The sequence below is a fragment of the Acutalibacter sp. 1XD8-33 genome (assembly GCF_003612555.1).
GTDB lineage: Bacteria > Bacillota > Clostridia > Oscillospirales > Acutalibacteraceae > Acutalibacter.
In genome coordinates, this window is record NZ_RAZF01000026.1 from 1 (window position 1) to 42,527 (window position 42,527).

A 42,527-nucleotide genomic window follows, 5' to 3' on the forward strand; every position below is an offset into this window, starting at 1 on the left:
AAAGAAAAACAGCGAAAAGCCCGTTCGCATTCACCATCATATCATCATGAACGGCGGACTTGATCGGGACGCGGTGGAAGAGTTGTGGCGCAAGCGAAAGCGCAAGGGGCAGAAAAAGGGCGACCGAATCGGCTATTGCAACGCCGACCGTCTGCAAGCAAGCGACGACGGCATTGCCGCCCTTTGCAATTACCTTGTCAAACAGGCTGGCGGGAAAAAGCGGTGGACATCTTCACACAATTTGGAGCGGCCCACAAGCCGAACGAACGACGGCAAGTACAATCGGCGGCAGATTGAGAAATGGGCGCGGGAGCGTCCGGGCCGGGAGTTTTGGGAAAAGAAATACCCCGGCTGGACCCTGACAGACAGCGATTACGGGGTTCAGTACGAATATAACGATTACACAGGCTGGTCAATCTATCTGAAATTGCGAAAGAAAGAATAGAAAGGGGTGGTTATCATGGGAAAGCCTTACAGGGAATGCCCCCATTGCGGGGCGCATTTGGACGCGGGCGAACGGTGCGATTGCGGGGAACCTGAACAACAGGAACAGACCGCGGCGGAAGATCAACCGCGAATGCGGCTGATTGCCGTTTGTCGGGAAGTGGACAAGGACACGGGCAGAATCGCCGTTTACCCGCTCGACAAGGAAATTGACGGAATGACGGTAACGGCCTTGAAGATTCGGGCGACGATGAACCCGGAATTGCGGTATTTCACCCTTGTTTCTACCCGATGGGAACGGTTCGGGGCCGCGATCACGTCCATTTTGAAACGCCGGACGGTCACAGCCGCAGACGTGGACAGAATCGGCGGAATTGTAGAGTTGTGAGGGGGTGAAAACGTGCGCGTCGGATTGCATGACGCAGAACAGGAATATTTGAAGCACAAGACTTTCCCGAACTATGCCTTGATGAAGATTTCAGCATATCACAAGGCCCGCGGCGATTCAGTCGAATGGTGGTCCCCTGTTCTGACAAATACCTTTGACTTGATCTATTCAAGCAAAGTCTTTGACTTCACGCCGGAAAACCTGTACTTGCCGCCGTCTGCAATCCGCGGCGGGACAGGCTACCCGGATATTCCGATCAATCAGACCTTGCCGCCGGAAATAGACACGGCCTTTCCTGATTATAGCATATACCCCGAATGCGATTACGCTATTGGGTACATAACCCGCGGTTGCCCGAACCGTTGCCCGTGGTGCGTCGTTCCGGCGAAAGAGGGCGGCATAAAGCCTTACAGGACATGGGAACAGCTTGTGCGCCCTGACACGAACAAGCTTGTTCTAATGGACAACAATATTCTTGCTTGTGAATATGGGATTGCACAGCTTGAAAGCCTGATCGGGTCCGGCTATGCGATAGACCTAAATCAAGGCATGGACGCGCGGCTGGTAGATGAACGCATAGCGGGCATTCTTGCCCGGTTGAAGTGGATTCGCTTTATTCGGTTTTCGTGCGATCAGATACCGCAGATTGAAGCAATAGAGCGGGCCGCGGAACTGCTGGCACAGCATGGGAAGAAGCCGTATAACCTGTTTGTTTATCTGCTTGTGACAAAGGACATCGAAAACGCCGCATACCGCGTCGAGCGGCTAAAGCGGTTAAAGGGTATCAACCTTTACGCACAGGCGGAGCGGAACGACCGAAAAGGCATTGTTCCGAACGCATTACAAAAAGAGTTCTCCCAGCGGTTTGTATATGGGCGGTGCTACCTGAAAGAAAGCTGGGCCGAATACCTGACCCGGCATAAAGAAAAGAGGTTGCAACAATGCCTATAATTTGTGTTCCGCGCAGAGAGTACAAAGGGCCTGAATACTGGAAACGCCGAAAGGAGATTGCGGCAATGACGAATAAGAAACGCTTCAAGGAAATTTTCACGTCGCAGATTGACCGCCCCAGCGCGGCTGATCTGATAGCATGGCTTGAAAGCACAGACTTTTTCACAGCCCCGGCAAGCACAAAATATCACGGCGCATTCCCCGGCGGGCTTGTCGGTCACAGCCTGAACGTATATTACGAACTGATTACACGGCAGAACGTCGGAACCCCGGAAAGCCGGGCCGTTTGCGCCCTACTGCATGACATTTGCAAGGCGAACTATTACGAACCGCAGGACGGCGGCGGGTATCGGGTGAAAGACCGCTTCCCGTTCGGACACGGTGAAAAGTCGGTTTTCCTGATTTCGCGGTTTATGCGGCTGACCGATGAAGAAGCCCTTGCAATCCGCTGGCACATGGGAGCGTATGACGACGCGGTCCGCGGCGGAAGCCGGACACTTTCGGCGGCAATGGCGGTTTCCCCTCTTGTCTATGAACTTCACGCGGCGGACATGGGGGCGACACAGCAGGAACAGCGACAGGAAGCGGGGGCAGAAAGCGGCGGGGGCTTGATATGCGCCGTATGCGGAAAGCCCGTCGAGCGGGTCGAGCCGTGCGGGTACGAACGCTGGCACGGACAAGTTACTTGCGACGAATGTTGCGAAGAATGCTTTCGATCAGAGCCGTTCCCGTGCCGCGATCACGACGAACGAATGAAAGAGAAATCGGAGGGATAGCAAATGCAGATCGACAAGCGGCGTGCGGCCTTGCAGTATCAAAACAAGGTCAACAACGCGCAGGGGCATTTTTTCGAGGGGGCCATAAAAGCCGCGTGCGCCCTGTATTCGGAGCGGGAGCGGGCCGACGTGGACAAGACCCCCGAACCGTTCCGCGTCATGGAGAAAGGCCGCGACGGGATTTTCAAGGGGCGGTTCACAGCCCGCGCCCAGCCGGACTTTCAAGGAACCCTTGCGGGCGGGCAGTCAATCGTCTTTGAAGCGAAGTACACAACGACCGACCGCATGAAACGGGACGTTCTGACAAAGGAACAGCAGGACGCGCTGGAACGTCACGCCGCCCGCGGTGCGCTTGCCGCGGTATGCGCCGGAATCGGCGACAAGTTCTTTTTCGTGCCGTGGCAAATATGGCGGGACATGAAACAGCTTTACGGGCGAAAGTACGTGACAGCGGCAGACCTTGAGCCGTGGCGGGTGCGGTTCAATGGCGCGGTTCTCTTTCTTGACTATATCCACGAAAGGAGCGGGAACAATGCAAAAGCAGAAACAGCACAAGCGGAAATTAACGGTTTGTGTCACGCCGCAAACGGCGTTCAACCTTGAACGGCTTATGCAGATCAGCGGGCAGAAAACGCCGGGCCGGGTGGTTGACAAGCTGGTTCGGGAGAAAATGCTGGCGTTAAGGGGCCGCGGGGAGGAATAAGCCGTGTTTGACCTGAACCGCCTTTATAACTCTGATTGCATGGAAGCAATGAAAGAAATACCCGACAAATTCTTTCAGCTTGCTATATGTGACCCGCCTTATGGTATCGGGCATGACGGACAGCGCAAGCGGGTACATAACAACGTGAAGCACAACCGCAAGTTTCACGCCCGCAAGGGCTGGGACAGAGAAACGCCGCCGCCTGAATACTTCCGCGAACTGGAACGGGTTTCGGAAAATCAAATAATTTTCGGCGGGAATTACTTTGTCCCCATGCTGAACCGCGGGACAAAGGGCTGGGTGGTTTGGGACAAGGGCCAGCACGGGTTATCAATGAGCGATTGCGAACTTGCCTATTCGTCCTTTGACTGTCCGACACGGGTTGTTGTTATCAATCGGGCTGAACTGCAACGGGACGGGGACACCATACACCCGACACAAAAGCCCGTCCGCCTGTATGAATGGATATTGCGAAACTATGCCCGCCCCGGCGACAGAATCCTTGACACACACGCAGGGAGCGCGTCAAGCCTGATTGCGTGCTGGCGGCAGGGGTTCGAGTTCGTCGGCTTTGAGATTGACCGCGACTATTACAAGAAAGCGTCGGAGCGGTTAGCGGCTGAAATGGCGCAAATTCGCCTTTGGGACTATGACGCACAAACAAAGATCGAAACGGAGGAATCAACATGAGAGCGGGAGCAATTCTAATTGTCGTCTATTGGGCGATATTCACGGTGAAAAGGCACTTCACGCCGCGCCTGACAGCGGCTATAAAGGCGAACACGTATGACCTGAACAGGAATGACCCGGAAGCAAAGCGGGCCGCACAGCGCAAGCGTGGGCCGCTTACGGCGGCAAAATGGGCCTTGCGTGCAACGGGGTGGTTTGAAAATATCGTGATTGCCCTTGTTATGGCATGGCTTGTGTTCATCGTCGGCGCGGTGCTGACTGGAACCGTCGTCGTATTTGGGAAACCGCTGTAAAGGAGGTGGCGGCGGTGAAATATCAGGAATGCGCGAAATGCGGAAAGAAGATTGCAGAGGGTGAAACCGTCTGCCCGTGTTGTCTGAAAGAAACCGCGTCGGACGCGGCCCGTGAATTGTGGGATATTGCAAAGATTTTAGAAATCACAGCAGGAACCGACGCAAACATTCGGGAAGCGGCACAGGGTATCACAAGCATTGCTGAAAAGCTGGAAAGGGGGAAATAATCATGGAGTTTATCAGATTCATTCTTTCGGGATTCTGGACGTGGGCCGGTTTCCTGATTCTGCTTGTAGCGGTGGGAAACGCCGCCGCGGAGATCGTCAAGGGCATTTGCCCGCGCCGGAAAATCGACGCATACCGAATCGGGGAACGCTGGCACGTCCAGATCGAGGGCGCACGCCGCGGCGACGTTGCCGAAATGCTGAAAGCGGCGGGAGCGGCAGACGACACGGGGGTGGGCGTATGAATGCCGCGCTTTTCAGCAGTAAGAAGATGGACTATTGCACGCCGCAAGCCTTTTTCGACGCGCTGAACCGGGAATTTCATTTCACCCTTGACGCGGCGGCAACGGCAAAAAGCGCGAAATGCCCCACATACTACACGCCCGAAACCGACGGGCTGAAAAGCCCGTGGAAAGTTGCGGGGGGGTGCTGTATTCTGCAACCCTCCATACGGGCGCGAAGTTGGCAAGTGGGTTCGCAAAGCCTATGAGGAAGCGCAGGGCGGCGCGACCGTCGTTTTGCTGATTCCGGCCCGGACGGACACAACATACTTTCACGACTACATATACGGGAAAGCTGAAATCAGGTTCATTCGCGGGCGGTTGCGCTTCACCGATGAAGAGGGCAACGCATACGCCCCCGCCCCGTTCCCGTCAATGGTGGTTGTCTACAATGGAGAAAAGGAGGTTCAGACGTGAAAGCCTACACGGTATATCAGCCCTACGCATACGCGACCGTTGCGGGGCTGAAACATTACGAAACCCGCCCGCGGCGGACAAGCATTCGGGGCCGCGTCGCGGTTCATGCCGGGAAAGCAGAATTGAAGCGTGCAACAATGGGGATTTCAGATAATGACTTTTGGGGCCTTATGCAAGCTGTCGGCAAGAAAACGGTATTGCCGCTGGGTGCAGTTGTCGGTACGGTTGAAATTGTCGATTGCGTCCCCGTGGAAGAGATCATGCACAAGCTGACCGAGCGGGAGCGGGTGCTGGGCGACTATTCGCCGGGGCGGTTCGCATGGGTGCTTCAAAACCCCGTTATGTTCGACAAGCCTATTCCGGCCCGCGGCAAGCAAGGCTGGTGGAATTGGGAGGGGGACGCGGAATGAAACTGAAAAAGGTTGTCGCCCTATGCAATAAAGCAAAGGGGTTCCGCCTGTTTGACAAGCTGGACAGCACGGGGGAAATCACGCAATGGCTGGGCGACGGATACGCGATATACCCTTTGATCGGGCTTCCCATACTGGACGAAGAAACCCTTTGCGCCGTGTTCGACATATCGGAGAAACAGCGGGAAAACATCGTTGTTCGGCGATCTGAAATGCCGGAAGCGGTCAACGTGGACGACACAGACCCGGCGGAGCGGGTTTTGCGCGACGACGACTTTTCGATCATCTACGGCGGCGCGGAACTGCAACCGCTAAAGACCCGAAACGGAATCACGTTCATTCAGAGGAAATACCTTGCCCCGTTGGAGGACGTGCTGGACATGGTACAACTATACGAGCGGGTCACGCCGGACGGTCAAAGCTATATTGCGGCAAAAGCGGGCCTTTTGCTTGCGGCGGTTATCTTCCCTTACAAAGTCGTGAATGAAAAGTTCGTAACGCGCCTTGAAGAAATGGCGCGGGAATGCCGCAAGGTGCTTGACGCGCCGCCGCCCGTCCGCCCATTGGAGCGGGACGACACGCAAGGGAACCTATTTGAAGCATAACAAGGACGGTGAAAATAAATGACTTATCAACCGAAAGTTGTTCGTTGCCGCTTGAAAATGGGCGGCAAGAGCATTGAAGAAATCCGGGCGCGATATACCGGGCAGGGCATGACATACCGGGATTTTGAGGACATACAACGGGCGAATGAACAGTTCGACGGGCTGGTGGTTCTGCTTTCCCTTTGGGATTGGGACAACTACGAAAGCTATCATTTGCATAATTGGGAGCCGACGGACGACGAACGCATGATGAAAGCAATCTACTATTCCGAACAGGTTCACCCGTACACCATTTACAAGAACGATTTTGAAAGGTTCCGGCTGGACTGGAAAGCGGGCAACTATGAGCCGCCCGGCGTGCTGAACTTTGACCCGGCGGACGTGGAGGAAATCGAAGTCATTTGCGAAGAGGTAAAGCGGCAGGAAGCCCCGCCGCCCTCTTCCCCGCCGCGGCACAGCAGGGGAAAGAAAAAGAGGAAAGGCAGGAAAAAGAAATGATTCAAGCGCAGTTTAACGCGTTTTGCCCCTTTGAGATCGGCGACAAACTCAAAGACACAACGGGGACGGTTCACACGATCACGGACATTGCTTGCGTTCACTACGTCCGCACGGGAAAGGTTGAATTTCGCTTTGAACTGGACCGTTCCGGGCAGTATGCCCCGATTGAGATTCAGGACGCGCCGCCGGAAGTGCGGGTGCATTTGATTCAGCGATAGACCCGCCGCCCGGCGGGGCAAAATCAGAACAGGAGGTTTGCACGGTGAAAATCATTTCAATTATCAACCTGAAAGGCGGCGTTGCAAAGACGCTGACCGCTGACAACATGGCGCACGTTCTGGCAGTCTACCACAAAAAGCGGGTTCTGCTTATCGACAATGACAAGCAGGGCAACACGTCAAAAATGTTCGGGGTTCATTCCTACGACGACAAGAGCATTTCGGACGTACTGACCGCGCGGCGGCTGGACATTCACGAAGCCATAAAGAAAACGCGGTTCGAGGGAATCGACGTATTGCCCGCTAATATGACGCTGATTCGCGCGAACCTTGAAGTCATGATGGACAGTACCCGCCCGCAACAAACGCGCTTGCGGGCCGCGCTGGACCCCATAGCGGGCGAATATGACTATTGCTTGATAGACAACGCCCCCGACATCAACATTTCGACCATCAACGCCCTTGTCGCGTCAGACGACGTGATTATTCCGATCAAAATTGACAAATACGCCTTTGACGGTTTGGCGGAACTAAAAGAGCAGATCGAGGACACGCGGGACGACCTGAACCCGCGCTTGCGGCTGGCGGGTTGCCTGATTACCTGTTTCCAGCGGACAGACGCGGACAAGCAGGGGGAAGAGTGGTTGCAAAGCCAGCCCGAATACCCGGTTTTCGACACGCACATTCGATATTCGGAGAAAGTGACGGAAAGCACCTTTGCAGAATCCCCCATTGCAGAATATAGCCGTCGGAGCGGGGCCGCAATGGACTATATAGCGTTTGTGCGGGAGTATTTAGAGCGCGGGAAGAAATAGCTTGTCCGATTCGGACAGAAAGGGGCGTACATCATGGCAAAATTTAACCTGAATCAGATTTTGAGTGAAGCGTCAAAGGCGGCGGCAAGCGGCGGGGAGCCTATCCCCCGCCCCGCTGAAAGCCGGATTGAAAGAATCAGCGTCTTTGACCTTGTGCCGTCGGAAGAAAACTTCTATTCAATGCGGGAGATCGACGAACTGAAAGCGGCAATCGAAATCGCCGGAAAAGTTCTGCAAAACCTTGTCGTCGTGCCGATGGACGGCGGGAAATATAAGGTCATAGCGGGACACAGGCGGCGGCTTGCGTCGATTGCCCTTGTAGAAGAGGGAAAGCCGCAATTCGAGTTTGTACCGTGCGACATTGAGCCGAACGAGGAAGCGGCGGAAGATCAGGAAGTGCGCGACGGCCTTATGCTGATTGTCACAAATTCACAGCGGGAGAAAACCGCATGGGACAAGATCGAAGAAGTGCGGTTCTTGCGGGAAGTGCTGGAGAAAGCACGCACAAAGCCCCGTTTCGTCGCCGTCCTGCAAAACATCGTTGCAACGGCGTTCGGCGGTGCAGAGGTTCAAGCAGACGGGACGCGGGACTTTATCGCAAAAGTGCTTCATACCAGCACAACACAGATCGGGAGGTATGACGCGATTATTCGGAACCTTTGCCCCGCATTCAAAGCGGAGTTGCAAGAGGACCGCATAAACATTTCGACGGCCTATGAACTTTCCGGCCTGAATCCGGCAGATCAGCAAGCGGCGTTTGAAGATTACAGGGCAAGCGGAGAAATCTCGATCAGAACCGCACGAGAGCGGAAGCAGGACACGCCGCCCGCGGTGGAAGTCAAGGAATCGCCCGCGCCCCCGATTGAATATCAGAAAGAGCCGCCAGCGTCCCCCGTAAGTGCGCCACAGCCCGCCGCACAGACCACGGAAACAAAGCGGCGGGAAGAAATGCCGCCAACAGTGGAAACGCCCGCAGAGGGCCGCACAGAGCCGCAGGAACAGCCGGAAACCGTCGAGCGGGATAAATCGCACGCCCCCTCTTCCCCGCCGCCTATAAGCGCGGAGCGGGCAGACAATCAAGGAATGAGCGTTGACCGCGCCGCCCTGCAATTAAAGAATCTGCTGGAATACTGCATGGGGAAAGGGGAATCTTTCGACCATTCGCGGGACTGGACGGCAGACGTTCACGCCCTTTATATAGCCCTTGAAGCTATGGAGGGCCGTGCCGATGAATAGCGAAAGGGAAATTCAAGGATATTTTGCCCGAATGACGCTGACGGACGATGAAGCACAGGCATTATATAACCTTGCGCGGGCATGGGCGGAAAGGGTTGCTTGCACCATAGAGGAAATCGCGGAAGAAATCGCATATATAATGCAGAAATCGGCGGAAACGCTGGTTGACCTTGCGGGGAAAATCCTTGAAGAGTTGGAAAAGGCGATTTCAGACATAGAAACGGAACCCCGCGCACGCCGCCGCAAAGCGGAGCGGGACAGGGCGCGACGCATTGAACAGAGATACCGGGCGGAAATCAGGCGGTGCGAACGGGAAAGGCCCTATCGCCGGATATACAAGCCGCCCTAAAAGCAGACACAGGAGGAAAAACAGACGATGAAGCGGGAAAAGGTTATTTCGGTTTTGCGGTTTTACCGTGACATTGAAAAATCAATCAAACTGAACGAGCGGGTTATAAAGAACCTTGAAGATCAGTATTACACGACGCTGGGCGCGGTAAATATGGACGGAATGCCCCACGGAAGCGGCGGGGGTGAAAGCCCCGTCGAGCGGGCCGCGCTGAACATTCCCCGTTCGGTCACAAACACGATTGAAAGCTTGAATCGTGAAAACAGCAGACTTGAAAAGATCGGGGCGGAAATCCTTTCGGAATTAAACCGACTGACATACCATGAAAGGGCGGTTGTTTTGGGGTTCTACATAGACGGCCTACAATGGGAACAGATTTCGGCACGGGTCAATTATAGCCCCCGTCAATGCCGGAATATTCGGAACAACGCTTTGAATCAGCTTGCAAGGCTTTTTTCACAGAACAAGGCGGTTTCGCGATTCAATTTCCCGCAAAAATAAGATTGCCACCCATTGCCTGATTTATCTGCTATAATTGGTATCGTGAAAAGTGAACACAACGAAACGGGCGGCGGAATCCTCCACGCCGCCCGCATGATGAAAAACGGACCATGTTTTGAACACGGCCCGTTTTTTATGCGCTTCCGCCGGGGTACGCAGGGCGGAAAATGAAAAACAAACGAAAGGGGGCGCGGGCGCATGGCACGCGAAAGAAGCCCGGCGCGGGACGAAGCCCGCCGGGTGTGGCTGGAATCCGGCGGGACCATGACCGCCCGACAGGTTGCGGAGAGCGTCGGCACGACCCCCGCACAGGTTCGCAAGTGGAAGAGCGCAGACGGGTGGCAAGCCGCGCTTGAAGCGCAGAAACCGCCCCGGAAACGCGGCGGACAACCGGGCAACAAGAACGCCGCGGGAGCGGGTGCGCCCGCAGGGAACAGGAATGCAGAAACACACGGCGCATATACCACGGTTCGCCTTGACGATCTCCAGCCGGAACAGCGGGCATATATTGAGAGCCTAACGCTGGACACAGAAACAAATATGCTGGAAGAGTTGCGACAGCTTTTAGCAAAGGAAATCGACCTGCAAAACAAGATTGCCACGCTTGAAGCGGCGGAGCCTGACAGCCTGTATATAGACCGCGTGGTGGAAATGAGAACGCCGAAAGGTCAAGAGCGGTTGAAGCAACAGCGGGAAAAGCTGGAAGCCCTGCAACGGGAAGAAGATTCCTTGCTTTGGGATATGGACGGCGGAGAGGGAGGAAAGCCGCCGACGCGCCAGCAGGAAAAGAAGCTGGAACGTCTGCAACGGGAGATTGCGGCCTTGCAGGACACCACAGGCGACAGGGCGCGGGAACTGGAAGAGAGCGCATATAACGTCACTATGCAGACGGTTATAAAAGCCAGCACGTTTGAACGAACGATGAAGCTTGAAGCAGAGTTGAACAAGATACACGGGCGCGTTATCAAACTGCTTGATTCAATCAAGGGATATGAACTGGAATGCCGCCGGGTGCGGCTTGAAGAACGCAAGTACAATCTTGCAAAGCAAAAATTATCCGGCGCATTCGAGATAAACCCGGAAACAGGCGAGATCGACGACGAAAGCGACGATCTTTCGGGCGATTTAGACGTGTGACTGCGGCCCGGCGATAGGTTCTTTCGGCGGCTGACAAAGCTTGCGGGTTCGGCGACCCCAGCGCAGGGGCAGGGACAAAAAATTTTTGAACGCTTCCGCGGTTCGGCGGGCGTTTTTAGGGGGAGGGGGGTCAAAAAAGAGGTTCGCGCAGATCGGGAGGGGTGAAAAAACTTGAAACTTTACGACGTGAAAGCGGTTGCCCGATTTATGGACGTGTCCGAACGGCGGGTGCGGCAGTTGCGCGACGAAAAAGTGATTGCAGAGGTTCGCCCCGGCCTGTACGACCTGATCGACACAAACCGCCGCTATATAAACTACCTACGAAAGCGGAACCCGGAAAGCGAAGAAGCGATAGACTACAACACCGAGCGGGCAAAACTGGTTCGGGCGAAGCGGAAAAACGAAGAATACGAATTGCAGTTGAAAGAAAACCGACTTCATGCGTCGGAGGACATAGAAGCCGTCATGAAAGATATGTTGGTGAACTTCAAAGCGCGGCTTATGGCTATCCCCGCGAAGCTGGCCCCGGTTCTTTGCAGGAAAACGGACAGGGCGGAAATATTCAAACTGCTAAAAGAGCATATCGACGAAGCATTGCAGGAACTTTCAGACTTCAACGCCGCATTTGGAGAGGGGGCAAAGGACGATGAAGCAAGCGACGGTTGATTTGTTTTGCCGGATTTTCGCGGTTCTTGCCCCGCCGCCGGACATGACAATTTCGGAATGGGCGGACGAATACCGCCGTCTTTCGTCTGAATCGTCGGCAGAGCCGGGCCGCTGGCGCACGTCAAAGGCCCCGTATCAGAAAGAAATCATGGACGCGATATGCGACGTAAGCATTCAAAAAGTTGTCGTCATGAGCGCGGCGCAGATCGGAAAGACGGACGGGTTCATTCTAAACCCGATAGGCTATTTCATGCACTACGACCCGTCGCCGATCATGGTATTGCAACCCACTATACAGATGGGCGAATCATTCAGCAAAGACCGTCTTTCCCCCATGTTGCGCGACACCCCCGTTTTGCGGGACAAGGTAAACGACAAGGCAAGAAACAGCGGAAACACGATCTTGCAAAAGATTTTCCCCGGCGGTCATGTAACGATCGTCGGGGCAAATTCCCCGTCGTCCCTTGCTTCCCGTCCAATTCGGATATTGCTTGCCGACGAAATCGACAGATACCCGGCGACGGCGGGCAATGAGGGCGACCCCCTTTTGCTTGCGGGGAAGCGGCTTACAACATTCTGGAACAAAAAAGAAGTTGACGTGTCAACGCCGACGATCAAGGGGCTTTCCAGAATTGAAGTTGAGTACGAACACAGCACGCAAGAGGAATGGAACGTGCCTTGCCCGGCGTGCGGTGCGCTGACCCCTCTTGAATGGGCGAACATCGTATTCGACGCGAACAACCTTGAAGAAATTTCGTGCGCGTGTCCAGAATGCGGCGTTGTGTCAAGTGAAACAGAGTGGAAAGAGCATTTCGGCGGCGGAAAGTTCGTCGCACGGTTCCCCGAACGGAAAGTGCGGGGCTTTCACCTGAACGCCCTTGCTTCAATGTTTGTCGAGTGGCGGGAGATCGTACAGAAATTCATTACCGCAAACGACGAAAAGAAGAAAGGGAATATTGAACTTCTCAAAGTCTGGACTAATACCGAAATGGGGCAGACATGGGAAGAAGAGGGCGAACAGATCGAAACCGACGATCTTTACAAGCGGCGGGAAAAATATAATTGCGAAGTGCCGGAAGAAGTGCTGGTGCTGACCGCGGGCGTTGACGTGCAGGACGACCGTTTCGAGGTTGAAGTTGTCGGCTGGGGCGTTGACAAGGAAAGCTGGGGCATTCGGTATCAAGCGATATACGGCGACTTGAAATTAAAGCCTGTTTGGAATGAACTTGACGCTTTTCTTTCACAGACGTTCACGACGGCGGACGGGCGGCGGCTGAAAATAATTTGTACTTGCGTGGATTCCGGCGGTCACTTTACGAATCAGGTTTACCGTTTCTGCAAAGAGCGGACGGCCCGCCGTGTCTTTGCTATCAAAGGCAAAGGCGGCGCAGACGTGCCGTATTTCAATAGGCCGTCAACCGCAAACAGTGTAAAAACGCCCCTGTTCACAATTGGAGTTGACACGGGCAAGGCGATTTTATATCAGCGGCTGGCGGTGCAGGAAGAGGGGCCGAACTACTGCCATTTTCCAAAAGACAAAGACCGGGGATATACGCAAGAATATTTTCGGGGGCTGACCGCTGAAAAAATGGTTATGACCTACAAAAAAGGTAAAGCACAATACGTCTGGACCCTGAAAGACGGCGGGTACAAGCGAAATGAACCGCTGGACATTCGGAATTATGCGACCGTCGCGCTTGAAATTGCGAACCCGGTTTTGAAAAAGCCTGACCCGTCCGCGCCAGCGGCAACGCCGAAAAAGCGCGGCAGACGGTCAAGAACGAACGGAGGTATTCTATAAATGGCACAGGGAAAAACACGGCTTGAAATCGCGCGAAAACACCTTGACGCATGGTTAAACGCCGAATTGGAGGTTACGACCCACCAAAGTTACACGATAGGTTCGCGGAGCCTGACAAAAGCGAATCTTTCGGAGATCAGGAAAGAAATTGAATACTGGACGAACGAAGTTGCCCGGCTGGAGAACATCGAAAAGCGCGGCGGCAGGAACCGCATATACAGGGCAGTTCCGCGGGACCTATAAGAAAGGACGGTGAAACGCCTTGAACATCTTTGACAGAGCGGTTGCCGCCGTATTTCCGCAAACGGCGGTGAAACGTGCCGCGGCCCGCCGGAAGCTGGAAATTCTGGACAGCGGGTATAGCAATTACGGCGCGTCGCATACCAAAAAAGGCATGATCGGCTGGACATACGGCGGCGGTTCAGCAAAAGAGGACATTCAAGAAAACCTTTCGACCCTCCGCCAGCGTTGCCGCGATCTTTACATGGGGGTTCCCCTTGCAACGGGCGCGTTGAAAACGTGTAGAACAAACGTCGTCGGTTCCGGCCTGAAACTGAAAAGTCAAGTTGATTATGAGGTTTTGGGAATGACAGAGGAAGCCGCGCGGGAACTTGAAAGCAAGATCGAACGGGAATTTGCTTTGTGGGCTGATTCCCCGGCGTGCGATTTGGAGCGGCTGGACAATTTCTATGAATTACAACAGCTTGCTTTCCTGAATTGGCTTATGAGCGGCGACGTTATAGCGACGCTTCCCATTACAACGCGGGTAAATATGCCCTATGACCTTAGAATCTGCCTGATTGAAGCGGACAGGTTAAGCAATCCAAACGGGACACTTGACCCGCACATTGTCGGCGGCGTTGAAACAAACGACGCGGGGGAAGTCGTCGCATACCATATCAGCAAACACCATCCCTTGTCATACGATATGACCGAAAGGGGCTGGACGCGGGTTGAAGCATGGGGCGAAAAGACGGGGCGGCGGAACGTGATTCACATAATGAACCGGGAACGGATAGGACAGCGACGCGGCGTGCCGTTCCTTGCCCCGGTCATTGAAGCGTTAAAACAGTTAGGCCGCTATACAGAGGCGGAACTTGTCGCCGCCGTGGTTTCTGGCCTGTTTGCTATCTTCATCGAAAAGGAATCAGCGTCCAGCGACGGCGGTTTCGGCGAAGTCGTTTCGTCGGAAGATCAGGTGGACGCGGGGGACGAAAATTCGATTGAACTTGCCCCCGGCCTGATTATGGACTTGAACGAGGGCGAAAAGGCCCACGACGTAAACCCCGGCAGACCGAACACAGCCTTTGACGGGTTCGTGGTTGCCATTTGCCGACAGATCGGCGCGGCCCTTGAAATCCCTTACGAACTGCTGGTAAAGAATTTCAACGCGTCGTATAGCGCGTCGCGGGGTGCGCTTTTGGAAGCATGGAAAATGTTCAAAATGTATCGGACATGGCTTGCGAATGACTTTTGCCAGCCGATTTATGAAGAATGGTTCGCGGAAGCCGTCGCAAAGGGAAGAATCCCCGCGCCCGGCTTTTTTAGTGACCCGATCAGGCGAAAGGCTTTCACAGGTGCGGAATGGAACGGCCCCGCGCAGGGGCTTTTGAATCCTGTTCAGGAAGTCACAGCGGCAGAAAAGCGGGTGCAAAACGGCTTTTCTACCCGTGGACGTGAAGCAATGGAAATGAACGGGTCCGATTATGACCGCAACATTGCACAGTTAAAGCGCGAAGAAAGAGCATTAAGGGAGGTAAAACAAGATGGCGCAGGAACAGAAAAACCCGAAATCCCCGGCACAGGGCAAGGGGGGCAATAAGCGATTTTGGGATTTCCGGGCCGCGGCGGATGAAAACGCCGCCCCGGAATTGATTTTATACGGCGACATTGCTTCCGAAACATGGTGGGGCGACGAAGTAACGCCCCTGCAATTCACGGAGGAATTGAACGCGCTGGGGAACGTCCCTGAAATCGTCGTGCGAATCAACAGCGGCGGCGGGGACGTGTTCGCCGCAAATGCCATTTATACCCGGCTGAAAGACAATGCGGCGAAAATCACGGTCAAGATCGACGGCTGGGCCGCGTCCGCGGCGACAATCGTTGCAATGGCGGGCGACGTGATCGAGATTCCGGGAAACGGCGTGTTCATGGTGCATGACCCGGCAATCGGCCTTTTAGGTTACTTCAACGAAGCTGACCTTGCGAAAGCGTCGGAAGAATTGAAAGTGATAAAACAAAGCATTATAAACGGTTATGCCCTGAAAACGGGCAAGGCCGCGGAAGAAATCGCCGCGATTATGGCGGCGGAAACATGGTTTGACGGGAAACAGGCGGTTGACGCGGGCTTTTGTGATCGGCTTATGTTTGAGGAAGCCGACACGACCGTTGAAAACGCCGCAAAGGTCATTGTAAACAGCGTATCAATGAACCTTGAACAATTCCCGAATATGCCCGTTTCGTTGTTAAACCGCCTTGCGACCCACACGCCGGGCGGTTTTTCAAATACAAAATCTAAAACAGAACCGAAAAGGAGCGATCAGAACATGGACGGAATCAAGGACATAAAGACGGTTGCCGACCTGAAAGCGGCATTCCCTGAACTGACAAAGCAGATCGAGGAAGCGGCAACCGCGGCGGAGCGCACACGGATTCAGGACATTGAAGAAGTGGCGCTTCCCGGCTTTGAAGCTATTGTGAACGAAGCAAAGTTCACGAAGCCGACCGCGGCGGGCGACGTTGCGAAAAAGATTATCGCTGAACAGCGCAAGCAGGGCGGCAAGTACATTCAGGACCGCGCCGACGACGCGAAGAACAGCAACGCGGGCGACGTGGGAGCGGGCGCAGGAATTGAGGGAGCGGCGGACAAGGACGACGACAAAGAGGTTGACGCGGTTCTTGACAAGCTTTTCCCCGCGGCGAAATAAGGAGGAAAACACCATGTATGAAATCCAAAAGGACCAAACAAGCCCCGTGAATTTCTTTGCGGGCGACTTTCCCGTTGTAACGGAAGCCGGGGACGTGAAGAGCGGCGCAACCGTCCGCAAATATGCCCCCGTTATTAAGACCGCAGACGGAATCAGCGAAGCCACGGCAGACGGGCTGGCTGATTTGTACGGTATTGCGGCAGACGACAGCACCGACGGCGGCGTTGTGTGTTGTCTGACAGGCGAATTTTTCGCCGACGCGTTGCCGTTGCAAGACGGCGTAACCGTCGAAGCCCTGAAACCCGCTTTCCGCAAGCTGGGAATCTTTTTGAAGTGATAGGAGGAAAAGAAAATGGCTATCGAAACAAGCATTTATACTCCCCGCACAATGGGGAAAATTGTGGAGCGTATGCCCCCCGTGCATACGTTTTTCCGCGACACCTTTTTCAAGAACCGCCAGACGTTCGTGACAAAGAGCGTTGACGTGGATTTCAGGAAAGGAAACCGCGCCCTTGCCCCGTTCGTTCACCCGAAAATCGGCGGCAGGACGGTTCCGAACAATGGGTATCAGACAAAGAGCTATACCCCGCCCATGCTTGCCCCGAACAAGGTTACGACCGTTGACGATCTGCTGGAGAGGGCCGCGGGCGAAAACCCGTATAGCGGCAGAACCCCCGCGGAACGGGCCGTTGAAAAGCTGGCGCGTGATTTCCGCGAACTGGACGAAATGAACGTACGCCGGGAAGAGTGGATGGCGGCGACCGCCCTTTTCACGGGGCAGATTCCCATTATCGGCGAGGGGCTGAACGAAGTGATCGACTTTGATTTCAGCAATACCGAAACCGTCGTGACCGACGCGCTGAAATGGTCCGCCGACACGTCCGACCCGCTGGCCGACATTGAGCGGTGGCACGAAACCGTGCAGAAAAACGGTTTCATTAACTGCAACGTCTGCATTATGGCGAAAGACGTTGCAAACGCGTTCGTCAAACACCCGAAAGTCAAGGACGTTTTGGACGTGCGGGCGTATGATCTGGCAGTTATCAAGCCCCGCCAGCTTCCGAACGGCGTAACCTACATCGGGACCATTCACAAGCTGGGGCTGGATATTTACCAGTATAACGAATGGTTCCTTGACGACTGGACAGACCCCGCCGCGCCGCAGGACAAACCGCTGGTTCCCGACGGTGCGCTGGCCTTGCTTTCCACTGAAGCGGACTATTCCATTTACTACGGCGCAATTACCATGATTCCCGAAGAGGGCAAGGGCTTTGCGACTGTGGAGGGCGACAGAGTGCCGCAGACATGGGTGGAGCGTCGGCCTGACCGCCGTTTCCTGCAACTGAACAGCCGCCCGCTGACCGTGCCGCATGAGGTCAATAGCTGGTTCGTTGCAAAGGGCCTTGTATGAACTTCAAAGCGCAAGTCGAGCGGGATTTGACGGCGGTATTCCACAACAGCACCGAACACGCCGACGTGATCGAATTTTGGATTTCAGGGACCCGCTATAAAGGCCCTGTCATTATTGACGATGGCGGCGCACAGGACAGGAAAAAGCCGTCTACGGACCATGTAGACGGCTTGGTTCTTGTCGATCTTGTCATGTACGTTCCCCTTTCCCTGCTGAAACGAACCCCGAAAAAAGGTGAACCCGTGGAGATCGGCGACGACCTTTACACGATTACAAAGGTTCACCCGGAAGCTGGGGAAATTGTGCTTTACTTGGAGGGGTTGACGGAAGAATGATTGAGATTACAAACGAACAGATCGAGCGGGTCAATTTGCTTTTGGGCGATTTGCACGGTGCGCCGAACCGGGTTCTTTTCAATGTGATAAACCGTGCGCTGGGTACGGTGCGATCGCAATCGGGAAAAGAAATCCGGCAGACGTACAACATCAAGCAAGGGGACATTACCGCGAATCAAAACATGAAGATGAAGCGGGCGACCGCGGGCGACTTGGTGGGTTCAATCGAGTTTGCCGGGACGGTCATTCCGCTAAAACGATTCAAGGTTTCCCCGTCGGCCCCGGCGCAAAAGACGGTTTCCGTTTCGGTGCTGAAAGCAGAGGGCGGAAAGCGGCTGGAACACGCTTTCGTCGCTAATTTGGGAAAGTACGGTGTGGGCGTATTTGAACGAATGACGCGGCGGCGCGATTCCTCCGAACAGCTTTTCGGGCCGTCAACCGCGCACATGATGGCAAACGAAAACGTGCTTGACAAGGTGGAGGAAGCGGCACAAGACACCATCGACAAGCGCGTTGAGCATGAAATAACCCGCATTCTGAACGGGTACGGGAGGTAGTATGACACCTTTGGATTTACTGGACGCAATGAAAGCGTTCATCGAAAAGGAAACAAAAGACCTGATTTTGCCCGTTCGGGTAGACAGGAAGAGCGGAGAACACAAGGAACGCCCGCCGGAAGTCTATACAATGCGGTTGCCTGACAAGGGCGCGGAAACAAAGCGGATTCCCTATGTTCTTTTGCAGTACATCAAGAGCAACGACACGCAGGAGCCGGGGGAACACCCCGAAAGCCTTTGCATGGTGCGAATCGTTGCCGCGACGTATTCAGAGGACGCGGAAGAGGGCGCACGGTGCGTTCTAAATCTGCTGACCCGAATTAAAATTGCTTTCATGCGCGACGGTATGATTGCAGATCGGTATATTTTGCGCCCGCCCCTTGAAACGATTGTTTACCCGGACAGCACGCGCCCGTATTACTTGGGCGAAATGATGACTAATTGGAGTATGCCAATTATAGAAAGCGAGGTTCAAAGGATATGGCAATAGAGTTTAAGCCCAGCATGAAGAAAGACGAATTGCTGGAAATCGCCGTTTTGAACGGAATTGCCGCCGACGACAGCATGACAAGAGCGCAGATCATGGACGCGCTGAAAGCGGCGGGAGCGGCACAAACCGCAGAACAGCCCGAAAGCGGCCCGCAGAGTGGCGCAGAGGACGGCGGAACGTCCGGGCAGGGTAACGACACCCCCGGCGGAGAAAACGCCGTACAGAGCGGCACAGAGGGCCAGCAGGACGCGCCCGGCGGCGGAGCGGGAGAGAACGAAAACGGCGGCGACGGGGCGGGCGACGGAGAGGCCCCCACAGACGGCCCGCAGAGCGGCACAGAGGACAGCGACGGAGCCGGGGAGGATAACAACACCACCCAGCCGGAAAAGCCCTTAGAGGGCAAGCAGGAAGCCCCGCAGGGGTATAACCTGTTTGTTTACGCTGGGCCGTCGCTTCCCCGCGGACGGCTGAAAGAAAATACCGTGTTCCGCGGGACGTTCGAGGACGTGAAAAATTACCTTTCCGACGCGCTGGAAGATTACCCGCAGATCGAAAAACTGATTGTTCCGGCGGACAAGCTGGCGGCATTTTCCGTCAAGGTGAAAACCCCCGGAAATATCGCCCACAAGCATTACGGCGACATTGTTTCGGCAATGCGCGGAAATAAGGAGGTTTAATCATGCCTAACTATTATCACGGTGTATCGACAAGACAGGTTGACACGTCGCTTTCGACCCCTGTTACGGCTGATTGCGGCGTTGCTTTTGTGGTGGGAGCGGCCCCGGTTCATACCGTCGGCGGCCCCGTCAATGAGCCTGTCATGGTTCAGAATTACGCGGAAGCGGTTTCCGCTTTGGGGTATAGCGACGATTGGGAGAAATACCCGCTTTGCGAAATGATCTATTCGCAATTCAAGCTTTATAGCGTTTCCCCCGTCGTGTTCGTCAATATCCTTGACCCCGCAAAGCACAAAAAGGCGGTAGAGGAAAAGAACTATCCGATCAGCGACAGCAAGGTTCTTTTGCCCCTTGAAGCCCTGAAAGAAACCGTGCGCGTAAAGAACAACGGCGCGGCAGAGGGGCAAAGCCGGTATTACGCCGCTGGGACAGATTACGACCTGTTCTATGAGGGCGAAAGCCTGATTCTTGAAGTGCTGGAGGACGGAGCGATTCCCGCAAGCACGGGCGAACTGACAATTTCGTTTGACGCGGTGGACCCCGCCGCGATTACGGAAAATGAAATCATCGGCGGCTTTGACACGAACACGAAAAAGAGTTCGGGCCTTGAACTGTACGATTCCATTTTCCCGAAATATGGGATTGTCGCCGATTTGGTGCTTTGCCCCGGCTGGTCCCATAAATCCACGGTTGCGGCGGTCATGGTTGCAAAGGCCGCGTCGATCAACGGCGTGTTCGAGGGAAAAGCCCTGATTGACGTTGACACGGCGGAAGCGACCCATTATGCAGACGTTCCCGCGTGGAAGAAAGCACAGAACATCAACAACAAAGGGCAGATTCTTTGCTGGCCTATGGTGAAGCTGGGCGACAGGTTTTTTCATCTTTCCGTACAGATGGCGGGCCGCATGGGGCAGACCGATTCGGACAACGGCGGTTGTCCGGCGGAAAGCCCGTCGAATAAGCTTTTGCAGATCGACAGCGCGGTTCTTGCAGACGGAACGGAAATTCTGCTTGACTTGCAGAACGCAAACTACCTGAACAGCAACGGCATTGTTACCGCGTTGAACTTCATCGGCGGCTATGTGCTTTGGGGCAACGAAACCGCCTGTTATCCGGCTGACACCGACGTGAAGAACTATTTCACGTGCGTTTCCCGTATGTTCGGCTGGGTTGCAAATTCCCTGATTCTGACCTATTGGAGCAAGGTTGACAAGAAAATGACCCGTCGGCTGATCGACAGCATTGTTGATTCGGTCAATATTTGGCTGAACGGCCTTGTCAATGAAGAGAAGCTGCTGGGTGGGCGCGTCGAGTTCAGAGAGGACGAAAACAGCACGGTTGCGCTTATGGCGGGCAAGGCCGTTTTCCATATCTTCATGACCCCGCCCAGCCCTATGAAAGAATGCGAATTTGTGCTTGAATACGACGTGGACTATGTTTCCGCGGCGTTGACGGCGTAAGGAGGAAGCAACAATGAGAGCAGATATAGGCATTAACAGTTTTGCCGTATATGAGGACGCAACCGAATTTTACGGCATGGCGGAAGTGACGCTTCCCGAAGTTTCGCAGATTGCGGAAGAGGTCAAGGGCGCGGGCATTTCCGGCGCATTCAACGGCGCGTTCACAGGTCAAATTGAATCCATGACGCTGACGCTGAATTTCCGCACAGTGACCCCGTATGCAATCAAGCTGAACGAACCGCGTAACCACCAGCTTGATCTCCGCGCGTCCCAGCAGTATTGGGACAATGTAGCGGGAAAACACGTGCAACAGGCAGTAAAACACGTCCTGATGGTAACGCCGACGAAGTTTGCCCCCGGCAAGCTTGCCCCCGCCGCGTCCGCGGAAGCGTCCGGGGAGTATGCGGCAACCTATTTCGCCACGTACATCAACGGGGAAAAGGTCATGGAAATCGACATTCTGAATTTCATTTACTTTATCAACGGCGTTGACTACTTGGCGGAAGTACGAAAGGCGTTGGGCAAGTAAGCCCGGCAGGGATTTTCCCGCCGGGCTTTCCTATGCCCTTTTTATGTATCTGAAAATATGAAATTTTGAATCGGAGGAAAAGACGATGAGCGACAAGGTAACAAATATAGCCGAAATCGGCGCAGAGCAGGCCACAGGAGCGGCGGAAGCCGCCACCCCTACATCTACCACGGAAGCGGCGGGAAAGGCCACAGGGGGTGACGTGGGCGTTTATACGCACAAGTTCAAGCGTCCCTTTGAGTACAGCGGCGCGACCTACACCGAATTGACGTTCAATTTCGAGCGGTTGACCGGGCGGGACATGGTGGCCATTGAAACCGAAATGCAGATGAACAACGAATACGCCCTTTCGCCCGAAATCTCCCGCAACTTCCAGAGCAAGCTGGCGGCGCGGGCCGCGGGTATCGGAAGCGACGTGCTGGACGCTATGCCGTTGCCCGAATTTAACCGCATTACCAATGCGGCGCGGGATTTTTTACTGTCTACGGGCTATTAAAAAGCCCGGCCCGCTGGTGGCGGCGGGAATGTTACCGCCTTGCACGGGCGACGAACACGCCGATTCCGTTTTGGTTAGATATGACCCCGGCGGAAATTATGACGTGGATTCGTGACATAAACGCCGCCGCCGCGGAGGACAGAGAACGCGCAAGGAAAGAACAGGCGCAAAGGGGGTAGGAACCTTGACAACCTACACGCATAAGCCTATAATAGAGTTAAGAATATGTTAAAGATAAGAATATATCGCACCTTTAGCATATCAAAACTTCAAGGAGGTTTGTTGCGTATGGGGCTTTTCTCAAAACTGTTTTCCCAAAAACAGCCAGATTCACGCCAAACGCAGGAACAAAGAGCGATTCCGCCTAAAATGACACATTGGGCAGGCTTAAACGAAGAGGACGCATTTGAAGATCAGTACGGGGCGAAAATCGACCGTCTGCAAGAAAAAATCGATGACGCAACGTGGGTGGAAAGTGACAACCCCGCCGATCAGATCAAGGCGTATGAAAAAGCCCTTGAACTATGCGATCAACTGGAAGATTTTTGCGCTGAATGCGGCCCGTATGGAAGTACCTATTTTCTGAATCATTGCGCAGGCATAAAGCCGCGCATTGAAGCGGCATACAGGACCTACATGGAACGTGACTATCCACAGCAAAAAGCGGAATGGGACAAGGAACAGGCAAAGAAAAAGGCGTTTGCGGCAAAGAAGCGTAAGATTCTTAAATTCGCAAGTGAACATGACGGCGTAATGCGAAAAGAAATCTACGCCTTATTTGCTGAGGAAGAGCAAGCAGAGGTTCTAAAGGCCCTAAACGCGCTTATTCAGGACGGCAAAATGACAAAGCAGATGGACGGAAAACGTCTGTTATTCTATGGCGCAAAAAAATAAAACGGCCTAATCGTATGGGGCAACCAGCCGGGATTCCGGGTGGTTGCCTTTTTCATGCCATAAAAAGGGGGTGAAAATTTGGCGGGAAGAAAAGAATTTGAATTGCTTTTCAAACTGCAAGCTACGCTGGGAAGCGGGTTTAATTCTAGTTTTAACAGCGCAATGAACGCTTCAAGGCAGTTACAAGGAAATCTTTCCAAAATCAACACACTTTCCGGGAAGATCGAGGGATTCCAAAAGCAGAGCGCGGCCCTGCAAGCGAACAAGGACAAGCTGGCGCAACTGACAGAGGAACACGACCGTTTGCAACGCGAAATGAGCCAAACGGAACAACCGTCGGAAGCCTTGCGGCAGAAGATGGAGCGGAACGCCCGCCAGATTGAACAGACAACCGCCCGAATCGAGGAACAGGAAGCCCGGCTGGGACAGCTTGGAAGCGAACTAAGCGAAGCAGGAATAAATACCGACCGTTTAAGTCAAGAAAATGACAAGCTTGCTAAAAGCTACGAACGCATAAAAAAGAATCAGGAACACCTTGCGAACATAGCACAGGCACAGCAAAAGAACAATGAAGCCATAGCACAAACAAAATCGCGGTTGAACGGGACGCTTGGAGCATTTGCCGCCGTCGGTGCGGCGATTTACGCTGGGCCTGTTAAAAGTTCAATGGCGTTTGAAAAGCAGATGTCAAACGTCGGGACTTTGCTTGACGGTGACGTTGCGGGCAGAATCGCAGAGTTAAAGAAAAGTGTTATCAGTATTTCCAATATAACCGGGGCGGGAACCGATAACTTGACAGACGGTTTATATCAAGTTATATCCGCCTTTGGAGATACAGCAGAAAGCGCAAAACTGCTTGAAATTGCTTCAAAGGCCGCAACAGCAGGCGGAGCAACAACGACAGATTCAATTAACCTACTTTCCGCAGTAACAAAAGGCTATGGCGATATATCCGCAGAAGCACAGCAAAAAGCTGCCGATTTAGCATTTCAGACGGTTAAGTTGGGGCAAACGTCATTCCCGGAACTTGCGTCGTCGGTTGGCAAGGTTATTCCTCTTGCGGCTACATTAAGCCTAAAACAGGAAGATTTATTCGGGGCAATGGCAACGCTTACGGGCGTAACTGGAAGCACGGCAGAGGTCACAACACAGCTAAAGGCGACCATGCAGGGCTTTTTGTCGCCCTCCAAAGATATGACAGCGTCGCTGGAGAAGCTGGGATATGCGAACGGCAAGGCCCTTTTGGAAAGTAAGGGATTGCAAGGCGCACTTGACGCTTTAAGGCAAAGCGTGGGCGGTGATGAACTTGCGTTTGCAAAGCTGTTCAGTTCTGTTGAAGCCCAAACAGCGGTGCTGGCCCTTGCCGGAGAACAAGCCGACAACTTCAAAAGCAAAACGGCGGAAATGTATAGCGCGTCGGGGGCGGCGGCAACAGCATTCGCAACCGCGACGGACAATGCAGAATCCAAAATGCAAAAAGCCAAAAATGCGATAGCTAATTTGGGAATTGTGCTGGGCGACACATTTTTACCCTATGTGACGACCGCGGCGGAAAAACTGTCCGGGCTGGTCACGAAGTTTTCGGAATGGGCGCAGGAAAACCCGGAATTGTTGTCAACTATCGTTAAAGTTGCCGCCGCCCTTGCGGGCCTGAAAGTCGGCGCGCTTGCCGGGAAGCTTGGATTCTTGGAGATCAAAGGCGGCGTTCTTGCGGTTCAAGGCGCATTCACGAAGTTAAAAGCATTTGCCGGAACGGGCGGAGGTATAAAAAGCCTGTTTTCGGGGTTAGGAGGTATCGGAGGAAAGCTTTTGCCCATTGTCGGCATAATCGGCGGCGTTGCCCTTGCAATCAAACTGATTTCCGGCAACCTTGAAGAAGTGCGCGGCTGGATTCAACAGACATTCGGCGACGGTGCGCTGGCCGTCTTTGATAAAGTGTGGGGCGTGATTCAGAACGTCGGCGCGGCAATCAAGGGCGTTTTCAGCGGTGAAAATATGGGGAATGCCCGCAATTTCTTTCAAGAGCATTTCGGCGACGCGGGCGTTGCCGTGTTCGATTCAATCATCGGCGTTGTGGAACAGCTAAAAGCAATTTTGCCGGGCTTGTTAGACCAGTTCGGACAGCTTGCAACTTCCCTGCTTCCCGTTATTGGGAGCCTGATTCAACAAATTGTACCTTTAATTGGGGAAATCATTGCAACGGTGCTTCCCGTACTGTTTGACCTTATCGCACAGTTATTGCCCGTCATAGGGCAGATTGTGGAAGCGATCTTGCCCGTGCTGATTCAGCTTGTCGAAACCCTTGTACCCATCATCATGCAGATTATAGAAGCGGTGCTTCCCATTCTGCAACAGCTACTTGAAGCACTAATGCCGATTATCCAGCAGATCATAGACGGGATTTTGCCCGTTGCGATCGACCTGATTATGATGGTGGTTTCGGCGGTTATGCCGCTGGTAGAAATGATTCTGCCATTACTGCAACAGTTACTTGAAGCCCTTATGCCTATTATTCAGATGGTGGCAGAGTTGTTCGGGAATCAGTTAGCGACAGCCGTTACAATGATTTCCGGCATTATAGACGGGCTGACACAGATTTTGAGCGGGCTAATTACCTTTATCACGGGAGTTTTTACAGGCAACTGGAAGCAAGCGTGGGAGGGTGTGAAAAGCATTTTCAGCGGTATATGGGAATCAATCAAGAGCATTTGCACAGGCGTTGTAAACGGAATTATCAATGTGATAAATACCGTGATCGGCGGGCTGAACAGGCTTAAAATTCCCGATTGGGTCCCCGGAATCGGCGGAAAAGGTATCAATATTCCCTTGATTCCCGCGCTGGCGAAAGGTTCAAGATTTACCCCCGACACATTCATTGCGGGTGAAGCCGGGGCAGAACTTATCACAAACGCCCGCGGGCGGACCGTGTTTACAGCGGCGCAGACCGGGCGAATCTTTGACAACATCAACGCGGCCCGCGAAGCGCAGGACGGAACGACGGTTGTTACTCTGCTTCCTCTACTGCAAGCCGCGCTTTCGGCGGCACGCGTCGGAGCGGGTGGCGTGTCGGCCCCGTCCGTGACAGCGGCAGAGCCGCGGGGCGCGGGTATCGTCATTCACAGTGCGCCCGTTTTCCACGTTGGAAGCGACGCACAGGCGGAGGACATAGAAGCAATATTGAACGAGCGGGACGAAAGACTTTTGAACGAGTTTGACGACCGCATGAAGCAACAGGAAGAGGACGAAAGGCGGCGGAACTATGACTAAATACACCACCATTGCCGGGGATATGTGGGACGGAATCGCCTACAAGACGCTGGGCGACGAAGCCTATACCGACAAGCTGATAAAAGCGAACCCACAGTTTCGCCGCCTTGTCATTTTCCCCGCAGGAATCACGCTTGATATTCCAGAGCCGGAAGCGCGGATTCCGGCAGAGTTGCCGCCGTGGAAAAGGGGGCGGACGCTATGAACGCAAGACGGGCAGAGGTCCGCTTGACCTTTGAGGGCGTGGACATTTCGGCGGACATTAACAAACACTTGCTTTCGCTGACCTATACGGACAACGAAGAGGATAAAACAGACGATTTGCAATTATCCCTTGACGACCGGGAGGGCGTGTGGCTGGGCGATTGGCTGAACGCCGACGCACAGCCCGCCCCGGCCCCGGCAAAGAAAGATAGTGAAAGCGGCGGCTGGAAGATCGGCGACGAAGTAACCGTAAGCGGCAGGCCGCAATATAGCAGTTACGGAAACGGCAACCCCGGCGCGACGCTTTCAAACTATCAGGGGAAAATAACACACCTGAACTTGAAAAGCGGTATTCCATACCCCATCCACGTCGATCAAAAGGGGTGGTTCGCCGAAAGTCAAGTAACAAAGACTGCGGCAAAACAAGACACCATGACGCAGAGCGGCGGCGCAAAGGGCGCGGAGATTTCCGCGGTTATCATTCAAAAGAATTGGGAATCAGACGGGAAAGACCGGGTTCTTGATTGCGGCGTTTTTCAGGTTGATAGCGTGGACGGCAACGGCCCGCCCGCGAAAGTCACAATCAAGGCCGGGTCAATCCCCTATACTTCCACAATTCGGACACAGAAAAAGACAAAGGCATGGGAGAAAATCAAGCTTTCGGGCATTGCAAACGAAATAGCCGCCGCAAACGGCTTGAAATGCCTGTTTGAATCGGATTTTGACCCGCTTTACAACCGCCGGGAGCAAGTGACAGAATCGGACATTGTATTTTTGCAAAGGCTTTGCAAAGCCGCGGGAATTTCCTTAAAAGTTACCGCGAAAATGATTGTTCTTTTCGACGCGGCGGCGTATGAGCAAAAAGACGCGGTGCGGACGATCAAGCGCGGCGACGGCGACTATTCAAAATATACATTCGGGACCAGCTTTCACGACACGGCTTACAGCAGTTGCCGGGTCAAGTATACGGACCCTACTTCAAAAACGACCTATGAAGCAACCTACAAGGCCCCTGACGCAGAAAAGGACGGAAGCGGACAGGTGCTGGAGGTAAACGAAAAGGTTTCAAGCAATGCGGAAGCCCTGACCCTTGCAAAAAAGCGGTTGCGCGAAAAAAATTCACAAGAGTTCAAAGCAAGCTTTAATCTTGCGGGCGACGCGCGGCTGGTGGCGGGGGTAACTGTCAAAGTTGAGGGGTTTGGAGCGTTCGACGGAAAGTACATCATCGAAACCGCGTCGCACACGATTTCGTCGAGCGGCTATAAAACTAATATCACATTGCGGCGCGTCTTGGAGGGTTACTAATGGGCGAACTAACCGCATTAAAGAATATTATTCGAGCGGGCTGGGTTTCGTCCGTGGATATTGCGGAACGGACCGCCCGCGTTACCTTTAAGGACAAGGGCGACACGTTCGTTTCCGGCCCGCTGAAAGTGCTTAAAAACCCGCCGTGGGTTCCCGAATATTACGCCCCGTATCGGACGGAGTACGAAAGCGGCGGGAGCGGCGACGCGGCCTTTCAAAGCCACAAGCACGACTTGATTATAAAGCCGTGGTTGCCGTCACCCGGCGATTTTGTGCTTTGTATCTACTTGCCAAACGGCGACGGCGACGGGTTCGTGATTGGGGGGATTTAAGAAATGGCCTTGATCGGGTGCTGGGGCGACATTACCTTTGCCGTTTCCAGAAATGAAGTAAAGACGTTTACGGGCCTGAAATGGGACAGCGGCGCGAAGTATTCGACCCATGACAGGCATTTGAAAGAGCCGCTTTTGGAGTACACAGGGCGGGAAGTGGAAAGCATGAGTTTTTCCATGTTCTTTTCCGTCTTTTTAGGCGTGAATCCCATTTCAGAGGTTGCAAAACTGCTTCAAGCAATGCGCCGGGGAGAAGTTCACCCGCTTATCATCGGGCCGAAAGCCTACGGCACAAACAAGTGGGTTATTACGAAAGTTTCGACTTCCCTTGACCGTTACGACAACCGCGGCAATCTGCTTGTTTCAAAAGTAAGCGTAACAATGAAATCATATTCCAGCAGATAAAGGGGTGAGAAAATGGCGTACATTGTGAAAGCCTACGACTTAACGAAAATCAATCTTGCGCCCGCAACACGGGAAGAAGAGATTTTGCAGAATGTAGCGGTCATTATCTCGACCCCGAAATTTTCCGTTCCTCTTGACAGGGGGCTGGGCATGGCACAACGGTTTCTTGACAAGCCGATTCAGACGGCCCAGCCTATCCTGATTTCAGAGGTTTTAGAAGCGGTGGAACAATACGAACCACGGGCGCAGATCGGCGACGTGACTTTTGAATTAGGGGAACGGCCCGGCGCGTTGATTCCAGTTGTGGAGGTGAACATAATTGACGACGAATAACCGGGGCTATCCCGAAATTTCCTTTGTAGACACGGACACGGCGACACTTGAAAACGCCCTGATTCAGTCTTACGAAGCATTCACGGGGCGGACGCTATACCCGGCAGACCCCGCGCGTCTGTTTATCCTTTGGGTGGCGGACATTATCATTCAAGAGCGGGTCAACATTGATTTTTCGGCAAAACAAAACGTGCCGCGGTATGCAGAGGGGGAATATTTAGATTCCCTTGCAGAGATATTCAAAGACGCTTACCGTTTGGAGCCGGAAAAGGCGAAAACGACGTTGCGGTTCACGCTTTCCATTCCGCTGGAGGTTGCGACAATCATTCCGGCGGGGACACGCGCAACGGTTGACGGGGAAATCATGTTTCAAACGCTGGAAACCCTGACAATCCTTGCGGGCGACACAAGCGGGGACGTTGCCGCGGAATGCCTGACCGCGGGGGAAATCGGAAACGGGTTCGTTCCGGGACAGATCAATCAGCTTGTAGACATCTTCCCGTATTTTGGAACCGTGCAAAATGTGTCCGAATCGGACGGCGGAGCGGACAAGGAAAGCGACGCGGCCTTTTATGACCGAATGCGGGAGAGCATGGAAACCTTTTCGACCGCAGGGCCGCTGGGGGCTTATGAGTATTTCGCAAAAACCGCGTCGGCCTTGATTGTGGACGTGAAAGCAACTTCCCCGGAACCGGGGGAAGTTGACGTGCGGGTTCTGCTTGCAGGGGGCGAATTGCCGGGAACGGAAATGCTGAAAACCGTTTCGGACATTCTGAACGCGGACAATGTGCGCCCCCTGACCGATCACGTTACCGTTGCGGCCCCTGAAACGGTTTCGTATGCTATCGACTTCACCTATTACACGCAAGAGGGCGGAGCGGTAAGCGCGGAAACGGTGGCGGCAAATATCGCCGCGGCGGTTCAGACGTTCCGCGAATGGCAGGGGGCAAGAATGGGGCGGGACGTGAACCCGTCCTATTTAACCGCCCTGCTTATGCAAGCGGGCGCAAAGCGCGTTGAAATCCGTTCCCCGGCCTTTGCCGTCGTTCCTGACAATGCGGTTGCGCTTTTGAGCGGGAGCGCGTCGGCGGTGAACGGGGGTGCAGAGAGTGAATGACCTGTATTCAATCGACTTTACACGTTCGCTTCCGCCCGCCCTGAAAAACGACCCGAATATGCTTGCGCTTGCACAGACCATAGCGGAGCAATTACAGGTCACGGCACGGCAGATCAAGCAAAACATAATCTATGCCCGCATTGACGAACTGGACGAACAGACCCTTGATATTTTGGCCTATGATCTCCACGTCGATTGGTACGACTATTCTTACCCGATAGAGGTAAAACGGCGGACTATTAAAGACAGCGTAAGGGTACACAGGCGGCTGGGGACAAAGTACGCCGTTGAAACCGCGCTGGGAGCCGTATTCCCTGGCACAAAGGTTCAAGAGTGGTTCGAGTACGGCGGCGACCCGTTCCGCTTCAAAGTGATTATCGGTGCGGCGGAGGGCGTGACAGCCGAACAGCAAGCGGCAGTATTGGAGCGGGTGCGGTTCTATAAAAATTTGCGTTCCCATTTGGAAACGATCAGTTACCAGATGGAGCAAGCGACGACAATTCACGTCGCCGGGTATCACGCAATCGGAACCCGCCTTGAAGTGTGGCCGTATTTGGCGGACAACTTCACAGAGGAAGCAACCGTGTTTGTCGGGGCCGTTGCGACGTTTGCGACGCGGCTTGAAATCAATCCGTCGCTTACAAACTTCATCACGTCCAGCGGGTCAATGCTTTTCGGCGGCTACACACAGCAGACGCGAAAGCTTCAAATTCAACCTTTGAGAAATGAGGGATAGACAATGCCAGAGGAAACGACAAAAAAATTCGGAACTATCGTAACCGACGTGGGGACCATGCGAACCCGCGAAGCGGTGTTGGAGGGTAAAAAAATCAACCTGACAACCCTTGCCGTCGGCGACGGCGGCGGGGCCTATTACGTGCCGTCGGCAGATATGCAGGGCCTAAAAAATGAAACTTGGCGCGGGGACGTGTCCAGCGTGACCGTCAACCCTGATTCCCCGAACATGATTGACGTTATAGCGGTTATCCCCTCCGACGTGGGCGGGTTCACTATCCGCGAAATGGCGGTTCTGGACGACGGCGAATACACGATTGCCATTTGCAACACGCCGGACACGGAAAAAGTCATAATTACCAGCGGCGCGGCGGGCGAAGTTGAAGTGACAATGCACATCGAGTTTTCAAACACGGGAATTATTACGTTCATCGTTGACCCCTACGCCCTGACCGCGACGAAAAAGGACATTCAGGAACACAACGCCGCGCAGACGGCCCATGAAGCAAAGTTCGAGCAGAAAGCGGACGTTACCGACCTGAACGCCCATGTAAACAACAGCGATATTCACGTGAACCCCACCACAATGGGAAACTATGACACGGCTATTTCCGGCCTGATCGAGCATACAGAGGACGCAGACATTCACGTTTCGGCGGAAGAAAAGGCCGCATGGAGCGCGGCGGTTGAAACAGCGGCAAAGGCGGCAGAGGACGCGGCGCAAGCCCTGAATCTTGCCGCGGGCCTTGAAAGCCGCATTGCCCGTGTGGAAGATGGACTTTTCAATAACATTACCGGGAACCCGTTTCTTGTGTCTTTTGATTCCCTTGACGGAATCATTCTGACTAAGGGTATTTGGAACGCGGAACGGCAGAGAATCGAATGTTGACGGAATATGCTTGCACACGCCGGGAACTGTCCTGCATAATTGGGAACCTGTTTACAGAAATTGAACCGCCTTGCGAACGGTGCGGGGCCGCTGACGTGCTGACGATCAGCGGGACAACCTACACCGGGGCGCGGGCGGTTCTTACTGTCACAGAACACGGGTTCACGTTTGACGGGAACCCGGCGGAGGTTGCGCGAATCAGGGAAAGGCGGTGTTTGAAATGAACCCGCCGCCGAAACAAGCTGAACAAAGCGAATTTACCATAATCACAAAGGCGAAAGACCTTGTAAAGCATACATTCCGAATGACGAATGACAGGCGTTTTCCGAAAAAGTATCGCTTTACTATTGTGAACCGATTACACGACCTGACGATTGATATTTTCCAGCATATACAGGAAGCAAACGAACTTGACCTTGCCGACCTGCAAGAGTTCCGGGAACGAAGATACGAACAGAAAAAGGCTTTGACAAAATGCAAGACAGTCCTTTTTCTGATTGAACTTTCCCTTGAACTGGAACTTATTTCAAACGATCAATGCGCCGCATGGACAAAAGCCGTTTTGGACGTTAAGTACATGACGGCGAAGTGGCGCAAGCAAGATCAGCAGAGGGCGGCAACTATGCAGAGAGGGACCCCGGCGCGGCGATAAAGCCCGCCGGGTTTTCTTTGGGGTATGCCTTGTAGCGTCCAACTCGTACAACGTCCGCAACGTCAATTCCTCCGGCGCGATGAACTGGAACAACGCGTACAACGGCAACAGGGGCGTTCGCCCGCTTTGGTGGATTTCCGCGATTGAGTAAGCCAAAAGCCGAAAACAGAGGCCCACTATCAAAGGAAGGTGTATCCCTCCGCCGCAGTGAGAGGGCGGCGGTAAATACAAGATTGGTGAAGCAAGGCCCACGGGAACCAGCTTCCGCCCCGCCGCGGGCGCGTGGCGGGGTCCGATGATAAAGCATTGACGGGGTGGGAAACGCCCTGCAAGGCGGATTCTATACACGGCAAGGAGTTTTTATAATGACAGACGCAGATTTTACGCGGGTATATGATTTCGGAAACCTGTATGCGGGGTTCCTGAAAGCCCGCAGAGGTAAAAGGGGCAAAGCCAGCGTCGCAAAGTTTGAAGCGAATTTGCTGGAAGCAATTTGCCTACTTTCGGAAATGCTGAAAAACAGGACGTATAAACCGTCTGACTATTTCGTTTTTCGGGTGTACGAACCGAAAGAGCGCGTCGTTATGACAAACGCGTTCAAAGATAAAGTCGTTCAGCATTCCCTATGCGATAACATACTTGAACCAGCATTTTCCCGCGCCTTTATCCGGGACAACTACGCTTCACAGCGCGGGCGCGGGACGCATGACGGCCTATACAGGCTGGAAGAGTTCATGCGGTCCTATTATTTTTCACACAAGGCAAAGGCGGAGCGGGAGGGCCGGGAGGAGGGGTTGTCGCGGCCCGCCCCGCAAGCCGCCGATTACGCCGACGGCTGGGTTCTCAAATGCGACATATCGAAGTATTTCTATTCGATTCAGCATGAACCGTTAAAACAGATGGTACGGCAGTACGTCAAAAGCCCCGGCGTTCTATGGCTTGTCGATATGATTATTGACAGTACGGAGAATCCGGGCGTTCCGATTGGAAATCAAACTTCACAATGGTTCGCGGTCATGTACCTTTCGGGGTTAGATCATTTCATCAAGGAAAAGCTGGGTATTCGCTATTATGGGCGGTATATGGACGACTTTTACTTGATACATGAGGACAAGACGTACTTGCAGTATTGCCGCCGCGAAATAGAACGGTATGTTGCCCGGCTGGGGCTGACCTTGAACAACAAAACGAACATCTTTCCTTTGCGGAACGGTATTGACTTTTTAGGGTTTCATTCATACCTGACCGACAGCGGCAAAGTGATTCGGAAAGTAAGGAGGGCAAGCAAGAGCAATGAACAACGGAAGCTAAAGAAACAGCGGGCTTTGCTGGACCGCGGAAAAATCACCATGCGGGAGATTAAACAATCCTACGGAAGCTGGCGGAGCCACGCGGAAAAGGGGAATTGCTATCACCTTATCCGCGAAATGGACCAACTGTATAAAACCCTATTTGAAGAAAAACTTTCAGAAAAGGAGTGTGTCACATAATGGCAAAAGCTTTAAGTTCTCTTGCCGTCGGTACATTGGTAAAGGACACGGGAACGCTTTACAATGGCAAGCCCATTGTCTGGAAGATTGCCGACAAGGGCCACGCGGGTTATCCTGCAAATTCCGTGACGCTGATTACAGAACGCATTATTTCGCTGAAATGCTTTGACGCTATCGAATCGGGCAACAGCGACAGCAACCGCCGATCTTACGGCAATAACCGCTGGATTTACTCGAATATCCGGCGGTGGCTGAACAGTCAAGCGGCGGCGGGCAAATGGTACGCCGCACAGCACAGCGCAGACGCGCCCCCGTCAAACGCTAACGTATGGAGCAACTACAACGAATACGACGGGGAAGCGGGATTTCTTGCGGGGTTCTCGGCAAGCTTTGTCGCCGCCTTGCTTACTACAACGCATACCGTCGGCAAAGCGTCGGTGGACGGCGGCGGAACTGAAACTTGCACCGACAAAATCTTTTTTGCGTCGTCAACGGAAGTCGGCTTGACGGGCGACGTTGTATGCGGGAGCAAGCTGGCCCTGTTCACGGACGACGCTTCCAGACGGGCGAAACCCACGGCGGAATGTGTGTCGAAAAGTGAGTACACAAACAGCAGTTTCAACACAAATTCGTTTTGGTACTACTGGCTTTGCGACGCTTACGCGTCCTTCTCGTACCTCGTCCGCAGCGTCCATTCCTCCGGCGCGTTGGACTGGCACTACGCGTGCGGCGGCGGCAGGGGCGTTCGCCCGCTTTGTAATTTGTTATCTTCAATCTTGGTATCTGATTCCCCGGATTCCGACGGCGCATATACAATCATTTGGAATCGCGCCCCCAGCACGCCGCCCAGCCTGACGGTTCCGACGACGGTTCGCGGCGGGCAAACCCTGACCGTAACGTGGGGGACTTCCACGGACGCGGACGGCAATTTGTCCGGGTACATTTTGGAGCGGCAGAACAACGGCGGCGCGTGGAAACAGCTTTACAAAGGTATCAATAAAACCTATACCGACACGATCACGCAGGGCTGGGAAAGCGTCGCATACAGGGTTAAAGCCTACGACAGCGCGGGCGCAGAATCAGCATACAGCACCAGCCCGACCCGAACCGTCATAAACAACACGCCGCCCACAATCAGCGGGAACAACGGCGATCTTGGCACGAAAACCGGGGCGTTCAATCAGGCTTACACAGTCACAGACCCGGACAGCGGGCAAACCCTGACCGTCACGGAAAAGATCGACAACACGGTGAAGCGGACCTATACCGCGACCAGCGGGCAGAACTATTCGTTCAGCGTCACGGCGGCGGAATGGGTGAAGCTTGCCAACGGGTCCCATACCCTGACAATCGCCGCCGCGGATAACGTCGGCGGAACAGCCACCCGAACCTTTACGTTCACAAAGAACGAAACCGAAATCGAAATGACGCTGGCAACCCCGCTTTCTTCCGACGACGCAGTTACAAAGGCAATCATGAGCGTTACGCGGCAGATTCCGACGGGGGCAACCTTTACCGTCGAAGTCTGCAACAATGCCTTTGACGCGTCGCCCACGTGGGAGGACGTGACACAGGCCGTCACAAGTGGAAACAAGTTCTTTTTGAGCAATACCACAAAGACGGCGGCGAAATGGGGGTTCAATCTCCGAATCAAGGTCAAGAGAAACGGGGCAACGGGCGATTGCTACATTGTTTCGGCAGGGGGGAATTTTGAATGAGCGTACAACACAAGCAAGACAGTATTCGCAATATGCGGCTGGAGCGGATGGGGATTCAGCCCCCCGCCGACTGGAACGACGTTGCACAGGTTCGCGCGGTGAAAAAGCAAGAGATCGGAGCGGCCTGTTCCGCCGCGATCTATGCGGGGATTGAAGTTGACGGGTCACGGTATAGCCTGACCGAACACGACCAAACAGAATTGATGGCACAGGCGCAGACGGTCAAAGAGGGCGCGGCGGCGGTTCCCTATCACGCAGACGGGGAACTTTGCCGTATGTACCCGGCGGAAGAGTTTACCGCGCTTGCACAGGCGGCAACGGCCCACGTGTTCTACCATCGGACATACTGCAATCACATGAACGCGTGGATTGCGCGGGCCGATCTGGAAGAACTGCCCGCGATTGTCTACGGGGCGGAACTTCCGAAAGACCTTGCGGCAAGCATGGCGGCAATTATCGCCGCCGCGGGCGGGGGTGCGGCATGAAACGCGTTTTGACGATTTGGGCCGCGCTGGGGGCCGTGTATGTTGCCCTTGAAATCCTCTTTCGGGGGCGGTCCCACCCTGCAATGCTGATTGTCGGCGGGCTTTGCGGGGTCCTTGTTGGGGCAATCAATCAGCGGCCCGGTTTTTACCGCGCCCCGGTCATCGTGCAAGCAATGATCGGGGCGTTGATCGTCCTTGCCGTCGAGTTTGTAAGCGGGTGCGTGCTGAACCTTTGGCTGGGGCTGGGCATTTGGGATTATAGCAATCTGCCCGGCAACGTGCTGGGGCAGATTTGCCCGGCGTTCGGCCTTTTGTGGTTCCTGATTATGCCCCTTGCGATTTGGGCGGAGGACACGGCGCGGTGGCTTATATGGGCCTATGAATGCGCCGTGTACGGTAAAACAGAGAAACCGCCCGACATTGCCCCGTATTCGCTGAAAAGCGTTTACAAAGATTTCATTTTCGGGAGGTAGAGAACGTGACACTTGCACAGCTATTGACCAGCGGCGGCGGGGTTTTCCTTGTTCTTGTTACGCTGATTCAGATTGCCCCCATCAAAATTAACCCGTGGACGGCTATTGCACGGGCGATAGGACGCGCAATCAATAAAGACGTACTTTCAAAGTTGGACGAAACGCGGAAAACACTTGATGAACACATCAAAACGGACGACGCGCGAAATGCGGATTTACACAGATCAAGAATCCTGCAATTCAACAATGAGTTATTGCGGGATATTCCGCACACAAGGGAAGATTTCATAGAAATTCTGGCGGAAATCGACTTTTACGAAAAGTATTGCGATACCCACCCGGACTATGAAAACAACCGCGCGACACACGCCGTTGCACACATTAAGCGCGTGTACGATGAACGGTTGATAAAACACGATTTTTTGTGAAGGGCGGTGCGGCATGGGATATGTATTCGCCGTTGCCGCTGGACTGATCGGCGGCATTGCCGCCCTTGCGCTGATTGAGCGGCGGCAGTATAGGAAACGCCGACACGCGCGAAGCAGAGCCACACAGACCGTCAAAGAGGAAAAAGGAACCGCCCGAAAGATTGAGTTTTCAAAGCTTGTTCTTTCGGCGGTTCTTTTGACTTATTTTGCGGGATTCGGGCTGGGCTTTTGGGCGGTGCTGGTTGACCTTTCGCAATTAGGGGTTTTTCTTGCATACGTGGGAACCCCTACGGCAACGGTTATCGGTTTCTATTCGTGGAAAGCAAAGGCGGAAAACGTCGTGAAGATCAAAAAGGCGAACCCGTCCGAAACAGAGGGGTTGCCCGTTGACCTGAACAACATTCAGCCTTAAATGGAGGTTTCACAAATGGCATTGAGAGGAAAAACGGCGGAAGAACAGATTTATAATTTCCTGATCGGAAAGGGCATGACCCCAGCAGGGGCCGCGGGCCTTATGGGGAATCTGTACGCCGAAAGCGGCTTGAAGCCGACGAACATTCAAAACAGCTATGAAAAGAAGCTGGGATTCACAGACGAAACGTACACGGCGGCGGTAGATTCCGGCGCATACGGAAATTTCGTGAACGATTCCGCCGGGTACGGCCTTGCACAATGGACCTATTGGAGCCGGAAAAAGGCCCTTTTGGAGTTCGTCAAAGCGCGGGGCGCGTCGGTGGGCGACCTTGAAACACAGCTTGAATTTTTGCTTCATGAACTGAACGCGGGTTATGCGGCGGTTCTGTCCGTCCTGAAAACGACGGGTTCGGTTCGGGCCGCGTCCGACGCGGTTTTGTTGAAATTCGAGCGGCCCGCAGATCAAAGCACAGCGGCGCAGGAACGCCGCGCTGGGTACGGACAGACCTACTATAACAAGTACGCCGCGGGAGCGGAGAAAGGGCAAGGAACTATGACAGCAAAAGAGAAGCAGAACCGGGCGAACATTGTTGCAATCGCTGAAAGCTTTTTCGGGTGCAAAGAGAGCGACGGGAGCCACAAGAAGATAATCGACATTTACAATGCGGACAAGCCGCTGGCCCGCGGCTACCCCATGAAGTACACCGACGCGTGGTGCGCGTGCTTTGTGTCCGTTGTAAGCATTCGGGGCGGCGCATTGGCGGTCATGCCAAAGGAAGTCGGTTGCGGAAAAATGATTGAACTATACCAAAAGCTGGGACGCTGGCAGGAAAACGACGCATACGTTCCGGCCCCCGGCGACGTGGTTTTTTACGACTGGAACGACGGCCCGAACTATGCGGCAACCGACAATACAGCCGCGCCCGATCACGTCGGAATCGTGGTATCTGTCACAGGGTCCACAATCAAAGTGATTGAGGGCAACATGAGCAACGCGGTGGGGTATAGAAGCCTTGCCGTCAATGGGCGGTATATTCGCGGGTTCGGATTGCCTGATTTTTCGGCGGTTACGGTCAAAGCCCCCGCAGGAACCGCCACGCGGCCCACAGAGCCGCCCGCAACGTCTACGGGGTCAAATGATACGCAGGGCGCGGGAATGCCCGTTGTGGGCGACGTGGTGCATTTTACGGGCGCGGCGCATTATGCAAGTGCAAACGCAAACAGCGGCCCCGCGTGTAAGCCGGGAACGGCAAAGGTCACACAGCTTGCGCTGGGGGCAAAACACCCGGTTCACCTTATCGCGCAAAGCGGCGGCGGGTCCACGGTTTACGGCTGGGTTGACCTTGCAGACATTCAGGGTGCAACGTCCGCAGGGACCGCCCCGGCCCCGAAAATGCGCGTCGGTGCGCGGGTGAAGTATTCCGGCCCCTTATACCGGGATAGCAACGGGAACGGGCAGGGAAAGGCCGTAAACGGCACATACACAGTTAAATATCATTATCCGGGCCGCAAATGCGGCGTACACATTGACGGGCTGGGCTGGGTTCCTGAATCCGCCTGTTCCGTCGTCGGCTAAAGAAAGGGGAAACAACAATGAATATTATTCAATTTCTGTTCGCAAATTGGGACAGCGTGCTGGTTATCCTTGCGTTCCTTGCCCTAATCGTCGTACTTGTCAAGCGCGGCGAAACAAAGGTGCTGAACAAGGTTCTTTTTAGCCTTGTTACACAGGCAGAAAAGCAGTTCGGTGGCGGAACAGGAAAGTTGAAGCTTGCCGCCGTGTCCGACTGGATTTACCAGCGGATCCCCGCCATTCTAAAACTGCTTTTCAGCGAAAAGGACATTGAAAGCATGATCGAAACCGCGCTGGAGGAAGCGAAAAAGGCGTGGGGCAACAATGAGAACATAGCGGCGTATATTGAACCGACGACCGAAATTGTCGTTACTGCTTCCCCGCCGGAAGTGGAAGCAATCGCCACAGAATTGAAAGCAGAGCCGGGGACGATAGTTCCCATGAACGAAAAATAACCGTCCGATTCGGACAGGTTCGGACAACATGAAAGCCCGCCGGGATTTTGCCCCGGCGGGCTTTTTTGTGTTGGCTGGCGGTATTTAGTCGGCCTGTTCGTATGTGTAAGAGCCGTCCACGCCGCGCGTGATAAATCCGGCGGTATCAGTAACGCGCCCGTCGTCGTCGAGGGTTCCATAAACGGGAATCGTTACGTCGGAGCCGTCAAAGACAATCCCTGTTCCGTCGTCACACTTAATCGTGAAATAGTTGTACCCGCTATCTTTTACGACGGTTTCGGCAAATTCGGCGAAATTTTCCGCCGTAAGTTCTGCAAGTTGGGACTTTAGGACGCTGACAAAAGCCCGTTGCCCGATCGCGTCGCCGGAACCGCTTTTCACATCGGAAGTTTTCACGTCACAGTCAAGCAAGAAGTTATACTGTTTGTATTCAGGATAAAGAACGTCTTTGCCGTCGCTGATTTCGGAAATCGTGCCGTCGTCGTTCATCATAACTTCAAGGGTATTTGTCCCCCAGCGAACCTTGTAAACGCCGTCGGTTTCGGAAACCGTGCTGATCTTCCCGTCAAGGCCGCAGGACACAAGGGCAATGAAAACGTCGTCGGCCTGTTCCGGCGTGATCTGCATATCTGCCCGAATTGTGTTCATCGAATCCGGGTAGAAATCATATTGCGCGGAAAGTTCGCTTGATTTCGGCGTGTCGAGATCAACCAGCACGTCGCCGCACGCGGAGAGGGACAGCGCAAGCCCCGCCGCAAGGATAAGAGAAAGAACCCTTTTCATTTTGGAATCCTCCATTCCGCCGCCCGAAAGGTTAGGCGGCTTGCTTATTTTTTCAAAGGTGGAACCGTCTGTTTCAACGTCGTTCTGACCTTTAACACAATTATACACTTGCCGCGTGTTAAAGTAAAGAATAAAGCGGAACTTTAACACACAGGAGGGAAGCCGCATTGAAGATTTACGAATACAAAGGCCGAAAGAACCTTTGCGGGCGGCGGGTAAAAGAAGCCCGCGCCCGCAGGGACATAACGCAAGCCGAGCTTGCCGCCCGCTTGCAGATTGCAGGGGTAACAATGGAGCGGGACAGCGTAAGCCGAATTGAGATCGGGACCCGCTTTGTTACCGACTACGAATTGACTGTGCTTGCAAAGGTGCTGGGCGTGTCTATGGAACGGCTGACAGAACAGGAAGATTAAAAGCCCGCCGGGAATGGAACCCGGCGGGCTTTTGTGTTAAGTATCAGCAGACGAACACGCCCAGGGGGGAGCCGCCCGCAGAACGCCAGCCCCGGCGGTGAATATCGGAAAGGCGGACCCGTTCGGGCTTGCCGGGGCGTTCGTCCCAGCGAATCAAGGCGAAAACGCCGCCGCGGGTGAAGCGTCCGGCGGGTTCGTCGCAGAATCCGACGACCGTTCCGCCCTGAACGGGATAGCAAGCCCCGCACACGCATTCGACGCGCTGACCCAGCATGACAATAACTGTGCCGTCGTCGGCGGGCTGGGAGATCGTCACGATTTTAGAGGGGGCCGCGTCCCCTGCAACGGGCGCGGGGGCGGCGGGTTCCTCTTTCTGCTGAACTTCATATTCAGCGCGGAAAACGGGGGCCATAGAATAACGATCAGGAATAACATATTCGCCGCGTTCGTCGCTGAAAAGCTTTGTACGGCGGGTTTCGCCGTCCCGCTCGAATGTAACGGTTTTTTCAGTGCGCTTCACAATTTTAATTGTGAATATGCAGTTATGGTCACACGCGCTTGTGTCAAAGTATTCCTTACCGATTTCAAATTTTTTCATTTTGATTACCTCCATATATGAAACGAAATGTTTTAGTTACTTTTTTACCGTGTCGGCCCCCTTTTCGTGTCGGCCCGTAAGGTTGGCCCCCGCCATATTCTTAACGCCCCGGCAGGTGGGCGGCTTATGTTTCCCTCTTTCTGTCTTTTATTATATACTAACGTTAGTATAATAGCAAGATGGAATTTTGCACAAATATACTAACGTTAGTATGTACAATATTTATACTTGCGTTAGTATAGAAAGCGTGGTATAATGGAAAACAAAAACGGAGGTGGAGCAAATGCCCGGAAAATACGAAACACCGCGCGGAAAAGCCGCAACAGACGCGAAGCGAAGATATTATGAAAAAACCTATGATCGACTTTATCCGGCGGTCAAAAAAGGGAAAAAGGAACTTTACATTGCCGCGGCAAAGGCTACTGGAAAGTCGCTGAATGAATGGATAGAAACAACGCTTGACGCGGCGGCGGGAATTGGGGGAAAAGATCATGAATGAATGCAAAGTGTTCTTTCACCCCGCTTTTGCGGAAGCAGTTAAGGACGTGGCAAAATTAGACGAAGAGCGGACGCGCCTTCAAACAGTCATGGAAAACAATACATTCGAGCGGGTACGAAGAATTATTGAAACACAACCATTGAGGACGCGAACCGCGCTTTATTGGTCCATTTACAAAGCTACTTGCGCCGGGCAGGATTTTTCCCGTGTGGATTCGATGAAGGATATAGCGGATATATACACCCAGTTCAACGGGCAAGGCGATTGAAACGTAAAAAGGCGGCGGGCATTACGCCCGCCGCCTTTGCTTATGGAGGAAATAAAGAATATGAACTATAAAGGGAATCAACATTTGAAGTGGGAAGATCGGCTTTCCATTGAACGTATGCTAAAAATAAAAACGCCGAAACCGAAAATTGCGGAAGCTTTAGGCGTTTGCCTGAAAACTGTATACAATGAAATTGCGCGGGGAATGTGCGAACAGCTTACAAGCGAACTGGAACCCGTATTGCGGTATTGTGCGGACGTTGCAGAACGGAAGTATCAAGAGCATTTGCGGGCAAAGGGACCGGACATAAAGCTGGGGAAAGACTTTGCCTTTGCGGAGTATATCGAAGAACAGATTATTGAAAAGAAGAGGTCCCCCGGCGCGGCTTTGGCGCAAATTGCGATTGACGGAATGGAGTTCGACACCCATATTTGCGAAACAACCCTTTATAACTGGATTTATCGGGGCGACATTTTCTTGAATGTTACGGCGGAACACCTTTTGTATAAAGG

57 protein-coding genes and 2 pseudogenes are annotated in these 42,527 nt (G+C 53.7%); 57 read left to right on the plus strand and 2 right to left on the minus strand.

Features of this window, described 5'->3' with window-relative positions:
* The 53 genes and pseudogenes from D7X94_RS18535 to D7X94_RS13895 form a co-directional block, all read left to right on the plus strand.
* Nucleotides 1-445 (plus strand): annotated as a pseudogene (locus tag D7X94_RS18535) (hypothetical protein); the annotation flags it as partial.
* Nucleotides 446-460: 15 nt separating this feature from the next.
* Entirely contained in the window at nucleotides 461-832 is a 372-nt protein-coding gene (locus D7X94_RS13640) for a hypothetical protein (RefSeq protein WP_120428222.1), read from the plus strand.
* A gap of 12 nt (nucleotides 833-844) precedes the next feature.
* A complete protein-coding gene (locus tag D7X94_RS13645) occupies nucleotides 845-1,783 on the plus strand; it encodes a radical SAM protein (RefSeq protein WP_120428223.1) in 939 nt (312 codons plus the stop codon).
* A 65-nt stretch (nucleotides 1,784-1,848) separates the two neighbouring features.
* The gene (locus D7X94_RS13650; protein ID WP_330558224.1) at nucleotides 1,849-2,559 is read left to right on the plus strand and encodes an HD domain-containing protein; all 711 of its coding nucleotides are present in this window, start codon (nucleotides 1,849-1,851) and stop codon (nucleotides 2,557-2,559) included.
* A 3-nt stretch (nucleotides 2,560-2,562) separates the two neighbouring features.
* Nucleotides 2,563-3,162 carry a Holliday junction resolvase RecU gene (locus tag D7X94_RS13655; RefSeq protein WP_120428224.1) on the plus strand — a complete coding sequence of 200 codons (600 nt, stop codon included), beginning with the start codon at nucleotides 2,563-2,565 and terminating at the stop codon, nucleotides 3,160-3,162.
* 103 nt (nucleotides 3,163-3,265) lie between these two features.
* A complete protein-coding gene (locus D7X94_RS13660; protein WP_243111319.1) occupies nucleotides 3,266-3,952 on the plus strand; it encodes a DNA-methyltransferase in 687 nt (228 codons plus the stop codon).
* Nucleotides 3,949-4,245, plus strand: a complete 297-nt coding sequence (locus D7X94_RS13665) for a hypothetical protein (protein ID WP_120428225.1) — start codon at nucleotides 3,949-3,951, stop codon at nucleotides 4,243-4,245. The genes D7X94_RS13660 and D7X94_RS13665 overlap by 4 nt, the downstream gene beginning before the upstream one ends.
* A 14-nt stretch (nucleotides 4,246-4,259) precedes the next feature.
* Nucleotides 4,260-4,472, plus strand: coding sequence for a hypothetical protein (locus tag D7X94_RS13670; protein ID WP_120428226.1), 213 nt, complete (start codon nucleotides 4,260-4,262; stop codon nucleotides 4,470-4,472).
* Nucleotides 4,473-4,474: 2 nt separating this feature from the next.
* Nucleotides 4,475-4,714, plus strand: coding sequence for a hypothetical protein (locus D7X94_RS13675; RefSeq protein ID WP_120428227.1), 240 nt, complete (start codon nucleotides 4,475-4,477; stop codon nucleotides 4,712-4,714).
* Complete coding sequence (locus D7X94_RS19560) at nucleotides 4,711-4,959, plus strand: DNA N-6-adenine-methyltransferase (RefSeq protein ID WP_279221794.1); 249 nt, start codon at nucleotides 4,711-4,713, stop codon at nucleotides 4,957-4,959. The genes D7X94_RS13675 and D7X94_RS19560 overlap by 4 nt, the downstream gene beginning before the upstream one ends.
* Nucleotides 4,886-5,167, plus strand: a complete 282-nt coding sequence (locus D7X94_RS13680) for a DNA N-6-adenine-methyltransferase (protein ID WP_279221795.1) — start codon at nucleotides 4,886-4,888, stop codon at nucleotides 5,165-5,167. Before D7X94_RS19560 ends, D7X94_RS13680 begins: the two co-directional genes overlap by 74 nt.
* Nucleotides 5,164-5,577, plus strand: coding sequence for an ASCH domain-containing protein (locus D7X94_RS13685; protein WP_120428228.1), 414 nt, complete (start codon nucleotides 5,164-5,166; stop codon nucleotides 5,575-5,577). Before D7X94_RS13680 ends, D7X94_RS13685 begins: the two co-directional genes overlap by 4 nt.
* On the plus strand, nucleotides 5,574-6,182 hold the full coding sequence (locus D7X94_RS13690; RefSeq protein WP_120428229.1) for a hypothetical protein: 609 nt from the start codon (nucleotides 5,574-5,576) through the stop codon (nucleotides 6,180-6,182). The genes D7X94_RS13685 and D7X94_RS13690 overlap by 4 nt, the downstream gene beginning before the upstream one ends.
* An 18-nt stretch (nucleotides 6,183-6,200) precedes the next feature.
* Nucleotides 6,201-6,680, plus strand: a complete 480-nt coding sequence (locus D7X94_RS13695; protein ID WP_147401739.1) for a hypothetical protein — start codon at nucleotides 6,201-6,203, stop codon at nucleotides 6,678-6,680.
* Nucleotides 6,677-6,898 carry a hypothetical protein gene (locus tag D7X94_RS13700; protein WP_120428231.1) on the plus strand — a complete coding sequence of 74 codons (222 nt, stop codon included), beginning with the start codon at nucleotides 6,677-6,679 and terminating at the stop codon, nucleotides 6,896-6,898. Before D7X94_RS13695 ends, D7X94_RS13700 begins: the two co-directional genes overlap by 4 nt.
* Nucleotides 6,899-6,942: 44 nt before the next feature.
* On the plus strand, nucleotides 6,943-7,713 hold the full coding sequence (locus D7X94_RS13705; protein ID WP_120428232.1) for a ParA family protein: 771 nt from the start codon (nucleotides 6,943-6,945) through the stop codon (nucleotides 7,711-7,713).
* A 180-nt stretch (nucleotides 7,714-7,893) separates the two neighbouring features.
* The gene (locus D7X94_RS13710) at nucleotides 7,894-8,949 is read left to right on the plus strand and encodes a ParB N-terminal domain-containing protein (RefSeq protein ID WP_243111320.1); all 1,056 of its coding nucleotides are present in this window, start codon (nucleotides 7,894-7,896) and stop codon (nucleotides 8,947-8,949) included.
* Nucleotides 8,942-9,298: a hypothetical protein gene (locus D7X94_RS13715; protein ID WP_120428234.1), complete on the plus strand. Its 357-nt coding sequence runs from the start codon at nucleotides 8,942-8,944 to the stop codon at nucleotides 9,296-9,298. The genes D7X94_RS13710 and D7X94_RS13715 overlap by 8 nt, the downstream gene beginning before the upstream one ends.
* 27 nt (nucleotides 9,299-9,325) lie before the next feature.
* The gene (locus D7X94_RS13720) at nucleotides 9,326-9,799 is read left to right on the plus strand and encodes a sigma-70 family RNA polymerase sigma factor (protein ID WP_120428235.1); all 474 of its coding nucleotides are present in this window, start codon (nucleotides 9,326-9,328) and stop codon (nucleotides 9,797-9,799) included.
* A gap of 198 nt (nucleotides 9,800-9,997) precedes the next feature.
* Entirely contained in the window at nucleotides 9,998-10,936 is a 939-nt protein-coding gene (gene terS, locus D7X94_RS13725; protein WP_120428236.1) for a phage terminase small subunit, read from the plus strand.
* Between the two features lie 171 nt (nucleotides 10,937-11,107).
* Nucleotides 11,108-11,602 (plus strand): hypothetical protein, encoded by a 495-nt coding sequence (locus D7X94_RS13730; RefSeq protein WP_120428237.1) that lies wholly within the window; start codon nucleotides 11,108-11,110, stop codon nucleotides 11,600-11,602.
* On the plus strand, nucleotides 11,583-13,403 hold the full coding sequence (locus tag D7X94_RS13735) for a phage terminase large subunit family protein (protein WP_120428238.1): 1,821 nt from the start codon (nucleotides 11,583-11,585) through the stop codon (nucleotides 13,401-13,403). The genes D7X94_RS13730 and D7X94_RS13735 overlap by 20 nt, the downstream gene beginning before the upstream one ends.
* Complete coding sequence (locus tag D7X94_RS13740) at nucleotides 13,404-13,646, plus strand: DUF6148 family protein (RefSeq protein ID WP_120428239.1); 243 nt, start codon at nucleotides 13,404-13,406, stop codon at nucleotides 13,644-13,646.
* Nucleotides 13,647-13,665: 19 nt separating this feature from the next.
* A complete protein-coding gene (locus D7X94_RS13745) occupies nucleotides 13,666-15,225 on the plus strand; it encodes a phage portal protein (protein WP_199715124.1) in 1,560 nt (519 codons plus the stop codon).
* Nucleotides 15,170-16,330, plus strand: a complete 1,161-nt coding sequence (locus D7X94_RS13750) for a head maturation protease, ClpP-related (RefSeq protein WP_120428240.1) — start codon at nucleotides 15,170-15,172, stop codon at nucleotides 16,328-16,330. The genes D7X94_RS13745 and D7X94_RS13750 overlap by 56 nt, the downstream gene beginning before the upstream one ends.
* Before the next feature lie 13 nt (nucleotides 16,331-16,343).
* Nucleotides 16,344-16,667: a hypothetical protein gene (locus D7X94_RS13755; protein ID WP_120428241.1), complete on the plus strand. Its 324-nt coding sequence runs from the start codon at nucleotides 16,344-16,346 to the stop codon at nucleotides 16,665-16,667.
* 15 nt (nucleotides 16,668-16,682) lie between these two features.
* Nucleotides 16,683-17,741 (plus strand): major capsid protein, encoded by a 1,059-nt coding sequence (locus D7X94_RS13760; RefSeq protein ID WP_120428242.1) that lies wholly within the window; start codon nucleotides 16,683-16,685, stop codon nucleotides 17,739-17,741.
* Nucleotides 17,738-18,076 (plus strand): hypothetical protein, encoded by a 339-nt coding sequence (locus D7X94_RS13765; protein WP_120428243.1) that lies wholly within the window; start codon nucleotides 17,738-17,740, stop codon nucleotides 18,074-18,076. The genes D7X94_RS13760 and D7X94_RS13765 overlap by 4 nt, the downstream gene beginning before the upstream one ends.
* On the plus strand, nucleotides 18,073-18,633 hold the full coding sequence (locus D7X94_RS13770; RefSeq protein WP_120428244.1) for a hypothetical protein: 561 nt from the start codon (nucleotides 18,073-18,075) through the stop codon (nucleotides 18,631-18,633). Before D7X94_RS13765 ends, D7X94_RS13770 begins: the two co-directional genes overlap by 4 nt.
* 10 nt (nucleotides 18,634-18,643) lie before the next feature.
* A complete protein-coding gene (locus tag D7X94_RS13775; protein WP_442857915.1) occupies nucleotides 18,644-19,123 on the plus strand; it encodes a hypothetical protein in 480 nt (159 codons plus the stop codon).
* Nucleotides 19,114-19,800, plus strand: coding sequence for a hypothetical protein (locus tag D7X94_RS13780; RefSeq protein WP_120428246.1), 687 nt, complete (start codon nucleotides 19,114-19,116; stop codon nucleotides 19,798-19,800). Before D7X94_RS13775 ends, D7X94_RS13780 begins: the two co-directional genes overlap by 10 nt.
* A gap of 2 nt (nucleotides 19,801-19,802) precedes the next feature.
* Nucleotides 19,803-21,260, plus strand: a complete 1,458-nt coding sequence (locus D7X94_RS13785) for a phage tail sheath family protein (RefSeq protein ID WP_120428247.1) — start codon at nucleotides 19,803-19,805, stop codon at nucleotides 21,258-21,260.
* A gap of 13 nt (nucleotides 21,261-21,273) precedes the next feature.
* Complete coding sequence (locus D7X94_RS13790) at nucleotides 21,274-21,789, plus strand: phage major tail tube protein (protein ID WP_120428248.1); 516 nt, start codon at nucleotides 21,274-21,276, stop codon at nucleotides 21,787-21,789.
* 85 nt (nucleotides 21,790-21,874) lie between these two features.
* Complete coding sequence (locus D7X94_RS13795) at nucleotides 21,875-22,285, plus strand: phage tail assembly protein (RefSeq protein ID WP_120428249.1); 411 nt, start codon at nucleotides 21,875-21,877, stop codon at nucleotides 22,283-22,285.
* A gap of 288 nt (nucleotides 22,286-22,573) precedes the next feature.
* Nucleotides 22,574-23,179 (plus strand): hypothetical protein, encoded by a 606-nt coding sequence (locus D7X94_RS13800; protein ID WP_120428250.1) that lies wholly within the window; start codon nucleotides 22,574-22,576, stop codon nucleotides 23,177-23,179.
* Nucleotides 23,180-23,257: 78 nt separating this feature from the next.
* Nucleotides 23,258-26,446: a phage tail tape measure protein gene (locus tag D7X94_RS13805; protein WP_120428251.1), complete on the plus strand. Its 3,189-nt coding sequence runs from the start codon at nucleotides 23,258-23,260 to the stop codon at nucleotides 26,444-26,446.
* The gene (locus tag D7X94_RS13810) at nucleotides 26,439-26,651 is read left to right on the plus strand and encodes a tail protein X (protein WP_120428252.1); all 213 of its coding nucleotides are present in this window, start codon (nucleotides 26,439-26,441) and stop codon (nucleotides 26,649-26,651) included. Before D7X94_RS13805 ends, D7X94_RS13810 begins: the two co-directional genes overlap by 8 nt.
* 23 nt (nucleotides 26,652-26,674) lie before the next feature.
* Nucleotides 26,675-27,955, plus strand: coding sequence for a phage late control D family protein (locus D7X94_RS13815; RefSeq protein ID WP_243111322.1), 1,281 nt, complete (start codon nucleotides 26,675-26,677; stop codon nucleotides 27,953-27,955).
* Nucleotides 27,955-28,287 carry a hypothetical protein gene (locus tag D7X94_RS13820; protein WP_120428254.1) on the plus strand — a complete coding sequence of 111 codons (333 nt, stop codon included), beginning with the start codon at nucleotides 27,955-27,957 and terminating at the stop codon, nucleotides 28,285-28,287. Before D7X94_RS13815 ends, D7X94_RS13820 begins: the two co-directional genes overlap by 1 nt.
* A 3-nt stretch (nucleotides 28,288-28,290) precedes the next feature.
* A complete protein-coding gene (locus tag D7X94_RS13825) occupies nucleotides 28,291-28,692 on the plus strand; it encodes a phage tail protein (protein WP_120428255.1) in 402 nt (133 codons plus the stop codon).
* 12 nt (nucleotides 28,693-28,704) lie between these two features.
* The gene (locus tag D7X94_RS13830) at nucleotides 28,705-29,025 is read left to right on the plus strand and encodes a hypothetical protein (protein WP_120428256.1); all 321 of its coding nucleotides are present in this window, start codon (nucleotides 28,705-28,707) and stop codon (nucleotides 29,023-29,025) included.
* Nucleotides 29,012-30,142: a baseplate assembly protein gene (locus tag D7X94_RS13835; RefSeq protein ID WP_120428257.1), complete on the plus strand. Its 1,131-nt coding sequence runs from the start codon at nucleotides 29,012-29,014 to the stop codon at nucleotides 30,140-30,142. The genes D7X94_RS13830 and D7X94_RS13835 overlap by 14 nt, the downstream gene beginning before the upstream one ends.
* Complete coding sequence (locus D7X94_RS13840) at nucleotides 30,135-30,878, plus strand: phage tail protein I (protein WP_120428258.1); 744 nt, start codon at nucleotides 30,135-30,137, stop codon at nucleotides 30,876-30,878. The genes D7X94_RS13835 and D7X94_RS13840 overlap by 8 nt, the downstream gene beginning before the upstream one ends.
* Nucleotides 30,879-30,881: 3 nt before the next feature.
* Entirely contained in the window at nucleotides 30,882-31,766 is an 885-nt protein-coding gene (locus tag D7X94_RS13845) for a phage tail protein (RefSeq protein ID WP_120428259.1), read from the plus strand.
* 220 nt (nucleotides 31,767-31,986) lie between these two features.
* Nucleotides 31,987-32,418 (plus strand): four helix bundle protein, encoded by a 432-nt coding sequence (locus D7X94_RS13855; protein ID WP_120428261.1) that lies wholly within the window; start codon nucleotides 31,987-31,989, stop codon nucleotides 32,416-32,418.
* 365 nt (nucleotides 32,419-32,783) lie between these two features.
* Complete coding sequence (locus D7X94_RS13860) at nucleotides 32,784-33,908, plus strand: RNA-directed DNA polymerase (protein WP_243111323.1); 1,125 nt, start codon at nucleotides 32,784-32,786, stop codon at nucleotides 33,906-33,908.
* On the plus strand, nucleotides 33,908-35,626 hold the full coding sequence (locus tag D7X94_RS13865) for a DUF6273 domain-containing protein (RefSeq protein WP_120428262.1): 1,719 nt from the start codon (nucleotides 33,908-33,910) through the stop codon (nucleotides 35,624-35,626). Before D7X94_RS13860 ends, D7X94_RS13865 begins: the two co-directional genes overlap by 1 nt.
* Nucleotides 35,623-36,111 carry a DUF4376 domain-containing protein gene (locus D7X94_RS13870; RefSeq protein ID WP_120428263.1) on the plus strand — a complete coding sequence of 163 codons (489 nt, stop codon included), beginning with the start codon at nucleotides 35,623-35,625 and terminating at the stop codon, nucleotides 36,109-36,111. The genes D7X94_RS13865 and D7X94_RS13870 overlap by 4 nt, the downstream gene beginning before the upstream one ends.
* Nucleotides 36,108-36,584: a putative ABC transporter permease gene (locus tag D7X94_RS13875; protein WP_120428264.1), complete on the plus strand. Its 477-nt coding sequence runs from the start codon at nucleotides 36,108-36,110 to the stop codon at nucleotides 36,582-36,584. The genes D7X94_RS13870 and D7X94_RS13875 overlap by 4 nt, the downstream gene beginning before the upstream one ends.
* 5 nt (nucleotides 36,585-36,589) lie before the next feature.
* A complete protein-coding gene (locus D7X94_RS13880) occupies nucleotides 36,590-37,012 on the plus strand; it encodes a hypothetical protein (RefSeq protein WP_120428265.1) in 423 nt (140 codons plus the stop codon).
* Nucleotides 37,013-37,025: 13 nt separating this feature from the next.
* Nucleotides 37,026-37,424 carry a hypothetical protein gene (locus tag D7X94_RS13885; RefSeq protein ID WP_120428266.1) on the plus strand — a complete coding sequence of 133 codons (399 nt, stop codon included), beginning with the start codon at nucleotides 37,026-37,028 and terminating at the stop codon, nucleotides 37,422-37,424.
* Nucleotides 37,425-37,439: 15 nt separating this feature from the next.
* Nucleotides 37,440-39,002 (plus strand): phage tail tip lysozyme, encoded by a 1,563-nt coding sequence (locus D7X94_RS13890; RefSeq protein ID WP_243111324.1) that lies wholly within the window; start codon nucleotides 37,440-37,442, stop codon nucleotides 39,000-39,002.
* 17 nt (nucleotides 39,003-39,019) lie between these two features.
* Complete coding sequence (locus D7X94_RS13895; protein ID WP_120428267.1) at nucleotides 39,020-39,454, plus strand: hypothetical protein; 435 nt, start codon at nucleotides 39,020-39,022, stop codon at nucleotides 39,452-39,454.
* An 84-nt stretch (nucleotides 39,455-39,538) separates the two neighbouring features.
* On the opposite strand, the gene D7X94_RS13900 is transcribed toward D7X94_RS13895, so the two are convergent.
* Nucleotides 39,539-40,237 (minus strand): LptM family lipoprotein, encoded by a 699-nt coding sequence (locus D7X94_RS13900; protein WP_147401740.1) that lies wholly within the window; start codon nucleotides 40,235-40,237, stop codon nucleotides 39,539-39,541.
* A gap of 167 nt (nucleotides 40,238-40,404) precedes the next feature.
* Here D7X94_RS13900 and D7X94_RS13905 point away from each other — a divergent pair, with 167 nt between their 5' ends.
* A complete protein-coding gene (locus tag D7X94_RS13905; protein WP_120428269.1) occupies nucleotides 40,405-40,650 on the plus strand; it encodes a helix-turn-helix domain-containing protein in 246 nt (81 codons plus the stop codon).
* 43 nt (nucleotides 40,651-40,693) lie between these two features.
* On the opposite strand, the gene D7X94_RS13910 is transcribed toward D7X94_RS13905, so the two are convergent.
* Nucleotides 40,694-41,248, minus strand: a complete 555-nt coding sequence (locus D7X94_RS13910) for a hypothetical protein (RefSeq protein WP_199715125.1) — start codon at nucleotides 41,246-41,248, stop codon at nucleotides 40,694-40,696.
* 283 nt (nucleotides 41,249-41,531) lie between these two features.
* On the opposite strand from D7X94_RS13910, the gene D7X94_RS13915 reads away from it, so the two are divergent.
* The 3 genes and pseudogenes from D7X94_RS13915 to D7X94_RS13925 form a co-directional block, all read left to right on the plus strand.
* Nucleotides 41,532-41,747, plus strand: coding sequence for an antitoxin (locus D7X94_RS13915; RefSeq protein ID WP_120428271.1), 216 nt, complete (start codon nucleotides 41,532-41,534; stop codon nucleotides 41,745-41,747).
* Nucleotides 41,740-42,015, plus strand: a complete 276-nt coding sequence (locus D7X94_RS13920; protein WP_120428272.1) for a hypothetical protein — start codon at nucleotides 41,740-41,742, stop codon at nucleotides 42,013-42,015. The genes D7X94_RS13915 and D7X94_RS13920 overlap by 8 nt, the downstream gene beginning before the upstream one ends.
* 60 nt (nucleotides 42,016-42,075) lie before the next feature.
* Nucleotides 42,076-42,527, plus strand: a pseudogene (locus D7X94_RS13925) (helix-turn-helix domain-containing protein); the annotation flags it as partial.

What these genes read in the sequence shown, in the direction of transcription:
- D7X94_RS13750 (WP_120428240.1), top strand. Translation starts at nt 15,170, where the DNA reads ATGGCGCAGGAACAGAAAAACCCGAAATCCCCGGCACAGGGCAAGGGG.
- D7X94_RS13650 (WP_330558224.1), top strand. Translation starts at nt 1,849, where the DNA reads ATGACGAATAAGAAACGCTTCAAGGAAATTTTCACGTCGCAGATTGAC.
- D7X94_RS13895 (WP_120428267.1), top strand. Translation starts at nt 39,020, where the DNA reads ATGAATATTATTCAATTTCTGTTCGCAAATTGGGACAGCGTGCTGGTT.
- D7X94_RS13875 (WP_120428264.1), top strand. Translation starts at nt 36,108, where the DNA reads ATGAAACGCGTTTTGACGATTTGGGCCGCGCTGGGGGCCGTGTATGTT.
- D7X94_RS13780 (WP_120428246.1), top strand. Translation starts at nt 19,114, where the DNA reads ATGGCAATAGAGTTTAAGCCCAGCATGAAGAAAGACGAATTGCTGGAA.
- D7X94_RS13820 (WP_120428254.1), top strand. Translation starts at nt 27,955, where the DNA reads ATGGGCGAACTAACCGCATTAAAGAATATTATTCGAGCGGGCTGGGTT.
- D7X94_RS13695 (WP_147401739.1), top strand. Translation starts at nt 6,201, where the DNA reads ATGACTTATCAACCGAAAGTTGTTCGTTGCCGCTTGAAAATGGGCGGC.
- D7X94_RS13865 (WP_120428262.1), top strand. Translation starts at nt 33,908, where the DNA reads ATGGCAAAAGCTTTAAGTTCTCTTGCCGTCGGTACATTGGTAAAGGAC.
- D7X94_RS13860 (WP_243111323.1), top strand. Translation starts at nt 32,784, where the DNA reads ATGACAGACGCAGATTTTACGCGGGTATATGATTTCGGAAACCTGTAT.
- D7X94_RS13885 (WP_120428266.1), top strand. Translation starts at nt 37,026, where the DNA reads ATGGGATATGTATTCGCCGTTGCCGCTGGACTGATCGGCGGCATTGCC.
- D7X94_RS13740 (WP_120428239.1), top strand. Translation starts at nt 13,404, where the DNA reads ATGGCACAGGGAAAAACACGGCTTGAAATCGCGCGAAAACACCTTGAC.
- D7X94_RS13715 (WP_120428234.1), top strand. Translation starts at nt 8,942, where the DNA reads ATGAATAGCGAAAGGGAAATTCAAGGATATTTTGCCCGAATGACGCTG.
- D7X94_RS13710 (WP_243111320.1), top strand. Translation starts at nt 7,894, where the DNA reads ATGCGGGAGATCGACGAACTGAAAGCGGCAATCGAAATCGCCGGAAAA.
- D7X94_RS13830 (WP_120428256.1), top strand. Translation starts at nt 28,705, where the DNA reads ATGGCGTACATTGTGAAAGCCTACGACTTAACGAAAATCAATCTTGCG.
- D7X94_RS13910 (WP_199715125.1), bottom strand. Translation starts at nt 41,248, where the DNA reads ATGAAAAAATTTGAAATCGGTAAGGAATACTTTGACACAAGCGCGTGT.
- D7X94_RS13765 (WP_120428243.1), top strand. Translation starts at nt 17,738, where the DNA reads ATGAACTTCAAAGCGCAAGTCGAGCGGGATTTGACGGCGGTATTCCAC.
- D7X94_RS13655 (WP_120428224.1), top strand. Translation starts at nt 2,563, where the DNA reads ATGCAGATCGACAAGCGGCGTGCGGCCTTGCAGTATCAAAACAAGGTC.
- D7X94_RS19560 (WP_279221794.1), top strand. Translation starts at nt 4,711, where the DNA reads ATGAATGCCGCGCTTTTCAGCAGTAAGAAGATGGACTATTGCACGCCG.
- D7X94_RS13700 (WP_120428231.1), top strand. Translation starts at nt 6,677, where the DNA reads ATGATTCAAGCGCAGTTTAACGCGTTTTGCCCCTTTGAGATCGGCGAC.
- D7X94_RS13890 (WP_243111324.1), top strand. Translation starts at nt 37,440, where the DNA reads ATGGCATTGAGAGGAAAAACGGCGGAAGAACAGATTTATAATTTCCTG.
- D7X94_RS13900 (WP_147401740.1), bottom strand. Translation starts at nt 40,237, where the DNA reads ATGAAAAGGGTTCTTTCTCTTATCCTTGCGGCGGGGCTTGCGCTGTCC.
- D7X94_RS13785 (WP_120428247.1), top strand. Translation starts at nt 19,803, where the DNA reads ATGCCTAACTATTATCACGGTGTATCGACAAGACAGGTTGACACGTCG.
- D7X94_RS13825 (WP_120428255.1), top strand. Translation starts at nt 28,291, where the DNA reads ATGGCCTTGATCGGGTGCTGGGGCGACATTACCTTTGCCGTTTCCAGA.
- D7X94_RS13675 (WP_120428227.1), top strand. Translation starts at nt 4,475, where the DNA reads ATGGAGTTTATCAGATTCATTCTTTCGGGATTCTGGACGTGGGCCGGT.
- D7X94_RS13790 (WP_120428248.1), top strand. Translation starts at nt 21,274, where the DNA reads ATGAGAGCAGATATAGGCATTAACAGTTTTGCCGTATATGAGGACGCA.
- D7X94_RS13640 (WP_120428222.1), top strand. Translation starts at nt 461, where the DNA reads ATGGGAAAGCCTTACAGGGAATGCCCCCATTGCGGGGCGCATTTGGAC.
- D7X94_RS13855 (WP_120428261.1), top strand. Translation starts at nt 31,987, where the DNA reads ATGAACCCGCCGCCGAAACAAGCTGAACAAAGCGAATTTACCATAATC.
- D7X94_RS13760 (WP_120428242.1), top strand. Translation starts at nt 16,683, where the DNA reads ATGGCTATCGAAACAAGCATTTATACTCCCCGCACAATGGGGAAAATT.
- D7X94_RS13845 (WP_120428259.1), top strand. Translation starts at nt 30,882, where the DNA reads ATGCCAGAGGAAACGACAAAAAAATTCGGAACTATCGTAACCGACGTG.
- D7X94_RS13800 (WP_120428250.1), top strand. Translation starts at nt 22,574, where the DNA reads ATGGGGCTTTTCTCAAAACTGTTTTCCCAAAAACAGCCAGATTCACGC.
- D7X94_RS13755 (WP_120428241.1), top strand. Translation starts at nt 16,344, where the DNA reads ATGTATGAAATCCAAAAGGACCAAACAAGCCCCGTGAATTTCTTTGCG.
- D7X94_RS13795 (WP_120428249.1), top strand. Translation starts at nt 21,875, where the DNA reads ATGAGCGACAAGGTAACAAATATAGCCGAAATCGGCGCAGAGCAGGCC.
- terS (WP_120428236.1), top strand. Translation starts at nt 9,998, where the DNA reads ATGGCACGCGAAAGAAGCCCGGCGCGGGACGAAGCCCGCCGGGTGTGG.
- D7X94_RS13810 (WP_120428252.1), top strand. Translation starts at nt 26,439, where the DNA reads ATGACTAAATACACCACCATTGCCGGGGATATGTGGGACGGAATCGCC.
- D7X94_RS13915 (WP_120428271.1), top strand. Translation starts at nt 41,532, where the DNA reads ATGCCCGGAAAATACGAAACACCGCGCGGAAAAGCCGCAACAGACGCG.
- D7X94_RS13920 (WP_120428272.1), top strand. Translation starts at nt 41,740, where the DNA reads ATGAATGAATGCAAAGTGTTCTTTCACCCCGCTTTTGCGGAAGCAGTT.
- D7X94_RS13665 (WP_120428225.1), top strand. Translation starts at nt 3,949, where the DNA reads ATGAGAGCGGGAGCAATTCTAATTGTCGTCTATTGGGCGATATTCACG.
- D7X94_RS13720 (WP_120428235.1), top strand. Translation starts at nt 9,326, where the DNA reads ATGAAGCGGGAAAAGGTTATTTCGGTTTTGCGGTTTTACCGTGACATT.
- D7X94_RS13770 (WP_120428244.1), top strand. Translation starts at nt 18,073, where the DNA reads ATGATTGAGATTACAAACGAACAGATCGAGCGGGTCAATTTGCTTTTG.
- D7X94_RS13690 (WP_120428229.1), top strand. Translation starts at nt 5,574, where the DNA reads ATGAAACTGAAAAAGGTTGTCGCCCTATGCAATAAAGCAAAGGGGTTC.
- D7X94_RS13870 (WP_120428263.1), top strand. Translation starts at nt 35,623, where the DNA reads ATGAGCGTACAACACAAGCAAGACAGTATTCGCAATATGCGGCTGGAG.
- D7X94_RS13735 (WP_120428238.1), top strand. Translation starts at nt 11,583, where the DNA reads ATGAAGCAAGCGACGGTTGATTTGTTTTGCCGGATTTTCGCGGTTCTT.